Origin of the sequence: Sorangium sp. So ce448 (assembly GCF_051520915.1) — a bacterium.
In the GTDB taxonomy this organism is placed as follows: Bacteria; Myxococcota_A; Polyangia; order Polyangiales; family Polyangiaceae; genus Sorangium; species Sorangium cellulosum_B.
The window spans coordinates 11655727-11713397 of the sequence record NZ_CP150343.1; the positions used below are offsets into that span (position 1 = coordinate 11655727).

Sequence of the window (57671 nt, forward strand, 5' to 3'; positions counted from 1 at the left end):
GCGCGAGGGCCGAACGGATGGTCGAGATCATGGATTCTCCCGGACACACGGGCGCTGCGCGCGCCCCGAGCAAGCATACTCCGGTTCGGACGAAGCCGGCTGCCCCGGAGAGGATCGAGCAGGCTCGCGTCGCGCGGCGGCGCGCCCCTCGCCGCGCATCGCGGCGGACGCCGCGCCTTCTGGTCGATCCGGACCGGGTGGAGTACACGACAGCATGACGACCGGAGAGCAGGGGGCCCGGGTGGTGCGCGCGCCGCGGGGAAGCGAGCGGAGCTGCAAGGGGTGGATCCAGGAGGCCGCGCTCCGGATGCTCCACAACAACCTCGATCCGGAGGTCGCAGAGCGCCCCGACGATCTCGTCGTCTACGGCGGCACCGGGAAGGCAGCGCGATCGTGGGCGGCGTTCGACGTGATCGTCCGCGAGCTCCGGGAGCTCGCGGACGACGAGACGCTCCTCGTGCAGTCGGGCAAGGCGGTGGGCCGCTTCCGCACGCACCCGGACGCCCCCCGCGTGCTCCTCGCGAACTCGAACCTCGTGGGCCGGTGGGCGACGTGGGACGAGTTCCGCCGGCTCGAGGCGCTCGGCCTGACCATGTACGGGCAGATGACCGCGGGCTCCTGGATCTACATCGGCTCGCAGGGGATCGTTCAGGGCACCTACGAGACGTTCGTCGCCGCGCGGAAGGCGCACGCGGCGCGCGCCCCGGGCGGCGGGCGCTGGGTGCTCACCGCGGGGCTCGGCGGCATGGGCGGCGCGCAGCCGCTCGCCGCGACCATGGCGGGCATGGCCTGCCTCGGCGTCGAGATCGACCCGGCGCGCATCGAGAAGCGGCTCCGCACCCGCTACGTCGACGAGCGCATCGACGATCTCGACCGCGCCCTCGACGCCGTGCTCGAGAGCGTCCAGCGCGGGGCGCCGCGCTCGATCGCCCTCTGCGGCAACGCCGCGGACGTCTACCCGGAGCTCGTGCGCCGCGGCGTCACGCCCGACCTCGTCACCGAGCAGACCGCGGCGCACGATCCGCTCGTCGGCTACATCCCGCCGGGGCTCACGCTCGAGCAGGCCGCGGAGCTCCGCGCCCGCGATCCCGGGGAGTACGTCGCGCGCGCGAAGGCGGGGATGCGGAGGGAGGTCGAGGCGATGCTCGCGATGCAGCGGCGCGGGGCCGAGGTCTTCGACTACGGCAACAACATCCGCACCTGCGCGATGGAGGCGGGCGCCGAGGACGCGTTCGCGATCCCCGGCTTCGTGCCGGCGTACGTGCGCGAGCTGTTCTGCCAGGGCAAGGGCCCGTTCCGGTGGGTCGCGCTCTCGGGCGATCCCGAGGACATCCTCGCCACCGACCGCGCGGTGCTCGAGGCGGTCCCGGGCGACCCCGATCTCCGCCGCTGGATCGAGCTCGCAGAGCAGAAGATCGCGTTCCAGGGGCTCCCGTCGCGGATCTGCTGGCTCGGCTACGGCGATCGCGCGAAGGTCGGGCTCGCCTTCAACGAGCTCGTCCGCGCCGGCCGGGTGAAGGCGCCGATCGTGATCGGGCGCGACCACCTCGACTGCGGGTCGGTCGCGTCGCCGTTCCGGGAGACGGAGGCGATGAAGGACGGCTCGGACGCGATCGCCGACTGGGCGATCCTCAACGCGCTCGCGAACACGGCGGGCGGCGCGTCGTGGGTGAGCTTCCACCACGGCGGCGGCGTCGGGATCGGCAACTCGCTGCACGCCGGGATGGTGATCGTCGCCGACGGCACCGACGCCGCGCGGCAGAGGCTCGAGCGGGTGCTCACCATCGATCCGGGGATGGGGATCATCCGGCACGCCGACGCGGGCTACGAGACGGCGATCCACGTCGCGGAGGAGAAGGGCGTCCGGGTGCCGCACCGGGCAGGGTGACCGGCTCCGCCGCGCCCTCGAGGGCGCGCAGCCGCGCGATCTCCTCCAGGTAGCCGCGCCGCTCCTTCGCGAGCGGCGGCAGCTCGATCACCGCCGGCACGCGCGCGAGCCGCGCGTCGTTCGCGAGGCGCCAGAACGGCGCGAGCCCCATCTCCCCGTCGCCGACGCGCTCGTGCCGATCGACCCGCTGGCCGAGCGCCGCCTTCGAGTCGTTCACGTGCATGCACCGCAGCCGATCCATCCCGAGCAGCCGGCCGAAGTCGCTCCAGAACCGCTCGTAGCCGGCCTCGCTCCGGAGGTCGTGCCCCGCCGCGAAGGCGTGCTGCGTGTCGATGCAGACCCCGAGCCGCGACCCCTCCGGCCCGGCGCGCTCGATCATCGCGGCGATCTGATCGACGCGGTCGCCGAGGGTCGACCCCTGCCCGGCCGTGTTCTCGATGCACAGCTGCGCGCGGAGCCCCTTCCCGCGAGAGAGCACGATCGACAGGCTCTCGCCGATGCGGTCGAGGCCGGCCTCCTCGCCGAGGCCGCGGTGCGCGCCTGGATGGAACACCACGAAGTCGATCCCGAGCGCGTCGCACCGCGCGAGCTCCTGGAACAGCGCTTCCCGCGAGCGCTCGAGGATCGCGGCGTCGTCAGCGCACAGGTTGATGAGGTAGCTCGCGTGGGCGAGCGTTCGACCCGCGCCCGCGCCGGCCCACGCCGCGCGCGCGGCGCGAAACGCGGCGATCTGCTCCGCGCTCAGCGCCGGCTCCCGCCACTGGCCCGAGACCTTGGTGAAGATCTGCACCGCCTCGCAGCGGTCCTCCCCCGCCAGCGCGATCGCGCGGTGAAGGCCGCCAGCCACGGACTCGTGCGCGCCGAAGATCATGGGCCGCACTGCTTGGGGCGCTTCCCCGCCGCCGGCAAGGCATTGCCCCGAGCCCACCGGATCTGCCACGGCCCCCGCCATCCGCGCGCACCCGCGCGCTTCGACGCGCTCGCACGCGCTCGCACGCGCTTCCACGCAGGGGAGCAACGCCCGGACCGCCTCGTCCGCCCCCTGCGATGACCCCGATTCTGCGAGCAAATCGAGCAAACCGCATGCCGGGAGGGCGCGAACCCCGGTTCGCGGCACCTCACCCTTGACGCGTTCCTGCCCAGGCGCGAATTGAGCGGCCTTCCTGGAGTCTCGATGAGCCATATGGGTGTTACGAACGGGGCCGGCGCCGGAGAGGCAGTGCCGGGGTCGCCGGGTGGGGCCAAGGGCGACGAAACCGCGGCGGCCCCGCCGCTGGTGCCGTCGCACGTGCTCTCGGGCAAGCGGCTCGTGGTGGTCGGAGGGACCGGCTTCCTCGGCAAGGTCTGGCTGGCCATGCTGCTCGCGAGGTTCCCGGAGATCGCCCACATCTACCTGCTCGTCCGGGCCAAGGAGAACCAGTCGCCGGAGGAGCGCTTCTGGTCGCAGATCGTGACCTCGCCGGTCTTCGACCCGATCCGCGAGCAGTACCCCGGGCCGGCCTTCGAGGAGTACCTGCGGCAGAAGATCACGCCCATGAACGGCAACGTCGGCCAGCCGCTGCTCGGGCTGGGCGACCGCGTCGGGGAGCTCACGGGCAACATCGCCGCGGTCGTGAACGTGGCCGGCGTCGTCGACTTCAACCCCCCGCTCGACGAGGCGCTCGAGGTCAACGCGTTCGGCATCAGCAACCTCGTCGAGCTCGCGCGGACCCTCGGGGCCAAGGTGATGCACACGAGCACCTGCTTCGTCGCAGGCTACCGCTCGGGGCTCATCGAGGAGAACCACCCGGCCGAGATCCCCTTCCCCCGCGCCGCGGGCGAGACGTGGTTCGGCGCCGCCTGCCCGAAGCGGACGCTCGATCGATCGCACTGGGATCCGCAGCGCGAGATCAGCGAGTGCCTCGACCTCGTGCAGCAGGCGCGCCAGCGGTGCGAGGACGCCTTCCGGCAGAGCGCCTTCCTCGACGAGGCCAAGGCCAACCTGGCCGCGCGCAGCGAGCCGTGCCGGGGCAGCGCGCTCGAGAACGAGCTCGCCAGGGTGAAGCGCAAGTTCATCAAGGATCGGCTCATCGAGGCCGGCAAGGAGCGCGCGCTCTTCTGGGGGTGGACCAACATCTACACCTACACGAAGAGCATCGGCGAGCAGGTCCTCGCGAGCTCCGGGCTGCCCTTCACCATCGTCCGCCCCGCCGTCGTGGAGACCGCGGTCGAGTTCCCGTTCACCGGCTGGAACGAGGGGATCAACACCTCGGCGCCGTACCTCTACCTCGCCTCGAAGGGGCAGGTGCAGTTCCCGGGCGACCACGACGTGCGGCTCGACCTCATCCCGGTCGACATGACCGCGAGCGGCATGATCGCCTCGCTCTGCGAGCTCATCGAGGGCCGCGCGCCCGCGGTGTACCAGTACGGATCGACCGACACGAACGGCTGCCGCGTCACGCGCTACCTGGAGCTCGCCGGGCTCTACAAGCGGCGGCAGGTGTTCGAGGGGAAGAAGACCTCGCTCTTCGACGTCGTGTCGTCCCGCTTCGAGCCGCGCGGGCTGACCCGGCAGCAATACGGCGCGCACGGCGCGCGCGCCATCGAGGGCGCGCTCCGCGGCCTGGGCGGCCTGCTCAAGACGGCGAGCGTCGGCCCCGCCGCGGCCCTCCTCAAGCCGGCGGCGGCCGCGCTCGAGAACGCCGCCAGGACCGAGCAGAAGACGGCCACGCTCCTCGAGGTCTTCATGCCGTTCGTCGCGGAGGGCGACTGGGTCTACTCCTGCGCCAACACGCGCGCGGCGATGGCCCGCATGCCCCCCGAGGAGCGGGCGCGCTTCGTCTGGGCGCCCGAGAAGATCGACTGGCGCGACTACATCTGGAACGTCCACCTCCCCGGCCTGGAGAAGTGGGCCTTCCCGCTCATGGAGGAGATGCTCCGCCGGGAGATCAAGCCGCTCCGGCCCTACGACAGCCTGGTCGACCTGCTCGACGAGGTCGCCGAGCGCTTCGATCACGCGCTCTCGGTGCAGCGGTTCGAGCAGGACGGGCTCTCGCGCACGAGCTACCGCGAGCTGCGCGACGCGGCCTGCATGACCGCCGCGCGCCTCGCCGCGCTCGGCGTCCGCCGCGGCGATCGCGTGGCGCTCTCCGGCGCGAACCAGCCGGCGTGGCCCGTCGCGTACTTCGGCATCCTCCGCGCGGGCGCCGTCGCCGTCCCGATCGATCCCGGGCTCGACGCGAAGGCGTTCGCAGACGTCCTCCGCTCGTCGACGGCGAAGGTCGTCCTCTGGGACAGCGACGTGGCGGAGAAGCTCGGCGCCGACGTGCGCGCGGCGCTGCCGAACCTGGTCGCCTTCGACATGGTCGGGTTCGCCGAGGGCCAGGTGCCCGACCTGGGCCCGGCCTCCGGCGACGGGCTCGCGCCCCCGGACGTGCGCGTGGGCAGCCAGGACGTCGCGAGCGTCGTCTACACGAGCGGCACGACCGGGGAGCCGAAGGGCGTGCTCCTCACGCACGGCAACTTCACGGCGCTGCTGGCCTCGCTGGCGCCGCTGTTCCCGCTCAAGGCGAGCGATCGCGTGCTCAGCGTGCTGCCGCTCCACCAGACCTTCGAGGTCACCTGCGGCCTGCTCCTGCCGCTGTCGCAGGGCGCGCGGATCATCTACCTCGACGAGGTCTCGGCCGATCGGGTGAGCGACGGGCTGAAGAAGGCGCGCGTCACGGCGATGGTCGGCGTGCCGGCGCTCTGGCAGATGCTGGAGCGCCAGATCGTCGCCAGGGTGAAGGAGCAAGGGCCCGCCGCGGCCACCGCGTTCAGCTGGGCCATGGAGCTGAACCGCATGCTCGGCAAGCGCCTGGGCCTGAACGCGGGGCGCCTCTTCTTCGGCAGCGTCCACGACGCGCTCGGCGGCAACGTCCGCTTCCTCATCTCGGGCGGGGCGGCGCTCCCCAGGGACACGGCCGCCGTGTTCAAGGGGCTCGGCCTGCCGCTCGCCGAGGGCTACGGCCTGACCGAGGCGGCGCCGCTCCTGACCGTCACCAAGCCCTCGCCGGCGGCGAGCCCGGGGAACGTCGGCAAGCCGATCCCCGGGGTGAAGATCAAGATCGCGAACCCGGACGCGAACGGCGTCGGCGAGGTGCTCGCGCGCGGCCCCAACGTCATGAAGGGCTACGCCGACGACCCGGAGGCGACCCAGGCGGCGCTCGACGCGGACGGGTGGCTCCGGACCGGCGATCTCGGCAAGCTCGACAAGCAAGGGCGGCTCGTCCTCGTCGGCCGGCAGAGCGAGGTCATCAGCGCGGCGAAGGGCGAGAACCTGTACCCGGCCGACATCGAGCGAATGCTCGGCAAGATCGAGCACGTCAAGGAGCTCGCCATCGTCGGGATCGACAACGGCCGCGGCGGCGAGCAGGTCGCCTGCCTCGCCGTCCCCACGGCGCCGGGCGCGAAGGACGGCGAGGACGACGAGGCGCTCGCGCTGGCCAAGCAGCACGAGCGCGCGCTCGACGCGCTCCGGACGGCGATCCAGGCGCTGCCCAAGCCGTGCCACCCCATGGCCGTCCACCTCGACGACGCCGACCTGCCCCGCACCGCGTCCGGTCAGGTGAAGCGCTCCGAGGTGAAGGCGATCGTCACGCGCCTCGCCGCCGAGGCCGCCGCGGCCGGCGCGGGCTCGGCGGCCGTCGCGCAGGACGCCGGCGCGGCGACCGCAGAGCCGAACGCGCACGGCGTGGGCGACGAGCCGATCCACATCCCCCGCCCGGTGGCCGACTTCGCCAAGCACTGGATGAACAAGGTCCAGTCCGGCTTCTACGGGAACGTCATGCGCCCGAAGGTCTACGGGCGCGCGTTCATCCCGCACAACCGCAACACGATCGTCGTCTCGAACCACGCGAGCCACCTCGACATGGGCCTCGTGAAGTTCGCGCTGGGCAGCTACGGGGACGGCCTCGTCTCGCTGGCCGCGCAGGACTACTTCTTCGAGGGCAACCGCTGGCGGCGCGCCTACTTCGAGAACCTCACGAACCTCGCGCCCTTCGACCGCAAGGGCGGCCTCCGCACGGCGCTGCGCCAGACCGGCGAGATCCTGGACCGCGGGCGGACGGTGCTGCTCTTCCCGGAGGGCACGCGCAGCCCCGACGGCGGCATCCTCGAGTTCAAGCCGGCGATCGGGCACCTCGCGCTCACCCACAACGTCGACATCCTGCCCCTCTACCTGGGCGGCACCTTCGAGGCGCTCCCCAAGGGGCGCACCGTCCCGATCCGCCGCGACCTCGTCGCGCGCATCGGGCCGCCGCTCGCGATCGGCGACCTCCGGCGGCTCACCGCCGGGATGAAGTACGCGGTGGCCTGCCGCAAGGTCGCTGAGCTCACGCAACTCGCCGTCATCAAGCTCAAGGACGGCGGCGCCCTCGATCTGAGCCGGGTCGAGAGCATCGATCAGGCCGCTACCAGCACCAAGGAGCACCCGCTCACGCTCCTGTTCCGCGAGCTCGAGTCGAAATACGTGGCGGGGCGGGTCACCCAGCCGATCACCTACTACGTGACGCTCGGCACGGAGGACGAGGCGAAGTGGACGCTGCGGATCGACGCGGCCAGCTGCGAGGCGCGGATCGGTAAGCCAAGCCAGCAAGCGGACTGTGTCCTCAAGACCACGCCCGAGATATTCACCAAGATCGTCCGCGAGGCCTACACACCGAGCCCGATGGAGTTCATGACGGGCCTCGTGAAATCGAACGACATCTCCCTCCTGCAGACCTTCCAGAAGGTTTTCGACCTCGCATGAGCCGCTATCTCGTCACCGGCGCGACCGGTTTCCTGGGATCGCACCTCGTCACGGCGCTCCGTGGGGGTGGCCATGACGTGGTGGCGCTCTGCCGGGCAGAGGCGCCCGCGCTCGCCGCGCAGGGCGTGGAGCTCCGCCGCGGAGACATCCTCGACGCGGCGTCGGTGCGCGGCGCCGCCGAGGGCTGCGACGGAGTGTTCCACTGCGCCGGGCGCGTCTCGCGACGCCGCGAGGACGCCGAGGCGCTCTACCGGACGCACGTCGAGGGGACCAAGATCACCCTCGACGCCTGCCGCGACGCGGGGGTGAAGCGCGCGGTGATCGCGAGCACGAGCGGCGTCGTCGCGGTCAGCAAGGACCCGAACGACGTCCGCGACGAGACGGCGGCGACGCCGATCGACCTCATCGCCGGCTGGCCCTACTACCGCTCGAAGCTGTACGCCGAGCGCGCGGCGTTCGATCGCAGCGGGCCCGGCTTCGAGGTGCTCGCCGTCAACCCGAGCATCCTGCTCGGCCCGGGCGACGTCCACGGCGCCTCGACCGGCGACATCGTGAGCTTCCTCGAGCGCCGGCTCCCCTTCACCCCCGCGGGCGGCCTCTCCTTCGTGGACGCCCGCGACGCGGCCCAGGGCATGGCGCTGGCGATGGACAAGGGCCGCCCGGGCGAGCGCTACCTGCTCGGCGCCGCCAACATGAGCCTGGAGGTCTTCTTCCGCCGCCTCGCGCGCATCTCGGGCGTCCCGGCCCCCGCCCTGCGGCTGCCGCGGAGCATCGCGCTCGCGAAGGCGGGCGCGCACCTCATCGAGCAGGCGCGGAAGCGGCTGCCGTTCGATCTGCCGGTCGATCCGGTGTCGGCCGAGATGGGCCAGCACTTCTGGTACCTCGACGCGACCAAGGCCCGGCGCGAGCTCGGCTGGACGCCGCGCGACCCGCTCGAGACCCTCGCGGACACGGTCGCCGATCTGCGCGCCCGCGGCGTGGTCTGGCCGCAAGCGTAGGTGGAGCGCGGCGCGCGGCCTCGTCGCGCCGGGCCGATCACGGCTCAGATGGCCCGGCGGAGCGGGGTCGGCGGGAACAGGTCCTTCATGTCGAGCGGGAGCTGACCGCGGAACCCCTCGATCTCCCCCGCGGACACGCTGTCCGCGACGGCCTCGCAGATCGCCTGCAGCACGAAGCCGGCGGCCTCGCGGTCCATGCGCAGCTCGCGCGCGACGTCGGCCTCGATGGTCGCCGTCGTGATGCGCTTGTCCGGCCCGTCGAGGAACGGCTCGAGCGACGGGTGGAGCTTCGAGGGCAGCTGCGCGACGAGGTGCCGCGCCTCCTGGGGCGTCACCCTGCGGCAGAGGCAGCCGAGGACGATCTGGAGCGCGAGCTCGGCGCGGTCGCGCTGCTGGAGGCCGCTGTGGCGCTCGACGGCGTGGATCAGCCGGCCATAGGCGCTGTCGGCGCGCGCCTTGCGCCGGGTGAGGGCGCGCACGCGGCCGTGCGAGCGTTCCGGGCGCGCGGTCGCCTCGGGGTGCATCGCGCCTTCCGGCTTGAAGCGGGCGGCCACCTCGAGCTGCGCCTTCACGACGGAGCCGGCGGCCTCCGCGTCGATGACCCCATCGGCGAGCAGATCGTCGAGGGTCACGAGGCCGACGGGCCGCCCTTGCTCGGTCACCGGCACGCGCCGACACGCATGATCGCGCATGGTGCGCACGGCGTCGTCGATCGACGCGTCGAGCTCGAGCGTCGCGATCTCGTCCGACATGATGTCGCGCAGCATCGTGCTGCGCGCGTCGAGGTCGCCTGCCACGACCTCCAGCGCGATATCGCGGTCGGTCACGATGCCGGCGAGGCGCTGGCCGTCGTGGACCAGGACCGCGCCGACGTGGTTGTCCATCATCGCCCTCACGGCGTCATAAGCGGTCGAGCGCGGGCTAAGAACGATCATTCGCGGGCGTCGGTACTCTTCGAGCGACATGGCGAGTCCCTCCCCTGGGCAGCGCGTTCGGGGTTGTGCGTGCGTACGCCAAGGCGCGGCTAGCGAGAACGGTACCAACCGAGACGGCGCGCGTGGCCGGCGGGTGGACACGGCGCCCCGGATCGCCGCCGCGAGCGGGCGAGCAAGAGACTTACGCGCCGCCGGCGCGAGGAGCGAAGCCGCTCGTCAGCGGATCGCGCCGCGCGCCTGCGGCGACGCACCGGCGCCGCCCGCCTCCGTGCCCAGCGCGCTGCGCGCCTGCTTGGTCGCGGGCGCGACCGGCGCGAGCCGCACCATCCGGTGCAGGAGCCCGTCGACCCGCTGCAGCCAGCCGCGCCAGGCGGCGTACTGCGCCACAGGGATCGTCGACTGATCGAGGATCACGCGCTCCTTCACCACCACCGCGTTCTTGCCGGGCACCTTCGCGAAGGAGATCGTCGCCCGCCCGAACGCGCCGCCGTTCTCGTCGCCGCCCGGCGGGAGCTCGGCGAACGCGTACCCGGGCGGGGCGGCGATCGTGATCGTGCGGCTGTGGTGCCGCGGCGCGAAGCTCGGCGGCAGGACCACCGGCAGCGTGCGCTTCACGAGCGGCGCGAGCTGCGACGTCATCGTGGACGCGCCCGAGAGCGGCACGGAGAGCTCCGCGCCCTCGCGGCGGGCGAGCCCCTCGGAGCGCGCCTCGTACTCGAGCGTCGCCGCCCCGTGCGGGAGATCGGCCTGGAACGCGACCTTGGGCTTCACGTCGACCGTCGGGAACCAGCCGTACGCGAGGTACTGCTCGACCCACTGCGCGCGCGCGTCGGCCTCTGCCAGGTTCGACCGGAGCTCGAACGCCGCGTCACCGATGTGCCGCTCCTTCGCCGCGAGCTCGCCCGCGCCGGAGGGGAGCAGTGCGATCGTCCACTCGGCGTCGACGCCATGATCGGCGGGCGAGCTCGCCGGCGTCTCCACGATCTTCGGCGGCCCCTCGTCCACGAACAGCGCCAGCGTGCGCGCGTCCATCGCGGGCAGCGGCCCGAGGCGGCTCTGCGGGCTCGTCGCGTCGAGCCACAGGCCCGGCGCGCCGCCCGCGCCCGGGAGGTAGGCGATGCCGTGATCGAACACCGGGATCGCCGCCACCTCGCTCCGGAGCAGCGAGGGCTGGCCCGTGTAGCGCGTCTGCACCAGCACCTCCGTCGCCTCGATGCCGATCGACTTGAGCAGCGTGATGAGCAGCATCGCCTTGTCGTCGCAGTCGCCCTGGCGCCGCGCCAGGAGCTCCTGGGGGCGGTTCGGCAGCCACCACTCGCCCGACACGAAGTTCACGTACCGGATGTCGTCCGCCACGAAGTCGAAGAGCGCCCGCAGCTTTGCCTCGCGCGTGGCCTTGCCCTTCGTGAGCTCCGCGGCGAGCCGGCGGACCTGATCGTCGGGCTCCATGAAGCCGGCGACCGCGCCCCGGTACCACTCCCGGAAGTCGTGCCAGCCGTGGAACGTCGAGCCCACGACGACCGGCAGCACCTCCGCGAGGTGCGGGGCGAGCGGCTCCTCGGGCACCTCGGGCGGGTCGTCCCAGATGTACCGCGTCACCTGGCGGCCGTCCTTCTCGGACCTGAGCACCCGCTCGGCCTTGCCGTTCAGTACGTCGATCGCCAGGGGATCGCTCGCCGGCGAGTCGACGACGACCTCGTTGTAGAGGATCGGCCGCGTGTCGGTCGAGCCGACGTAGTCGATGAAGTAGAACGGCGCGTCGCCCCGGCGGCCGACGGGGCCCCGGGTCCACGAGCGCACCGCGACCTCGACCACGTCCCCCGCCTTGAGCTCGGGCCAGCGCACGAACGGCTTCTGCCCGCCCGCGCCCTGCTCGTCCGGCTGCGCCACCGTGCCGTCCTTGCGGTGGACCCGCGCGAGCAGGAGCTCGGTGTCCTCCCCCTCGGCGGGGATGTCGCGCTCGTAGAGGTCCTGATCGGTGCGCGGCTCGATGACGATCTCGCGCGCGTAGTGCATGAGCTGCGAGACGCGCTTGTCCGGGTGGTACGTCACGACGCGCACCCAGTGGAGCTGCCGGTCGGCCACCTCCCCCTTCTTCGCCGGGGTCTGCCGGGCGCGCGCCAGGAAGACGCCGGGCGCGACGAGGTGCTGCTCGTCGCGCATGCGCTGCCGGCCCGGCGCGCCGGCCGAGCCCTCGCCGAGGCGGAGCGCGAGCTCGGCCTTGAGGTACGGATCGCCGGGCGTGAGGTCACGCGCCCGCGCGAGCGCGGACGTGGCCAGGCGCGACGCGGCGGCGCTGGCCTGCGGCCGCGCGCCCGCGCCGCCCGCGCCATCCTCTCGCACCGCGGCGAGCGCCTGGAACGCGGCGGGCTGGTTCGGCGCGACCTGCGTCGCGTACGACAGCACCTCGCGCGCCCACGCGACGCGGCCCGCGTCGTGGAGCGCGCGGCCGATCCGGATGACGTCCTCGGCCGACGTCTGCTGCGCGAGCGCCCCGGCGGCCGCCACCTCCAGCGCGGCGCCGCCGTCGGGCTCGAACGCGAGCACGTAGGGCGCGCCCCGCGACTCGGGCGCGATCTCGGCGAGCCGGCGCGCGGCCCGCAGCTCGAGCGCCGGGTCCAGCCGGGCCGCGGCCGCGATCTCCTGCCAGACGACGACCGGCGTCCGGTCCTTCTGCTCGCGCTCGACCGCGAGCAGCTCCTCGAGCCCGGCCCGCGTGAGCCCCGCCGTCGCGAGCTTCTTCTTGACGAGCGCCCTGAGGACGCGCGCCTCGGGATCGCGCGCCGAGCGCAGCGGCTCCTCGCGCAGCGCGGCCGCGGCCCAGTCGACCCGCTCCGAGGCGAGGTGGGCGGCGACCAGCCGGCGCTGCGCGAACGCCGCGGTGGCCCGGTCCTTCTCGGCGAGGCCCCGGGCGCGCGCGGCCTCGAGCCAGCCGCTGCGGTTCGCGCCGAAGGGCGACACCCACCCCGCGAGGGCGAGCGCGTCGGCGGAGATCCCGGGCGACCGCGTCACGCGGTCGAGCAGCCCGGGCGCGCGGGGCGACCGCTGGTCGTCGGCGCCCCCGAGCGTGCGCGCCACGACGGCCGTGAGGGTCTGATCGAGCGACTGCGACGCGCCCGCGTCGAGCGCCCTGTCGAGCGCCGTCGCGACGGCGGTGGCGGCGCGCGCGCCCTGGGGCGGGGCCGGCGGCAGCTTGAGCGGCGTGAGGTCCGACGAGGTCGCGAGCGCCACGGGCCGGCGGTCCTCGTCGGTGAAGCGCACGCGGACGCGCCCCTCGTCGGCGATGGCCCCGGTGCACACCTTGAGGGCGAGCAGGTGATCGCCGGCGGGCGCCTCGATGCGCGCGGCCATGCGGTCGAGCACGAGCCGCTCGTGCGCCGCCTCGCTCGCGGCGACGTCGGCGCCGTCCCACAGGAGCCGCACGGCGCCGGTCGCGGCGACGTGGGCGAGCATCGGCTTGCGATCGAGCGCGGCCGGGACGGTCACGCGCGAGGCGAGGTACGTGCAGGTCTCGGTGCGCGGATGGATGTAGAGATCGAGCGGCACGCCACGCGCCGTCGACGCGGCGGGCAGCACCCTGCGCCACGCGACGTCGTACACCCCCCAGGCGTAGCGGGCGCTCATGTCCGAGAAGCGCTGGCCTTCGGCCTCGGGCCCCTCGCGGAGCGCGAGCCCGCCGCCCGAGTTGTCCTGGAACGGGCCGAGGACGGCGAACGCCTTGACGAGCCCGGACGGGTCCGGGGGCGCGTCGTACGAGACGGCGCGCGCGCCCGGCCACGTCGCCGCCGGCGGCTCCGGGGCGAGCGAGGCGGCGAGCCAGCGCGCCTCATCGGCGAGCGGCGAGGAGGACGCCCCGATCTGCGCGAGGCCTTCCCGTGCGCGGCCCTGCGCGGCGCGGTCCGCGAGCGCCGCCGCGATCACGAGCCCGGCGAACGCGTCGTCGCCGCCCCGCCGCGCCCGGACCAGCGCCGCGCCGAGCATCTCGTCGGGCGTCGCGGCGGTCCACCGCAGCGGCAGCACGATGGGCGCGCGCTTCTCGGACCCCGGCGCGCTGCCCGCCGCGGGTGCGCTCGCCCCTGCCTTCACGCCTCCCGGACGCAGCGTCGGCGCGCCCCCGGCTCGCGGCGCCGGCGCGCTGCCCGCCGCGGGTGCGCCCGTGCCCGCCGTCGCGCCCCCGGCTCGCGGCGCCGGCGCGCTGCCCGCCGCGGGTGCGCCCGTGCCCGCCGTCGCGCCTCCCGGACGCGGCGACTGTGCGTTGCCCGCCGCGGGTGCGGCGGCGATCGCGAGCAGCGCCGCGAGCCACCCGCCCCCGCGGAGCGCGCGGGCGCGCGCGCGTCGATCTCGTCCTCGTCGATCCCGTCGATCTCCCCCCGGCGAGCTGCGCTCCATCGAACCTCGCTTCCCGGCCACGGCATAGCGCGGGCCCGATCGCGGCGCGAGCGCGGCGATCATGCGCGCCTTGCGCGAACTTGGCCGGCGAGCCCGCGGCCCCCTACCCTGCGCTCATGCGCCGCGCGTCACGATGGCTGCTCTCGGCGGTGATGGCCCTGACCACGCTCACGGCCTCGCCAGCATCGACCTTCGCCCGCGACACCAAGGTCGAGTGGAAGAGCGTCGACGTCCCCGCGGGGGAGGGCCAGGCCCAGCGGGCCCGCGCGCTGCGCGGCATGCTCTCCAGCGCCGCGAAGAAGGCGGACTTCGGCAAGGCGAAATCGGTCGTGCTGAGCGCGCGTGTCGTCGAGTTCACCTCGGCCACGCGGGGCGACGTCCACCGCGTGAGCTGCACCGTCGTCGGCCGCGTCGTCGGCGGCGCCACCGCCCGCTCGCGCATCTCGTTCGGCGGCAGGCCGAGCGAGCGGCAGGCGCTGGAGAAGCAGGTGCTCGCCATGGTCGCGAACGGCGTCGTCGGCCGGCTCGCCGCGATCGTCCGCGCCCGCGCGCACGACTGACGCGCACGCCGGAGTCGACCTGCTCCGCCGCGGGATCGCGCCGCGCCCCGCTCGACCCTCCACGGGATCTGGACTAGGACGGCCCGCACCTCATGGAACTGGACCGGATGGTGAGCGAGCTCTTCCAGGAGGAAGAGCTCGCTCGCGCCACGGCGAAGAAGCTGATCGAGCTGGCGCAGCGCTCCGCGGACGAGGCGAGCGCCGAGCGCGCGAGCCTGCTCGCGTTCCTGCGTGGGCCGATGGAGCGGCACATGCGCTACGAAGAGACCGCCATCTTCCCGCATTTTCAGGCGCGCGGGCTCGCCGAGGAGGTCCAGGTGGCGCTGAAGCAGCACGCCGCCGTGCGTGAAGCGACCGACGCCCTGGCGGCCGTTGCGCAGGGCGGCGACGTCGCGCAGGCCATCGTCGATGTCGCCCGGTTGCTCCTGCACCATACAAATTTCGAGGGCGACTACATTTATCCAGAGCTCACCCACGACGAATGGCGCGAGCTGATGCAGGAAACCGTTCCCCAGGACATCTGAGGTGGTACGCATGAACTCGACACGGATGTTGTCCTCGACGTAGGCTTTTGCCGCCGTGTCTATTGCAGCTGGTCAGGTGCTGAGCGAGCGCTACCGCCTCATCCGACCCGTGGGGCAGGGCGCGCAAGCGGCGGTGTGGGTCGCCGAGCACCTGGCGCTCGGCACCCATGTCGCGGTCAAGCTCATCGATTTGGAGCTCGCGAAGCAGGAGGACGCGCGCGAGCGGTTCCGCCGCGAGGCGACGGCCGCCGCGCAGCTGCGCAGCGCGCACGTCGTGCAGATCATCGATCACGGCATCGACGGGGAGCAGCCGTTCATCGTGATGGAGCTGCTCGAGGGCGAGGACCTCTTCGATCGGCTCGCGCGCCGGCGCCGCCTCTCGCTCCAGGAGACGTCGAAGATCGTGACGCAGGTCGCGCGCGCGCTCACCCGCGCGCACGGGGCCGGCATCGTGCACCGCGACCTCAAGCCGGAGAATTTTTTCCTCTGCGCGAACGAGGACGACGAGATCGTCAAGATCCTCGACTTCGGCATCGCCAAGGTGAAGGGGCAGGGGAAGGGGAAGCGGGTCGCCCAGCGCACCAGCGTCGGCACGCTCATGGGCACGCCGCACTACATGAGCCCGGAGCAGGTGAAGGGGCTCCGGGAGGTCGACTACCGCGCGGATCTCTGGGCGCTCGGCGTGATCGCTTACCAGTGCGTGACGGGCGAGCTCCCGTTCGACAGCGAGGGGGTGGGCGACCTGCTGATCAAGATCTCGCTCGGCGAGATCCCGGTCCCGTCGAGGGTGAACCCGGAGCTGCCGCCGAGCTTCGACGCGTGGTTCGCGCGCGCCTGCGACCGCGATCCGTCGCGGCGCTTCAGCAGCGCGCGCGATCTCGCGGAGTCGCTCGCCCGCGTCGCCGACCTGTCGACCGAGGCCCCGAGCAGCATGCGATCGCCGCCGTCGCCGCAGCCGCCGCCGCTGCCGCCCCGGGCCGCGCCCACGCGCCCGCCGGCGGCCCCGCCGCGGCCGGCGACGGGCTCGGTGATCCCCAAGGCGCCGCCGCTCCCCCGGGTGGCTGACCCCACGGGCGCCGCCTCGACGCGATCGCTCGAGCGAGGATCGGGCGAACCGCCGGCGGACATGGCGGCCGCTCCGCCGTCGGCCAGGCCGAGCGCGAGGATCCCCGCGGTGCCGAGCGAGCGGCCGCAGACGCCGCCGCGGCTCACCGAGCGGCCTCCGCTCAGCGAGCGCCCACCGCTGTCGTCTCGGCTCGGCGAGCGGCCTCTCGCACCGCCGCGGGCCACCGAGCGACCTCCGGCGCCGCCTCGACCCACGGCGCGGCCTCAGACGCCGTCGCTGGCGCAGATCAGCGAGCAGACGCCGGGCTCGTCCGAGCTCGGCGAACGGCCGCCGCTGAGCCAGCAGCCGCCGCTCTCGGCTCGGCCCGGCGATCGACCTCCGGCGCCGCCGCAGCGCAGCGACAGCGCATCGCAGAAGCCGCCGGTCGCTGCCGAGACGCTGGTCGCCACCGAGACGCTGGTCGCCACCGGGACGCCGGTCGCTGCCGGAACACCGGTCGCCACCGGGACGCCCGTCTCCGCGCAGCCGAGCAGTGTATCGTCCGCGACGACAGACGGCGTCGACGCCCCGCCAGGCGCGCCTGGACCGGCGCTGGCGCCCGGCGACACGTTCCGGAAGGCCGCCGACAGCGCGTCCTCGCTCGTCGACGTCGACATCGACGAGTTCGAAGAGGACGTGATCGACACCGACGTGGACGAGCCCTGGACGGCGCCGGCCGCATCCGCGGCGCTCGCTCCGCGCGCAGACGCAACGCCGGCCGAGCCCGCGGCCGCAGCCCAGGTGCCGGCCGAGCCTGCGGCCAACGTGCCGCCCGAGCCTGCGGTCAACGTGCCGGCCGAGCCCGCAGCCCAGGCGCCGGCCGAGCCCGCGGCCCTGGCGCCAGCCGAGCCCGCGACCCAGGCGCCGGCCGCAGCCCAGGCGCCGGCCGAGCCCGCGACCCAGGCCGCGGCCCAGGCGCCGGCCGAGCCCGCGATGGCTGCGCCCCAGAGCGGCGTACCCGTCGCGCCAAGCGTCACGGCCGAGCCGCCGCTCTCCTCGCAAACGCCACACGTGCTCTCGCCACAACAGGCCGAGCCGCACGCGATCGCCCCCGAGCTCGAGGCGCCGCCGAGCCAGGATCCGTCGTCGGAGAAGCTCCGCGACAACGTCAGGCGGGCGGTCGTCGGGGCGGTCGCGGCAGCCGCGCCCCCCGCCTCGCTGCGCGAGCCGTCCCCGCTCGCTCCACCGCTCGCCCCTCGGGCTCGCGCGTTGCCCTCCGGCCAGTCGCCGGACCAATGGATGAAGGGGTCCAGCGTGAGCGGGGTAGCGCATGAGGCGCGCGAGAGCGTGCTTCCGGAGTTCGACCCCGGCTCACGTCGGCGCCGACGCGCCGGCTTGGCAGCCCTCGCGCTGGTGGCCCTGGCCGGCGTCGCCGCGTGGCAGATGGTCGTCCGCTCGCAGCGCCTGCCGCAGAGCACGCCGGCGACCGAGAGCGAGGCCCCGCCGCCGCCCGCCGTCACGGCAGAGCCCGCACCGCCGCAAGAGCCCGCGCCTCAGCCGACCGTCACGGCGCCGGCCGTGGAAGCGGCCACGGCCACGGCCACGTCCGCGCAGCCGTCGGCCAGGGCCGCCACGACGACGCCGCCGCGGAAGCGGCGCCCGCCGCCGCCACCGCCGAAGAAGTCGCGGAAAGAGCCGGGCAAGGTGGACGACCTGACGATCGAGATCCCGACCCCCCCGGAGCCGGCCGAGGCGGAACCGACCTCACCAGCAGAGTCGCCGCCCCCGGCCGGATCGCCCCAGGGCGATTCGGCGCCGCATGCAGAGTGAAGCGTGGAAACGACTGCCTATCAGCAATACTCCGAAGAATCCGGCGACTGGTTGAGAAAGGGGAGGGCCCGGCTGCTGGCCCATCTGGTGCGCGAGTTCGGCCCGGAACGGCGGCCGCTCGAGCTGCTGGAGGTCGGCGCCGGGGTTGGCCAGAACCTGAGCGTCCTCGCGGAGTTCGGGGCCGTCGACGCCAACGAGGTGAGCCCTCTCGGACAGGAGGCCATCGCGAAGGCCGGCACGGCGAGGACGCTCTACGGCACATCCCTCCCGTTCCAGCTCGACCGACGTTATGACGTGATCTGCGCACTCGATGTCATCGAGCACATCGAGGACGACCGCGCCGCTCTCCGGTGGATCCATGACCACCTGAGCCCTGGCGGAATCTTCGTCGCCACGGTCCCCGCGTATCCGTGGCTGTTCAGCGACCACGACCGCGCATTGCAGCATTTCCGCCGGTACACGGCTGGCAGCTTCCGCGCCGCGCTGCCGGCCGAGCTCCACGTGGAAGCTTGTGCCTACTTCAACCAGCTCCTCTTCCCTGCCGCTGTCGGCTCGCGCGCCGTCTGGAGCGCCGCGCGCAAGCTGCGCCCTCGCAAGACCAGCATGAAGCAGCCCTCACCGAAGTCGGGCCTCGCTTCCTCCGCGCTCGAAGCCGTCCTCGGTGCCGAGGTCGACCTCATCGCGCGCGGCTACCGGCCGAGCTTCGGCCTGTCGGTCTTCTGCGTGGCGAAGCGCTGGGCCGCATGAAGGACAGATCCGCGTCGCTCGCCGATCTCCCCAGCACCCCGCCCACCGGCGCCCCGCCTGCCCCCCCGAGGATCTCGGCGGATCCGCCCGAGCCCGCGCCCGCCCCGCCGCAGCGGATCGGAGGCCCGCTCGCCAGGGTGCGCACGGCGCTGCGCCCGGTCATGGTCGTCGTCGCTGCCCTGTTCATCGGGCTCGCCGCGCGGGACCTCGCTCGCAGGTGGGAGAGCGGCGCGCCGATCGACATCCGTCCCGCGTTCGTGGCGCTCTCGGTGCTGCCCCTCGCGCTCGGCCTCGTCGTGCTGGGGCTCGCCTGGGCCTTCATCCTGGAAGAGCTGACCGGCCGGCCCATCCCTCGCTGGCCGGCGATCGCGCTGCACATCGAGTCGCAGGCGGCGCGGTACATCCCCGGCAAGGTCGGCGTGCCGCTGTTCCGCATGCTGGGCGCGTCGCGCATCGGGGCGACCAGCGCGGAGGTGGGGTCGTCGTTCGCGATCGAGTTCACCAGCTTCATCGCGGTCGGCGCCATGGTGGGGTTCGGCCTGCTCGCGGCGGGCGGCGAGCAGTTTGCGGGCGCGAACGCGCTCATCGGTCCATGGAGGCTGCCCGTGCTCCTCGCCCTGGGCGCGGTCCTCGTCGGGCTCATGACCGTGGATCGTGCCCGCGCGCCCGAGCGCGTGCGCAAGCTCCTCGCGCCCGAGGGGCGCGGGCCGCTCATGCCGGCGCGATTGCCGCTCGTGCACGCTGTGTACTCGCTGACCTGGGCCGCGCACGGCGCGTGCGCCGCGCTCGCCGTCGGCGCGACGCCGGGCGCGGCGCTCGGCGGCTCGGGCCTGTTCGTGCTGGCGCCCATCGCCGGTTTCCTCGCGATGGCCACGCCGGGCGGCATCGGCGTGCGCGAGGCGCTGCTCTCCGTGGGCCTCGCCCCCGCAGTCGGACCCGCCGCGGCGCTGGGCGCCGCGCTCATCTCGCGCGCCACCTCGCTCGCCGTGGACGTGGGCGGCCTGCTCATCGCGCGGCTGCTTTGCCGACGCGCCGCGCCTCGCTAGATCGCGCGGCTGCTTTGCCGACGCGCCGCGCCTCGCTAGGATGCGCCCCCTCTCATGCTGGCCCGCCTGCGTGCTGCCCTGAACTCCGACTCCCCCCTGGCCCGTTTCTGTGCCGCTCTGACCTCCGGCTCGCCCCGGGAAAGGCTGCTGCGCAACGCCTTCGCGGCCGTCGCATGCCTCACGGGCCTCGTCGGCTACGTGCTCGTGGTCCACGCGCACATTCCAGTCCAGCACTGGCTCCTGTGGCGGCTCGCGCCGCTCTGGGGCTATTCGCTGCTGTTCCTGCTCTCCAGCCTCGGCATCGGCCTCGTGCTGTTGCGCCGGGTGCTCCGCCTCGCGCACTTGCCGCCCGTCGAAGAGGGCCTGTTCGGCGTGACGCTGGGCTCCATCGCCTTCGTGTTCGGCATGTACCTCGCGGGCGTGGTCGGCTGGATCCGCCCCTGGTACGGGCTCGTGATGCCGGCGGCCCTCTTCGCGGGCGGCCTCCTGGAGCTGCCACGCTGGCTATCGCGGCTGAAGCATGATCTCGACGCCTCGACGACGCCGAAGGGGACGATGCGCTGGCTGTGGCTCACCGCCACGGGCGTCGGCGCCATGTGCATCGTGCTCCTCTACCTGCTGTCGCTGACCCCGGATTCCATCAGCTTCGACGCGACCTGGTATCACCTGCCGATCGGGCAGGACTACGCGCGCGCCGGTCGCATCGTGCCGTTCTACGGCGACGTGAACCGCTCGTTCCCCCACTTCGCGAGCATGCTCTACGCGTGGGGTTTCAGCGTCCCCGGGATGCTCGTGGAGCAACGATGGATGATGGCGCTCCACCTGGAGTTCGTGTTCGTCCTCGGGAAGGTGGTCGGCGTCGCGGCGCTGGCGCGGTACCTGCTCCAGGGCGAGCGCGTCCCTGGCCTCTGGGCGGCTTTCTTCCTGTTCCCGTCGCTGTTCGTCCAGGACCAGAACCCCGGCGGTTCGGCCGACCATTTCCTGGGCTTCTTCGCGGCGCCGGTCCTGCTCGCGTCCATGCGCTTCGCGGAGCGCTTCGACAGGCGGTATGCCGTCCTGCTCGGCGCGTCGCTCGGGGGCGCGATGCTGGTGAAGTATCAGGCGGTCTATCACCTGGGCATGGCGGCGGCGGTCGTCGTGCCGCGCGCCGCGTACCTGCTCGCGCGCGCGGCCTCCCGCGCCCTGAAGAAGCGCAGGCGGCCGCTGCTCTCGGCGCGCCGCGTCCTCGTGGCGGGGCTCATCGCGTCGGGCGTGGCGCTCGGCACGGCCGCGCCGCACTTCATCAAGAACACCATCTACCATAACAACCCCGTTTTTCCGTTGGCCCAGCGCGTGTTCACGCGGTCGTACCCGCAGCACGCGCGCTCCGCGGAGTTCATGGAGAAGGCGTATCCCAACGCGCCTTACCTGCCCAAGGGGAAGGGGCTCGAGCGGCAGCTCATCGCGGCCGGCAACTTCTTCACGTTCTCGTTCTCCCCGCACTACTCGTTCACTCGCTACGTCCCCTCGATGGGCTCGCTCTTCACGCTGCTCCTGCCGATGCTGCTGGTCATCCGCGGTCGTCGCAGGCCGGCGCTCGCGGCCTGGGCGACGTTCGCCGGCGTCTGGATGTGGAGCAACACGTACACCGCGGACCGGTACCTGCAGGGCATGCTCGCGGTGCCGATCGCCGCCGCCGCGGCGCTGCTCGTCCGCACATGGCAGCTCGGGACCGTCGCGCGGCTCGGCCTCGTGCCGCTCGTGGTGTTCCAGATCGTGTGGAGCGGCGATGTGCCCTTCTACTCCGGCCCGCGCCGGCTGGAGAGCGCGCTCTCGCTGATCCGCTCCACCTACGAGAAGCGATGGACCGACGCGCAGCGGTTCAAGTTTCGCGCGGATCACCGCGCGATCAACCAGGCTACCCCGCCCGACGCGCGCATCCTCACGCGCAACTACCGCACGACGCTCGGCATCGAGCGCGAGATCATCTTCGATATCCAGGCCTGGCAATCGCTCATTTTCTACGAGCCCGTGCGAGGGCCGGCCGAGCTCTACGCGCATTACCGGAGCGTCGGCATCACCCACATCCTGTACCCGCCGAACCAGCGCCCGCCGGACACGCTCCAGGCCGCCGTGCTGTTCAACGAGCTCGTGCACCGCCACGCGACCGAGAAGCGCCGCTTCGGCAGCCTTCAGCTCGTGACCATGCCGAAGGAGCCGCCGCCGGCCGACGAGCTGCCTTATCAGGTGCTCGCGCTCGGCGCGCCGGGCTACACGGACGGGCTCTACCCGGTCGAGGCGCTCCACATCCTCCCCAAGCTCCAGCCGCCCAGGGGCCAGGAGCCCAAGCCCGCACGGGCGTGGCCCAAGGATACGAACGCGCAGGCCGCGCTCCTCGACGCCGCGGAGGCGGTGGTGCTCGGCAAGAAGGCCGCGCGGGGCAGCCGGAACGTGAAGCTGGACGGCGTGTTCTTCGCGGCGGAGCGCTTCAAGAACTACACGGTCTACCTGCGGCAGCAGCGCGACACCTCCCGGGCGGAGCCGCCGCCCGCGGCCGCCGGCGCGCCGCCCGAGCCCCCGGCCGCAGGCACGCCGCCCGAGCCGGAGCCGACCGACCCTGTGGCTCCCCCGGAGGACGACGATCCGGAGGACCCGGACGGCTGAGCTCCCGGCCCGGGCTACGAGCTCTGTTCGACCCGAAGCCCGGTCCCCTGGACCGGGCTCTTCTTCACCTCGCGCTCACGCGCGCCGGTTGCACCTGCTGGTTGTGCCACGGCTTCGCGCCGGTGGACTGGATCCCCTCCAGCCGGAGGGCCGGCTCCCGCTCCGCGAGCTCGGTCTCGATCCGGCGCACGCGCATCAGCACCTCCTCGACGAGGCGGCGGTTCGTCGCGATGAGCTCCGCGAGCAGCGCCACGGCCACCAGGATGCACGCCATCACGACGGCGCCCGTGCCGACGATGAGCGACTGGATATAACCGCTGTAGTCCGGATTCCTCAGGTAGAAGTAGAGGAACCGGACGCCGACCGCGACGCCGAACACGAGCAGGACCGTCGCGGCCCAGCCCACGAGCTGCACAGGGCGGTACATCGCATAAGCCCGGAACATGACGGGACCGGCGCGGCGCAGGTAGTCGGGGATCGAACGAAAGAGCCGCGACTCGCGCGTCTTCGGGTTGGTCGTGATCTTCACGTTCTCCAGGGCGAGGCCGCGGCGGCCTGCCTGGATCACGGTCTCCAGCGTGTAGGTAAAGCGGTTGTGCACGAAGAGCTGCAGCGCCGCCTTCCGGCTCACCGCGCGGAAGCCGCTCGGCGAGTCGGCCACCTCCGTGGCGGACAGGCGCCGGATGAGCCGCGAGCCCCACCGCTGCAAGACCTTCTTGAGCGGCGAGAAGTGCTCGATCCTGTCTGTCTGCCGATCGCCGATCACCAGGTCGGCCCGGCCCGCGAGGATGGGAGCGACGAGCTGCGGGATCTCCGCGCCGCGATACTGGTTGTCCGCGTCGGTGTTCACGATGATGTCGGCGCCGAGCCGCAGGCACGCGTCGATGCCGGCCATGAAGCCGGCGGCGAGGCCTCGATTCTTGGCGAAGCGGACGATGTGGTGGATCCCGAGCTGCTCGGCGAGCGAGCTCGTCCCATCCGTGCTGCCGTCGTCAATGATGAGGACCTCGATCTCGTCCACACCGTCGATCGACCGCGGCAGGTCCGCGAATGTCTGGGCGAGCGTGTCGCGCTCGTTCAAGCAAGGGATTTGGATGATGAGCTTCACGGGCGATTTCGCGGCGCAGCGTAGCACGACGTGCGTCGAGAAATTCACCTCGGCGCTCAGCGGGCTCCCCCGCGACGCGAGGCTACAGCGCGGGCCGGAACGCCGCCCCGCTCGCGCTGAGCGCGGGGCGGCCAGCAGAAACCTGTCCACGCCGCTCCGCCGGTGCCCCGGGGCACCGACATCGCGGAACTTCACGGAACATCGCGGAGACGATGGTCCGCAGCACTGCGCCGGGCCGGCGGGACCATCGCTCCGCTCTAGTTGAGCAACTTCTTCGAGAGGTGCTTGACCGCCTCCTGCGCCGCGTTTCGCAGCGCAACCTCGACCGCCTTCGAGGACGTGTCGCCTCGCACGAGGATGGCGCAATTGTCCCCTTCAGCCTCGAAGGATGCGAGCGGTAGCTCTGTCGCCGCCGCTGCGGCGCGGATCGGCACCTGCACAGCAAGCGAACCGACCTCGAGCTCCACGAACCCCACCAGCTCCGTCTTGGATAGGTTCTGCATGCCTTCGAACGTGGGTCGCCCGCTGGGGCTTAGCAAGGTCAGGTTTTTCCTGCTTGTCGCTGGGATTGGGCTCCACGTGAAGCGGCAGAGCGCGGGAGCGTCGAGCGCATCGCCTGGTCGACGGTCGACGATCGACGCTCGACGATCGGCATCGGCGCGCGACGCGGCGGCCGCCGGTCCGAACGTCGCGCGCGTCACGCGCGTCACGCCGATCGCGCGCGTCACGCTGACCTCGCGCTTCCGCACGGATGACCGCTCTCGCGTCAGTTCTTCAGGGAGGTCAGCTGGTCGGCCATGATGCTCCGGTGATTGCGGTAGACCTGAAGCACGATGGCCAGCGCGATCGCCGCCTCGCTCGCCGCGAGGACGATGATGAAGACCGTGAACACCTGGCCAGCCACGCCGCCGGCGACGAAGTGGTCGAACGCGATGAAGTTGAGCGCGGCGGCGTTGAGGATGAGCTCGACGCCGAGGAGGATGCCCACCGCGTTCTTCCGCGTCATGACGGTGAACAGCCCGAGCCCGAAGAGCACCGCGGCGACGCTGAGGTAATGGATGAGACCGACCTCCATCGCCTACTCCCTCTCCCAGGCGCGCCTGACGGCTCGACGCGCGAGCACGACCGCGCCGATCATCGCGGCGAGCAGCACGACCGAGCCGAGCTCGAACGGGAGCAGGTACTCTCCGAGGAACGCGTGCCCGAGCTTGGCGGTGGACGGCATCGCCGGCCTGGCCTCGGCGGGCCAAGGGGTCTGGGTCGCCACCCTGCCGAGCAGGAGCAACACCGCCGTGACCAGACCGAACGCCACGGCCGGCCCGCCGCGCGGGTTCGAGATCTTCATCTCCGCGATGCGGCTCGTGAGCATCACGGCGAAGAGGATGAGCACGAGCGTGCCGCCGACATAGACGAGCACCTGCGTCGCCGCGATGAAATCGGCCGAGAGCGAGACGTACAGCCCGGCGATGCCGAGGAACGTGCCGAGCAAGGCCAGCGCGGAGTGGATGATGTTCCTGGAGAACGCCACGAGCCCGGCCGAGCCGAGCGTCAGCGCGGCAAGCCCGAGGAAGACGAGTGCGCTCATGGAGGGCATGGGGTGAGGGCCGCGACGTTAGACCGCTGCCCACCGCCCATCAAGGGCGGCCCCCGCTCCTACCCCGCTCCCACCCCCCCTCCGCCCCCCCCGCCCGCGGGCTCCGCGCCCTCGGCGCCTTGCTGCTTCTCGCGCTCCTTGCGCCAGATGGCGCGCAGTTCCTCCAGCGCGGCTGGGTTGTCGCGCATGGCGCGCTCGCGGGCCTCCCGGGCGTGCGGCCCGTACTCGCCGACGGGCACCTCGCCGAGGTCCTTCGGCGCCTTGTAGAGCGGCACGAGGCCCTCCGGGATAAAGCGGAACGTGAGGTGGTCGAGCGTCGGCGCCGCCCCCTCGAACTCGCGGGTATGGCGGATCGCGCCGGTCGACTCCGTCTTGCACGCCTCGACGCACAGGCCGCAGTACATGCACTTGCCCATGTCGATGTCGAAGCGGCTCATCGCCTGCTTCTTCGTCGCCGGGTCCTTCTCCAGATCGATGGCGATGCACTCGATGGGGCACGCGCGCTCGCAGCGCTTGCAGCCGGTGCAGATGTCCATCTGCACCTCCAGGAAGCCGCGGTACCGCGGGGGGAGCATCTCGCTGACGGGGCGGTCCGTCTTGTCGGGGTACTGGACGGTGATGGGCTCCCGGAACAGATGGGAGAACGTGACCGCCATCCCCTCCAGGATGGTATTGGCCGCGCTGGAGATGCTCTTGATGTACTGGGCGAGATCCATGGCCGGTGCCTCTCAGGGACCTGACGCGCTCGGGCAAATCCCCCGAAGGAGCGAGGCGCTACACCGCGGACGATAGCAGACGCGGACCTGCCCTGGAGCGTCCAGCCCGCTCCCCGCGGGTCCCGCCAGCCCGCGCCGTACAAGCCCCGCGGGCTCCCGCCAGCCCGCCCCAAGGCCGCGTCCGTTCGGACTCGCCCCGCGCAGGAACCGGCGGAGAGCGGGGAGTCCGCGGCGAACCCGTCCTCTCCTGTTGACGCGCACCCGGGGTGGCGATCATGGTCGTCTGATGTCGCAGCTCCCCTTGTCGGGAACGTTCACCGCCCTCGTCACGCCATTCACGCCCGATGGCGAAGCCGTCGACTTCGACGCGCTCGACGCGCTCGTCGAGGCGCAGATCGCGGGCGGCGTCAGCGGGCTCGTGCCGTGCGGGACCACGGGCGAGTCGCCGACCCTCAGCGAAGCCGAGACGACCGCGGTCATCCGGCGCGTCGTCGAGGCGGCGCGCGGCCGCGTGCCGGTGATCGCGGGGACGGGCTCGTTCTCCACGAAGAAGACGATCGAGGCCTCGCGCGCCGCGCTCGCCGCCGGCGCGGCGGGCGTGATGATCGTGATGCCGTACTACAGCAAGCCCTCGCAGGACGGGCTCCGCGAGCACACGCTGGCCGTGGCCAGGGCCATCCCGGCGCCGATCGTGCTCTACAACATCCCGGGGCGGACGGTGGTCGACCTCTCCGCCGAGACGACCGAGCGCATCTGCGCCGCCGCGCCGAACGTCGTCGCCATCAAGGACGCCTCGGGCAACGTGTTCCGCTGCCAGGAGCTCGTGCGGCGCCTCGGCGACCGGCTCGCGATCCTGAGCGGCGACGACGCGCTGACGCTCGCGATGATGGCGCTCGGCGCGCAGGGCGTCATCAGCGTCACGTCGAACGTGCTGCCGCGCGAGACCAGCGCGGTGACCCGGCGGTTCCTGGCCGGCGACCTCGCGGGCGCGCGCGCAGCCCACCTCGCGCTCCTCGAGCTGCACGGGCTCCTGTTCGTCGAGCCGAACCCCACCCCGGCGAAGGCCGCGCTCGCCGCCCTGGGCCGCATGAGCGCCGCCGTCCGGCTGCCCCTCGTGCCGGCCGGAGAGGCGACCCGGCAGCAGATCGCCGAGGCGATGAGGCGGCTCGAGGCGAGGCGCGAGGCGTCGTGAAATCGAACGGAGATCATCGAGGCGTGCCGATGAGCGCGCTCCTGGGGGCCGCCCAGGGGGACGACGCCCAGCTGCTGAAGGTCGCGATCCACGGCGCGAGCGGGAAGATGGGGCAGGCCATCGTCCGGCTCGCGGCGAACGAGCGAGCCCAGGTCGTGGGCGCGATCGTGTCGCGCGGCTCCTCGCGCATCGGCCGTGACGTCGGCGAGCTCGCGGGGACAGGCACCATCGGCGTCGCGATGAGCGACGACACCAGCGCCGGGCTGCTCGGCGCGGACGTGGTCATCGACTTCTCGCGGCCCGAGGCGCTCCCCCGCCTCCTGCACCTCGCGATGCGCGCCAAGGTCGCCGTGGTCAGCGGCACGACGCGCCTCGACGGCACGTGCGAGCGGCTGCTCGACGAGACGGCGCAGCACGTCCCGGTGCTCTGGTCGCCGAACACGAGCATCGGCATCCACGTGCTCGCGGAGATCGCGGCGAGCGCGGCGCGGCGGCTCGGGCCCGGCTACGACGTCGAGATCGTGGAGGTGCACCACCGCGCCAAGGTGGACGCGCCGAGCGGCACGGCCGTGCGGCTCGCCGACGCGGTACGCGCGGCCCGCGAGCCTGCCGCGACGCTCGACGACGTGCACGGCCGCGAGGGCAACGTCGGCCCGCGCAAGGCGAACGAGCTCGGGATCTTCGCCGTGCGCGGCGGCGACGTCATCGGCGACCACACGGTCCACCTGCTCGGCCCCGGCGAGCGCCTCGAGCTCACGCACCGCGCGACCAGCCGCGATCTCTTCGCGCGCGGGGCGCTGCGCGCGGCGTGGCACCTGCACGGGAAGCCGCCCGGCCGATACACGATGGCCGACGTGATCGGCGGCTGACCGCGGCGCTCCAGGGCCGGACGCGGGCGATCCGCGATCCGGCGTGCCGCGAGAGAGCCACAATGTGGTCAGCGGCGGTTCGCCGCACTACGCTGCGGCGCTCGTATGGAGACGCTCGCTGCGAGGATCGCACGCGCCGGTCCTTTGCCGGACAGGGACGCGGTCGGCTGGGTCGTCCGCCTGGCGAAGCGCGTCGAGAGCCTGCACGCGCGCGGGACGGTGCACGGCCGCCTGTCGGCCGCGTGCGTGGTCATGGAGGGCGAGCCGTGCACGTCGACGGGGTGGCTCTCGGATCCGCTCGCCACGCCCGCCTTCGTCGGTTACCGCTCGCCGGAGCGGGCCGCGGGTGAGGGGCCGTCGCGCCGGGACGACACGTGGGCGCTCGCGGTCACCCTGTACACGGCGCTCTCGGGAGCGCTCCCGTTCCCTGCCGAGAGCGACCAGGAGCTCCGCCGCAAGCAAGGCGCCGGCGCCGCGCCGCGGGTAACGCCGCCCGGCGCGGCGGGCGACGCGCTGTGGCGCGTGCTGGACCAGGCGCTCGCGCGCCGCGCCGAGCAGCGGATCACCGAGGTCGCGGCGCTCCGTCGCGCGCTGGAGGCGGCGCGGCCGGGCGAAGGCCTGGAGGAGCTGCCGCCGCTCGATGAGCACGCGCTCGCGGCGCCGGCGAGGACCATTCCAGCGCCGCGCCCGTCGAGCAGCGGGGTGCGGGGGACGTCGAGCTCGCAGCCGCCCCGCAAGAGCGCGCCGCCGCGCGAGGGCACCGGCTCGCAGCCGCCCCGCAAGAGCGCGCCGCCGCATGGCCACTCGAGCTCGCAGCCGCCGCCCCTCGCGGGCGCCTCGGCCCGCCGGACGCCGTTGCCCCTCCACGGGCTCGCGAGCCTGGGGCTCCGGTCGATGATCGGCGTGCCGACCACCCCGCCTCCGGAAGCGCCAGACCGTGCCTCAAAGGCGCAGACGGCGTTGCCTGCCGCATCGCCGCGGCTCGCCGGCGCAGCGACGGAGGACCGCTCGCGCGCGGGCGCAGTGGCTGCCCCGACCGCGCACGTGCAGCCACCGTCGCGACCGCCCGTCGCGCCCGCAGCGACGGCGCTGCCGCCCGTCGCGCCCGCAGCGACGGCGCTGCCGCCCGTCGCGCCCGCAGCGACGGCGCTGCCGCCCGTCGCGCCCGCAGCGACAGCGCTGCCGCCCGTCGCGCCCGCAGCGACGGCGCAGCCGCCCTTCTCGCCCACCGCGGTGCCCCTCTTCGACGCGGATGCCCCAGCGAGCCCGCGAACGATCGACGATCTCCCCTGGCTGGGCGAAGACGACCCGCATCGGCCATCGCACCCCTTCCCGATGGCGCCCGGCAGCGTCGCCGCGCGCCTCGGCGCGCCCGGGCTCGGCGCGCCGACTCCCCACGTCCCGGCCGTCGATCTCCCCCTCCCCTGGCTGGGCGAAGACGAGACGCACGAGCCGTCGCACCCCTTCCCGATGGCGCCCGGCGGCGTCGCCGTGCGCGGCGGCGCGTCCGGGCTCGGCGCGCCGACGCCCCACGTCCCGGCCGTCGATCTCCCCTGGCTGGGCGAAGACGACCCGCATCGGCCGTCGCACCCCTTCCCGATGGCGCCCGGCGGCGTCGCCGTGCGCGGCGGCGCGTCCGGGCTCGGCGCGCCGCCGCTTCGCGCGCCGGCGCCCACGCCCGGAGCGAGCCGCGAGACGCCGTCCGCGGCGCGCCGGTGGCTCACGCTGGCCCTGGGGGTCGTGGCCATCGCGGGCGCCGCGGGGGCAGCCTGGTTCTGGCTTCGCCACCGCGACGCCGCGCCGCCGTCCCTCCCAGCGCCGCCGTCGGCGGACGCTGCGCCCGCCGCATGCGCCGCGCCCGTGGAGCCGAGCGCGCCGGCGCTCGGTGACGCGGGCGCGGAACAGGCAGGCACGGCGGCGCCGGCGGACGCAGGCACCGCAAGCGCAGCGCCGGACCCTGCGGCCACGGCGGACTTCGCCGCGTGCGCGATGCCTCTCTTTCCCGGCAAGAGCGTCGACGCCGCCATCGCGGGCCAGCTGTCGTTCGCCTGCGCCGAGACCGACCCGATGAAGGGCGTCTCGGCGCTCAAGAGCCACCTCGCCCAGGCAGCTGGGCCCAAGGGCGTCTCGGACGCCACGAAGGAATGGGCCGTGCTCGGCTGGCACGACATGGCGACCCTCGCGACCCTGCGCGCCCGCTGCTGCCACGCGCCGCCCCCCCTCCAGCTGCCCCCCACGCCCGAGGGCTGCACGCCGCTCGACGAGGCCCTGAACGAGCTCGGCGCGGCCGTCGCGTCGGCGTCTGCTCCGGGCGATCGGGCTGTCGCGAAGGCGGCGCGGCGGTACATGCGCGCAGCCCAGTGCGTCGCCCGGGTCGGCGCGGCGACCCGATACGGGCGCAAGAACAAGCCGAACGGAGGCGAGGCCAGCGCCTTCAAGAAGGTGCTCTCGCGCGCGCTCCGAAACGCGGCACAGGCGCGCTGAGCCGCGCGAACGTCCCGTCGCCCGTGGCGCGTCCCCGTGGTCCGCGCCGCGCCACGGCGTGACGTGGCGAGCGACGCGGACGGCGCGGCCGGCGTGACCGGGGGTGAACCGGCGTGAACGGCCGTGATCAGGCGTGAACAGCGCGGATCGATCGCTCGACCACCTCGCCGAACGAGCGGTTCTGGGGTAGCGTCCGCGGTCCCATGTCCAACGAAGCGAGCGATCTCCTGCTCGAAATCGGCGTCGAGGAGCTCCCCTCGTCGTTTGTCGAGGCCGCGCTCCGCGCGCTCCCGGATCTCGCAACGAAGCGCCTCGCGGAGCTCAGGCTCCGCCACGGCGCGGTGCGCGCGCTCGGCACCCCGCGTCGGCTCGCGCTGCTCGTCTCCGGGGTCGCGGCGCGCCAGCCGGACCTCGAGGAGGAGGTCACCGGCCCGCCGGTCAAGGCGGCCTTCAAGGACGGCGCGCCCACGAAGGCGGCCGAGGCGTTCGCGCAGAAGCTCGGCTGTACCGTCGCGGATCTGCGCCGCGTCGAGGGGCCGAAGGGCGAGTACCTCGCGGGCACCCGCCGCGAGGCCGGCAAGCCCGCGGCCGAGCTCCTCCCGGAGGTCCTGGCGTCGCTCGTCGCGGCGATCCCCTTCCGCAAGTCGATGCGCTGGGGGCAGGGAGATTTCGCGTTCGGCCGCCCCATCCAGTGGCTGGTCGCGCTCTCCGGCGGCGAGGTCATCCCCGTCGAGATCGCCGGCATCCGCAGCGGGCGCACGAGCCGCGGCCACCGCTTCCTCGGGTCGGGCGAGATCGCGATCGGCGCCGCCAAGGACTACGTCGAGGCGATGCGCGCGGCGCACGTGCTCGTCGACCCCGAGGCGCGCGCGCAGCTCATGCGCGAGCGCCTGCTCGCCGCGGCGCGGGACGCGGGCGGCGTGCTGATCGAGGACGACTTCCTGATCGGCGAGAACCTCTCCCTCGTGGAGGAGCCGCACGTCATCGTCGGCAGCTTCGAGGAGCGGTTCCTCGAGCTGCCGGAGCGGGTGATCCTCGAGGTCGCGCGCGGCCACCAGCGCTACTTCGGCGTCCGCGACGCGAGGACGGGGGCGCTGCTCCCGAGGTACCTGGCGGTCGTGAACACCGCGGAGGCGCCCGAGAAGATCAAGCGCGGCAACGACAACACGATGCGCTCGCGCCTGTCGGACGCGCAGTTCTTCTACCGGGAGGACGTCAAGATCCCGCTCGCGAACCGCCGCGAGAAGCTCGGCGGGATCGTGTTCCAGAAGCGGCTCGGCAGCGTGCTGGCGAAGGCCGAGCGCGTCGAGCGGCTCGCCCGCGAGCTCGGCCTGCTCCTGATGCTGCCCGAGCAGACGCTGGTGGCGGCGGCCTCGGGGGCGCACCTCGCGAAGTGCGATCTCGTCGCGCTGATGGTGGGCGAGTTCCCCGAGCTCCAGGGCGAGATGGGGCGGGCGTACGCGCTCGCCCAGGGGGTCAGCCCGGAGGTGGCCGACGTGGTGCGCGATCACTACCTGCCCAAGGGCGCCGCGGACGCGACGGCGCCGACGAACGCCGGCGCGCTGGTCGCGATGGCCGATCGGCTCGACACGCTGGTCGGCTGCTTCGCGATCGGGCTCGTCCCCACGAGCACCGCCGATCCGTACGGGCTGCGCCGCGCGTGCCTCGGCGTGCTGCGCACGCTCCTGGATCGCGATCTCGATCTGCGCCTCGGCGCCGCGTTCGGCGCCGCCTACGACGGCTACGCCGGGGTGGAGCTCAACGTCTCGCGCGACGAGCTCGCGACGCGCCTCGGCGAGTTCTTCTCCGAGCGGCTGCGGGGCCTGCTCTCCGACCGGCTCCCGCAGGACGCGGTCCTCGCGTGCCTGCGCGTCGCCGCGGATCGCCCGCTCGATCTCAGGGCCCGCGTGCGCGCGATCGACGCGCTGAGCCCGGAGGTCCGCGCGCGGGTGGGCGAGGTCTTCAAGCGGGCCACGAACATCGCCGACAAGGCGCCTGCCGGCGAGCCGGTGGCGCCGTTCGGGCAGGACGTGCACCCGAGCGAGACGGCGCTCTTCGCGGGGTACCTCAAGCTGCGCGACCAGATCGCGTCGGACGTCCGGAGCGGCTCGTACGACACCGCGTTCAGGGCGGTGGCGGACTTCGCTCCGCTCTTGCACCAGTACTTCATCGACGTGTTCGTGATGACCGACGACGCGGCCGTGCGGGACAACCGGCTGCGGCTGATGCGCGCCCTGGCGGAGACCTGCGGGAGCCTGGCCAGGCTGGAGCTCCTCGGCGAGGCGCCGCGCGCGGCGTCGTAGCGGACGGGCGCGGCGGCTTGGCGGCGCGCCCGACATCACCTTGTCAGCTCAGAGTGGCCCGGCTGCGGCGCCTGGCACCGCACCTGCACGGCACCAGCGCCACGCCGACCGCAACAACCCCCGGCGGCACAATCGACCAGGCGTCGAAAGCCCATCACAGCTCGGCCGAGCGGTGATGGGCTCTCAGCATGACAAGAGGAGGGAGTGCAGCGATGTCTTCAATCGAAGCGAACAAGGCGATCGCGCGACGGTTTCTCGATCTCGTGAGCGAACACAAGATCGAGGAGCTATGCGATATGATCTCTCCGTCGTGGAGGATGCACGGCGGCCCGCCCGCGCTCCCCGCGGGGCCGGAGGGGATCCGCACGCTCTTCGGGACATTCGGCGCCGTCGAGCAAACATGGTCGATCGAGGACGTGATCGCCGAAGGGGACAAGGTGGTCGTGCGCGCGAAGAACACGTGCGCACAAGCGAGCTTCCTCGGCATCCCGAGCCACGGACGGCAGCAGACGTTCACCGCCATGTTCATTCACCACATCGTCGATGGGAAGATCGTCGAGACCTGGCGGAACGCCGATGATCTCGGCCGGCTCCTGCAGCTCGGGGCGCGCTTCGAACCGGGGGCAACCCAGGCTCCCACGTGAGCAGGCTGGCCGCGTCTGACGTCCGTCTTCGCCTGGTCAGCGCTGCTGTCGAGTTGAACAGGATTTCAGCCGGGCCACCTCGATGAATCACGAAACGGCGACTCCGAAAGCGCCGTGAAACCACGTCCATGTACGTTGCTTCGCGGAACCGATAAGCCCACTGCGGACGATGAGCAGCGCCTCTGGCGCCTCGCCAGGCCGTCGGGCGTCTGGACCTGCACGCTCGCCAGGAGCTGCGGTACCGTTCGCCCCCATGCCGGGATCTCCGCCCTATCCGTTCGCGTTCTTCGGGGCAGCGCCGAGCGACTGGTTCGACCTCGAAGGGGACCTGTTCTCCTATGAGCTCTGCTTCGTGGCGCCCCCGGACGCGGCCGCGCGGCGCGCCGTCGGCGAGGCGTGGGAGCGGGCGCTCGACGCGCGCGCGGTGGAGCACGGCGAGCCCTTCCAGTGGGCCGATCGCTGGGCGCTCGTGCGGGTGCGGCCGGCGGGGTGGAGCAAGGCCTGCATCGCCGACATGGCGCGCGCGGTCCAGCAGGCCCTCACCGCGGCGCACGGCGCGCACCCGATCGAGGTGGCCTCCCTGGCCGAGGCGATCGAGAGCGACAGCGACTGGGACGCCTGGTCCGCCGAGCAACGACCCGAGCCCCCGACGGGCCCGAGGTGGCCCGTCGAGCTGCCCCGCTTCGGCGGTGGCAAGCGCTTCGAGGCCGCGTGCGCGGTGGATCCGGCGGTCGAAGCCGCGCGCGCCGCGGCGCGCGCCGCGCCATCCGAGGAGGAGCGCTCGTCGGAGCGCGCGGCGGGCGACGACCACGACGCGGAGGAGGCGGAGAGCAGCGACGACGACGACAAGCCCAGGGTCATCTCCGGCGGGCTCCGGCTGGAGCGCCTGCCGGGGTACAAGGCGCCCGAGCCTCCCGACGAGCAACGGAAGCTCTTCGGGCGGAGAGGCGAGGTGCAGATCGCGCCGAACGGCCTCGTCTTCGGCGTCGCCCAGCCGAAGCGCCAGCCGCCTGTCCCTGCGTGGATCGAGAACGGCGAGCTCCGCACCGCTCAGGGCGATCCGCTCGCCACCACGTCCGGCGCTTACCTCGCCGCGCGCGACGACGGCGGCGCGGCGCTGATCGGGGAGGATTCGGAGGCCCTCTGGGAGGTCGTGTTCGCGGAGGGCTCCGTGCGGCGCCTCCTTGAGCGCGCCGAGTCCTTCTCCGACGTCGCCTACGGCCCGGAGGACCGGGTGCTGGTCGCGGGCAGCACGATCGACGTCTACCGGCGGGAAGGCCCGGGCGTCGCGCTCGAGGGGCGATGGGACCTCGACAGCTACGGGATGCGCTCAGCCTTCGGCGGACGCCTGCTCCTGTTGAAGTGCTTCGACGACGAGGACGAGAGCGAGGACGGCGTCACCCTCGTCGGCTACGACGGATCCTCGATGCGCCGGCTGGCCCGCGTGCGCATCTCGATCGGCGACATCGTGATCGAAGGCGCCCGCGTCATCGTGGAGGACGGCGGCGAGTGCTACGAGCTGCTCGGCCTGGAGGAGCTCGCCGCGCGCTTCGCCGCGCAGCCGGAGTCCTTCCCCGAGCTGAAGAAGAGCGAACCCGGCGACGAGGACGAGAGCGCGTCCGGCGAGGGCGACGAGGGCGAGAGCGCGTCCGGCGAGGGCGACGACGACGAGGAATCCCGGCCAGAGGTGCTGGAGGGCGCGATCCGCGTGGAGCGGCGGAGATCGCGCGAGGTGCCCCCCGAGCCCGAGATCGAGCGCGCGGAGCGCGACCTGTTCGGGTCGAGCTCCTGTGTCTCGGTCGCGCCGGGCGACCGCGTCTACGGCATCGCGAAGCTCCGGCGCAAGCCGGCGACGGCCGCCTGGATCGAGGGCGGGGAGCTCAAGCGCGCCGAGGGCGAGGCGCTGCCCAGCCCCCACGGCTACATCGCGGCGCGGGAAGACGGCGGCGCCGTGCTGTACGGGTTCGACTACAAGCTCGTCGCCGAGCTCTCCTTCGCGGACGGCAAGCTGCGCCGCCTCTTCGAGCACGAGGCGTCGATCTCCGACATCGCCTACGGCCCGGAGGGCCGCGTCATCCTCGCCACCGGCGAGTCCCTCGACGTCTACCGCCGCGAGGGAGAGGGCGCCGTCCTCGAGCAGCGCTGGGGCGTGGGCGGTTATGGCCTGACCCCCGCTCTCGGCGGCCGGCTGCTCCTCGTCAAGAGCTACGAGGGCGAGGACTCCGAGGACGGGCTGACCCTCGTCGGCTTCGACGGGAGCAAGCTGCGCCGCGTGGGCCGCGTGAAGGCCTCCGTGGGCGACGTCCGGATCGCCGAGGGCCGGGCCTTCATGGATCACATCGGCGACACCTACGAGCTGCTCGGCCTCGACGCGCTGGTCGAGCGGCTCGCCACGAGCCCAGAGGTCGCCGTGTACACGCCGTCCGAGGACGACGACGACGACGAGGCGCCGGAGTCAGGCCCGAGGAAGGCGCCCGAGGAGTACGCCATCGAGCCCGCCCCGGGCCGCGTCGGCGTGCGCTACCTGGGCAAGCAGCGCCCGCTGCCGGAGGACGAGGAGGACGTGCCGAAGGACGTGCGCGCGCGTTTCGGAGCGGGCGCGCGGGAGATCGAGCGCTACCGCCCCGCCGACGTGTACATCGGGTGGAAGAAGGAAGCCCGGCGCTCCTTCGTCTTCGCCGTGCTGAAGGACGGGGAGCTCATCGAGACCGCGGTGAAGGCGAGCTCCCCCTCGTCGACGGGCCTTGTGAACGCGGATCGGAGCGCCGCGCTCGTGGCGACCGACGGCGACGCCAAGCTCTGGTGGGTGGACCTCCCGCACGGCAAGCCGGTCCTCGTGCACGACTTCAGCAAGGAGGAGAGCGAGGACGAGATCTACACGCTCGAGGCGCTCGCCTCCGGGCGGGTGATCGTCGGCACCTCGTCGGAGACCTGGATCTTCTCGGTCAGCGGCGGCGCGTCCACGCTGGAGGCGCGCGGCGACCTGGATCTGCGCGTCGTGGAGAGCGCCGCGGGGGGCCGCGTGGCCGTGCTGGAGGCCTCCGAAGGCAAGCCTATCCGGGTCTGGGGCGTCTACGACGATGGCGTCCGCACGCTCGCCGAGCTCGAGCCGGAGCCGCTCAGCTTCGAGCCGAGCGCGGACGGCAAGTTCTTCTTCGAGGCCGTGAATCGCCTTGGCTGGTATGAGCTCGTCCACCTCGAGGACGCCTGGGAAGCCGGGCGCCGTGACACCTCTGACGAGCGTTACCCGCGCGTGGCGCTCGCGCCGAAGCCCCCTGAGCAGGACGAGGACGACGAGGACGACGGCGAGGACAGCGACGACGGCGACGACGGCGACAGCGACGACGACGAGGAGCCGCAGTCCGTGGAGTGAAGGCGGCCGATGCCCGCCGTCAGGCCATCGCGCTCGAAAACCCCCGCGCCGTCCGGCCGCTCGACGCCATCGAGAGCAGCCGGCTCACGCGCTCCTCGGTCGTCGGGTGCGTCGAGAACCACTTCAGCACCGAGCCAGCCCCGGCGAGCGGGTTGACGATGAAGAGGCTGGCCGTCGCCGGGCGCGCCGCCTCGGGGGGCACGAGCGCCACGCCGTGCTCCAGCTTGGACAGGGCGCTGGCGAGCGCCTCCGGGTCCCCGGACAGCCTGGCGCCGAGCTCGTCCGCCATGTACTCGCGCGACCGCGAGATGCCGAGCTGCACGAGGGTCGCCGCGATCGGCGCCACGATCGCGAGGGCCAGCCCGCCGAGCGGGCTCGCGCCGTCCTCGTCGTCCGACGATCCGCCGAATATTCCGGCGAAGCTCACGGCATGGGCCACCCACGTGATGCCCGAGGCGAACGCCGCCGCGATCGTCGATACCAGGATATCGCGGTTCTTGATGTGCGCGATCTCGTGCGCCAGCACGCCGCGCAGCTCACGCTCGCTCAGGAGCTGCATGATGCCCTCGGTCACCGCCACGACGCCGTGCTCCGGGTTCCGCCCCGTGGCGAAGGCGTTCGGCTGCGCGTCCGGGATGACATAGACGCGGGGCTTCGGGATCCCCGCCCGACTCGAGAGCTCCTCCACCATCCGGTGCAGCCCCGGGGCCTCCAAGGGCGAGACCTCGGCGGCGCGGTGCACCGCGAGCACGATGCGGTCGGACATGAAATACGCACCCAGGTTCATCGCGAGCGCGAGCACGCCGAACAAGACGAGGTACCCGGGCCCCAGCGCCCCGCCGATGGACACCAGGATTGCCGACATGACGCCGAGCAACAGGATCGTCTTGATCTGATTCTTCATGAACTTCGTTCCCTCCTCGGAACGGAGCGCTGCAAGAGCCGCTCCCCCGAGATCGATGTGTCGCGCGCGTCGCATTGCAATACCGCGCGTCCCCGATCAGCAGACGTCGTGTCCTGCGGATTCCTGCTTGTGGCTCTCCTGACCGCCACCCCTGCTGGCCCGCCCCATTTCACCCCACCGCCCCATTTCGCCTCGCGGCCCATTCCACCTCGGGCACCGCGATACGCGAGCTCAGCGCGGAATGCGCGCGCCGGCCCCCCTCAGGCCTGCCAGATCGCCAGGAGCCACACCGCGATGCCCGCCGCGCACACCGCGAGCCCCGGCACCGCCTTCGGCCACACCCACTGCCCCGTCACCGTGACCCCGCGCCGCACCACCCAGACGGCGCCCGCGACCCACGCCGCGAACGCCCCGACGAGCGCCACGACCCAGCCGACCCGCGGCGCCTCGTCGCGCCCCAGCGCCGCGAGGTGTTGCCGCTCGATCGCAGCGGCAGGCTCGGTCCGCGTACCCGGCGGGCGCGGCGCGGCCGCCGACAGGCGCGCGATGGCCGCGTTGGCCAGCTCCAGGTCCTCCGCGTGCGGCGTCGTGAGCCACCGCGTCTCCAGGGCGGCCGTGCGCACCGCGCGCCACGCGAAGAGCGCCGTGTCGGCCTGACCGAGGCCCTCCGCGGCCGTCGCGAGCGCGATCAGCCGCTCGTACGCCACGCGGACGTGCGGCGCCCCGGGGGCGTACCAGCCCGCCGCCCGCCGCGCGTGGAGCGCCGCCGCGTGCGCGTCGCCGGCGCGCAGGGCGTCCGTGCTCTCCGCGATCTCCCGCTCGCCCGCGGCCACCACCCGCAGCGACGCCGCGCCGACGAGGAAGCCGGCGACCGCGAGGCCGCGCAGCACGCCGAGCACGACCGAGAGCCTCACAGAAAGTCGCGTCTCTTGAAGACGAACGCCGCCACCGACAGGAGAACGAGCGCCCACCCGGCGCACGTGATCGCCGCCCAGCCCAGGTACACGAGGAGGTTCGCGTCAGCGACCTCGCCCGCGAGCAACGGGCGCGGCGGCACGTAGATCTGGAGGTTCGGGACCACCTTGGAGAAGGCGCGCGCCGCGGCGCTGATCTGCGGGCCGAAGTACTTCACCGGCAGCCGGGCGAGCGAGTCGGCGTTGCGCCCGATGAGGAAGACGCCCAGCGTGAGCAGCGAGGACAGGAACGGCGTCGAGAACGACGAGAACAGCGTCGCCACCGCGGCGACGACGCCGACCTCGAGGAACGCGAGCGCGCTGCCCGCGAGCACGACGCGCCGCTCCGTCGGCGCGCCGTCCGCGAAGAGCACGCCGAGCACGAGGAAGACCGCCGCCCAGGGGACGAACCCGTACGTGCGCGCCGTCGGCGAGCGCCACGCCGCGAGCCCGAGCGCCGCGAGCGAGGCGGCCCCGGCGCCCGCCACGAGGGCCAGCGAGCGGCCGGCCAGCACGGCGCTGATCTGCAGCACGAGCCCGGCGTCGGCCAGGATGAACACCCCGAGCGTGAGCAGCGTGCCGAGGTACTTGCCGACGAGGTACTCGCCGCGGCGCACCGGGCGGGCCAGGATCGGGAAGATCGTCTTCTGCTCGAGCTCGCGGTACAGCGACGTCGCGCCGATGATGACCGCGACCGCGATGCTGAAGAGCGAGATCGACGCGACGCCGAGGTCGCTCACGACCCGCGCCCCGTTGCGGAGCGTGTAGGCGCCGACGATGATCGAGTAGAACGCGACCGCGAAGGCGACGCCCGCGAGGCCGATGAGGATGCGCGCCCGAAGCGATTCCCGGTAGGTGTTGAGGGCGATCGCAGAGATGCGGCCGAACATCGGGGCGACGTTAGCAAGGGACGGGGGGAGCTTGAAAGGGCCGCGGGTCAGGGGGCGGCGCCGTCCCCGGGGTCGACGACCCGCACGTCCAGGAACCAGAGGCCGTGCGCGAGCGCGTGGCCGTCGATCTGGAGGTGATACACGCCAGGATCGAGCACGAGATCGAGGAAGCTCCGCTGGGGATCCGTACCGATCGTGCAGGAAAGCGGCATTTCGACCCCGGGACAGCCCGGGCCGCGGCGGACCGAGAGCAGCGTGTCGTAGCTCGAGCCGGCCATGTCGAGCACGACCCGCCTGCGCGCCGTGAGCGTGAGCCGGAGGAGCTGGTCCCGGGCGCCGCCCTCCGCCGTGCCGGCGCGGTCGCAGCCGGCGTCGAAGTCCGCGGCGGCGTTGGCCGTGTTGCCCTGGAAGAAGCCGCCGCTCTCCGGGATCTCCAGCGCCCCCTCGCACGCGTCGGAGAAGGGCACCAGCGTGGGCGGCACCGCCGGCCGGACGAACGCCGTCACGCTCACGGGCTGGCCGAGCTGCGCCTCGGCCACGACCCGGTACGACCCCGGCGGGACGTTGCGCCGCGCGCTCCGGAGCGGCGTGACCTCGCCCTCGGAGCACGCGAGCCGATCGCCCTCGCCGCCGCACGCCGGCGCGGCAAGGGCGATCGCGCCGGTGTCGCCGGCCGACAGCTTCTCGACGAGCAGCACGTCGGACGCGACCGGCAGCTCGAGCGCGTACACGGCGTCGACGGCGGCCGGGCCGCAGCCGAGATCCACGTCGTCCTGGTGGCCGAGCAGCGACACGGAGACCGTCCGGTTCGGCGCGAGCTCGGCCGCCCCTTCACACGCCTCGTCGGGCGGCGCCTCGGTCGGCGGCGAGAGCTCCAGCGTGACGAGCACCGAGGTCGGCGCCGTCGCGGAGACCGCCGCGGCGTACACCCCCGCGGGCAGCGCGCGCCGGAAGAGGTGCGGCGCCGCCGCCGTCTGGCAGGTGAGCTCGTCCTCCGGCAGCCCGCATGCTGCGCTCCGCAGCGAGAGCGAGGGATCGCCGTCGCCGTCGGTCGAGATCGCGTAGAGGTCGACGTCCTGGGGCTCGGCGAGCTCGAACGTGTAGACGAGCTCCCCGAGCCCGGTCTCGCACGCGGTCCCGAGATCCAGGGCGGCGTCGAGGATCGTCGCCAGCGCCGGCGTCCCCGGCGAGAGGGGCGCCGCCGTGCCGCAGGTCTCGTTCTCCGGCGCCGGCGCCGGCGGCAGGAACGCCACGTCGACGATGACCGGCGCGCCCACCTTCGTCGTCACGTAGAGCGGCAGCACCGTCGCCCGCTCCGGATCGCCGAGGCCGCGGGCCCGGAGCTTCGCGAGCTTGCCGCCGTCCGCCGTCTCGTGGGGCCCCCCGCACGCGAGCTCGGTCGCGGCGTCGCCGCACTGGCCGGCGAGCGTCACGGCGACGTCGGTGGCCTCCGTCTCCTCGTCGGGCGCCTCCGTCCGCGCGGTCACCTCGACGTCGACAGGCGGCCCCGGCGGCAAGATCACCGCGGCCACGACGTCGTGCGTGCTCGCAGGGCGGGGCAGGCCGCACGAGCTCGCGTAGTGGAAGCCCGCGCCCGCCGTCGTCATCGCGTACGAGCCCGGCGCGGAGATCTCCAGCGCGTCCAGGCACGTGTCGTGCTCCGGAGACACACAGCCGCCCTCGTCGGCGCGCCCGTTGCAATCGTCGTCCCGATCGTTGCCGCAGACCTCGGGCTGCGCCGATGACACCGTGGGATCGGCGTCGTCGCAGTCGCCCCCGCCGCAGTGCTCGTCGGGATCGCCGTCGAGATCGGCGTCGCGCGGCGCGCTCGAGCACGCCTTGGTCGCCTCGTCGCAGGCGTCGATCGTGCAGGTGCTCTGATCGTCGCACGCGACCGGCGCCCCGGGCACGCAGCCGAGCCGCGGGTTGCAGCGCTCGACGCCGTCGCAGTAGACGTCGTTCTGGCAGGCGCTGTCGTCCGGCGTGAAACGGCACCGCCGGAGGGCGGTGTCGCACGCATCGAAGGTGCAGGGAAATCCGTCCTCGCACTGATCGTCGTCGACGCACGGGCCGCCCAGCGTCGGGTCCGCTGGAGCCTGCTCGCCGCCGGCGCCGCCCTCACCGCCCTCGCCGCCCGCTCCGCCGGCCGACGGGAAGGGGCTCGGGGCGCTCGAGGCGCAGGCGGCGCCGGAGAGCGCCGCCGCGGCGACCGCTCCGCAGAGGAGAGCGAGACGCGTCAAGGAGGAAGGCGTCAAGAAGGAGGAAGTGTGAGTCCGCATCGAACGAGGTGAGCGGCAATGAGCGTAGCAGGGCACCGCCACGTCTGGCATCATGGCGCGCGATTCCGCCGAGCGTCGCGGATAGAGGGAAAAACAGGGTGACCAGCGACAGATTGACCCGACCCGAGCTGACGTGGCTGCTGGCGCAGGAGGCGCGGAGCGCCGCCCAGAAGCTCCGCCAGGGCGTGGGGATGATCGCGACCGAGAGCGCGCCGCCGCCGACGCCGTCGCCGGACGACAGCTCGGGCGGCGTCGAGAGCACGCTCAACCGGCTCGACGAGGCGGTGAGCATGCTCGCGTCGCTCCACGGCCGCCCCCTGCCGCGCGGGCGGCGCGGCCGCGTCGACCTGACCGCGCTCCTCTGGGAGGTCGCGCCCGAGGCGCGCGTGCAGATCGAGATGGGCGAAGGGACCACCGTGTTCGGCGACGAGACCGAGCTCCGGCGGATGCTCCAGGTGCTCATCGCGCAGGGCGGCGACCCCTCGAGCCTGACCGGGGCGCCCGACGTGAGCATCCACCGCGTCGGCGACGAGGTCAGCGTCCGGGTCAACCTCGGCCCGGAGACGCCCGTGAACTTCGAGACCGAGCGCGTGTGGCTGTCGCGCATGGCGCTGCGCTACGGTGGCCGGCTCGAGCTCGACGGCCTGATGCAGACGCTGACGCTGCCCGCCGAGGTCGATCTCCAGCGCCTCGAGGTCGAGAGCCTCAAGAAGGAGCTCGCCGCCGCGCAGGCCCAGGGCGAGGCGTACGCGCGCGAGCTCGCCGCTGTCTTCTCGCGGGTCGAGGGCGAGCGCGAGCGCGGGTCGCTGTCCGGCGTCATCTCGCGGCTCGGCGGCAGCGAGCCGGTGTCGCACCTGCCGCCGAGCGGCGACAGCCTCGCGGTGCTCGTCGCCGCGGTGCGCGTGCTCGGCACGCAGCTGCGCGGCATCCTGTCGGCGATCGGCCGCGACATCGCGCCGCTCCGGACCCACGGCGGCGACGCGGGCGAGACGGCCTCGTCGGTCGGGCGCCACGTGACGGCGGCATCAGAAATCGTCAGCGATCTCGCGAGGTTGGGCGCGTGTCCGCTCCACGAGTTCCCGCGCCACTGCGACGTCGCCGACGTGCTGCGCGACGTCGTGAAGGACGATCTCGCGCGCGCGGCCCGCCACGACGTGCGCGTGGTGGTCGAGGCGCCCGAGACCGCGCAGGAGGTGGTGCCGCAGGGCGCGCTGACGGTGCTGCTGCACGCGCTGCTCGATCACGCCATCAGCGCGTCGCCGCCGGGCAGCGAGGTGCTCGTCTCCCTCTCCGAGGGCCCGAGCGGGGTCGAGATCACCTTCGACGACGCCGGTCCGCCGCTCCCGGCCGCCGCGCGGAGCGTCGTGCTGAGCCGCGACTTCGAGGCGGTCGCCCAGGGCCGCCCGCCGGCGCTGCCGCTCATCGCGGCGCACGCGATCGCCGCCCACACGAACTACGGTATCGCCATCGAGGACGGGCCGCGCGGCGAGACGCGGGTGCGGCTCACGATCCCGCGAGCGGGGTAGCGCCTCGTGGCAGAACTCCCGCCACGGCGCTGCCTCGCGAGCGGAGAGAGATTCAACGCAAAGGCGCCAAGTCGCAGAGGCGCAAACCTGCACAAGATCTGTTCTTTTTTGCGCCTTTGCGCCCTTGCGCCCTTGCGTTGAACTCTCGCCTGCTATCGCAGGAACGAGCTCGGCGGGAAATCGACGTCGAGGTTGAGCGTGGCGCCGCGCACGATACGGATGTCCTCCACCTGCAGCGTCGTGGTGACGGGGCGGTCGTTGCCACGCTCCACGAGCGTCGCCGTGGCCGTGTACTCATCGGGCGGGAGATCCACGGTGATGCTGAAGTCGTCGCAGCGCGCGTAGTCTCTCGCCACCTCGCGGCTGCCCCGGTAAACGATCAGCTCGAAATCCGCTCCTCCGCGGCTGTGCTGGGAGCACGCCCGCGCATCGATCCGGCTCGCCACGGTCCACTCCATCGTCAGGCTCCCGACGGCCTGCACGGGCCGCGGCCGGCGCTGAGGGCTGGGCTCCACGTCGACGATGCACCCCAGGGCCAGGAAGCTCGATAACGCGAGGCCGCAGAGGGGAAAGACGCTCTTCTCCTGATTCATCCTCGTACCCGTCCTTTCGCTGCTGCCCCGCTGTCAACGCGGTGTGTAGTAACGGCGCCCCCGCTCGCGCGGATAGCTCAGCTCGCGCTCCGGCACGTACCGCGGCGACGTCCGGTACGTCTGCCTGTAGTGCTGGAGCTCCGTGGGCTCCTCCTCGAAGATGACCCAGCCCCGGTTCGTCGGGTAATACCAGCGGCCGTCGACCAGGTACGCATACGTCCCGCGGAAGTAGACGCGCGGATACGCGGCGATCTCCACCGGGACGATCTCGGCGCGCACCGCCGGAACGCCGGACACGACGAACCCGCCCTCGGTCCCGACCGTGCCCATACACCCCATGAGCAGCGAGGCGCCGGCCGCGAGCGCAGCCGCGGCGAGCGAGGCCCTCGTCACACCGAGAGATCTGGACCGCCCTCGCACGGGCGGAGTCACGTTGTTGCTCTGCTTCACGTCATTGCTCCTCGGAGCGCAACTCAGCAACGCGAGTGCCAGCGCGGCGCGACTCGAGATCTCCGGATCTCCCGCCGGCGCGGCGCTCACCGGGCCGCGCGGAGCGCGCCGGCGAGCGCGAGCGCGCGCTGGATCTCCGCCGACGTCACCAGGCCGATCACGCGCTCGCCCTCGTCGAGCACCGCGATCACGCTCGCCTCGCCGCTCGCAAGCGCGTCGAACGAGCGGGACGCGTCGTCGTCCGCGTGCGCCCTCGGCACATCCACGGGCATCACCGCGCCGACCGTCGCCGGCGCGGCGCCGCCCTGCAGCTGGCGCGCGAGATCCCAGACCGTGACGACGCCGATCTCGCGGCGCCCCTCGCCGTCCCGGGGATCATCGATGACCCGCGCGCCGACCAGGTTGTGGCGCAGGAGCCGCTCGGCCACCGCGCGAGGGCTCTCGTCCGCATACGCCTCGCCGAGCCGATCGGTCATGAGCCGCGCGACCGGGATGCCGCGGAGCAGCTCGTTCGTGCTGGAGCGCGCCTGCTCGGCCGACGCCCCCATGTAGACGAACATCGCGATGAGCACCAGGATGAGGTTCCACGAGAGCAAGCCGAAGAGCCCGAAGGCCACCGCCATCACCTTGCCCGTCGCCGTGGCGATGCGCGTCGCGCGGGTCCGCCCGAGGCGGCGCAGGAGCAGCCCGCGCAGCACCCGGCCGCCATCCATCGGGAAGGCCGGCAGCAGGTTGAACGCGCCGAGCAGCGCGTTCGTGATCGCGAAGGCCACGAGCGCGGCGCCGATCTCCGCCGGCGCCGGGAGCAGCCGATACGCGACGTAGCTGACGAGCGCGATACCGAAGCTCATGAGCGGCCCGGCGAACGCCATCCACGCCTCGTGCTCGGGATCGTCGCGCTCCATCTGCGAGACGCCGCCCAGCATCATCAGCGTGATCGCGCGCACCCGGATCCCGTTCTTGAGCGCGACGAACGAGTGGGCCAGCTCGTGCACGAGCACCGCCACGAACAGCCCGACAGCCAGGATCGCCCCCCAGGCGAGCGGCGGCAGGTGCATCTCCTCGCGCGGAATCCCGAGCGACGACGCGATCACCGAGAACTGCGACGACGCCACGTAGGCCACGTACGGCAGGAAAATCAGCAATGTGATGTGCAGCCGTATCGGGATTCCACGGATCCGCAGGACTGTCAGCCCCTGGTCGAACATGTGCCTCCTGATCCACAGGTACAGATGGGGCCGACAAGCACCTTCGCAAGCCGCCGAGACAGCGCCAATGCGCGGAAGACCAGGGCAGCCGCGCGGCGCCGCCGCGCAATGCAGCGAGGCGCGCGGCGCCGCGAGGGCGCCAGCGCGCGTCCGTCCCAGGCGGGAATCAGGGGGAGGCGAGCGTGTTCGGAGGCGCGCGGCGCAGCGCGGCGCCCACGCGACGCGCGGATTGGCGTAGCTTGGTGTGACCGAGGTCGTCATGCGCCAGCGCGTCCCCGATGCATTGATGGCAGCGAGCACGGAAGAGCTGACGAAGGTCGAGCTCGCGGTCCTGGAGTCATCCCACGCGGGCGGCGTGCCGAGGGACCTCACGGGCCACGTGTTCGCGATCGGGCCCGTCGGCTCGGTGGACGGCGACCTGCCCAGAGCGGACGGCGCGCCGATCCTCAATGGCAATGGGATGATCTACCGGCTCGACCTCGGCCGAGGCGGGGCGGTCCGGCTGACCTCGAAGATCGCGCGCACGCCCTGTTATCACGCGGACGCCGCCTCGCGCCCCGGCACGCGCTTCGAGGCGCTGGGCTTCCGTGACGCGGGGTTGCTCCGCTTCTCGCCGCACCTCGGCCTGCGCAACCACCTCAACACCGCGTTCGTGCCGATGCACGCGCCGCGCGCGCCCGCGCGCCTGCTCGTCACGAGCGACACGGGAAGGCCCTACGAGATCGACCCGGCCACGCTGGAGCTCGTCACGCCGGTCGGGCGCAACAGCACGTGGTACCCGGCCGCGCCCGTCGATCACCCCTTTCCGATGACGCTCTCGAGCGCGCACCCCTGCTTCGACGCGGAGCGGGGCGAGCTCCTCACCGTCAACTACGGCCGCTCGCTCCTCCCCCTGTTCGTCGCGTCGCTGCCGCGGCTCGACGAGCTCGGCGCGCTCCCGCGCTCGTGGGATCGGCTCGCCGCGGCGGCCGCGTCGATGATCGAGCAGCAGCTCGTCCGCCCGAGGGCGGACCGGATCGAGGCGTTCGCCAAGCGGGCGCTCGAGCTCCTGCCCGCGCGCCTCCGCCCGAGCGCGCCGCCTGGTCCGGGCGATCTGCTCGCGCGGCAGGCGGCGCGCTTCGGCGGCGTGGCGCTCGACGAGCCGGCGGGCGACTTCGTGTTTCTCCTGCGATGGGACGGTCACAACGAGCCCGAGCGGCACCCGCTGGTCCTGCCGAGCGGCGCGCCGGTGCGCATCGAGCAGAGCGTGCACCAGATCGGCCTGACGCGGCGCTGGGTCGTGCTCGCGGACACGGCGTTCAGGATCGGCCTGGAGAGCGTGGCGTTCCGTGGCTCCAGGGAGAGCCCCGGGGTCGAGCGCCTCGTCCGGTCGCTCCTTACGATGCCCCACGAGCCGAGCACGACGTTCTACCTGGTCCGGAGGGACGCGCTGCGGCCGGGCGGCGGGCCGGTCGTGGTGAAGCGGGTCGTCGTCCCGCTGGAGACTCTCCATTTCCTCGTCGACTACGAGGACGCGGGGGACCGCATCACCGTGCACGCGGCGCACAACTGCGCGACCGATCACGGCGAGTGGCTCCGGCCCTGCGATCGGCACGCCGCCGACAAGACGCCGGCGCCGCCGCGCCTGCGCGGCCTGTTCCCGCTCGGGCAGGCGGACGTGAACCGGATCGGCCGGTATACCCTCGACGCGGCGGGCGAGCGCGTCGTGGACCAGGCGGTGTTCGCCGATCCCGCGCGGGCGCTCGGCGTCGGCCTCTATGCGTACAGGGAGACGGGCGCGTCGTGGATGCCGCCCGATCGCCTCGAGAACGTCTACTGGCGCGGCGGCGGGATATGGGATGAGCTGTCGACCGAGTTCATCGACAGGCTCTATGCGGCGCACCCGCACAGGTCGCTCCCCCTCCAGGCGCTCCGCCGGATGCGCGCGGAGGGCGGCCACCCGGACAGCCTGTTCCGGTTCAACCACCGCGCGATGCGGATCGAGGATCGCTACGAGTTCCCGCGGCGCGCCGTGGGGTCCTGGCTCAGCTCGCTTCAGTTCGTCCCGCGGCGCGGCGGCAGCGGGGCCGACACGGACGGCTACGTCGTGGCGATCGTCGCGACGCCGTGCCGCGCGGAGGTCTGGATCTTCGACGCGACGAACCTGGCGCGAGGGCCGCTCTGCAAGCTGGGACACCCGGCGTTCCGGCCGGGGCTGACCCTCCACACGGCGTGGCTCAACTCGGTCGCGCCATGGAGGGGTGGGTACAGGGTGCCGGTGCGGGAGGATTACGAGGAGTTCGTGGCAGAGGCCCCCGGGGACCAGGTGAAGGCGCTCTTCGAGGAAGAGGTCTATCCGCGGTTCGCGTGAGCCGCGGAGAGGAAAGGCTGGGAGCCGCGAGACGAGGGCGGCTCGGCGCAGCGCGGGGGGACCTCGGCCCCGAGGCCGTCGACCCGCTCGATCAGCACGCCCGTGGCGCCGTCTCCCAGGATCTCCGTGATCTGGTGGTTGCCCCACGGCTGCCCCTCGCGCAGGCGCCGCGACCGCACGTCGCTCGCCACGATGAGCACGCGCCGACACCCCCTGTCGAGGTGCCGATTCGCCAGCTCGACGGCCGCGGCAAAACCGCCCTGAGCGGGCGTGAGATCGATCGTCAGCGCGGGCACGAGGCCGGCCATGCACGCGGCGAAGGCCGCCCCGCCGGCGTCCCCTCCCCCGCCGTCGTCGCCCGTCATGATGAGGACATCGACGAAGGGATCGCGGAGCCGCCCCACCTCGATGAGCTCCCGCAGCACCGACGCGGCCATGGAAAGCGTGGTCTCCGTCGCGCCGGCGAAGCGCCGCTCCGCGACCCCCGTCGCCTCGTGCAGCCAGTCCGCAGCGTGAGGGAGACCGTAGCTGTTGATGAGCTCCTGGTTCGTGACGACGCGCTCCGGCAGATAGGCGGCGACGGCCGCGATGCGACGCTGGACCATGTTTCTGCTCTGTTACGGCGCCGCGACCGACGCGCGCCGATCCTGCAAACCTTGGCCAGGGCAGCTCGATCCGGCGCTCCACCACCGCCGTTCGGCCAACGCCGAGCACGCTGGAGAGCCAGCGTCCTGGACGACATGAGACAACCCACCACCGAGTCGTCGAGAGCCGTGGGGCAGACTACACAATCAGATGCTCCCTCCCCGTCACCGACATCCTCCACTGGACCATTTACAGAACGTCCTGCGCAAGTGGGAATCACAGCCGATTCAACTCCGTCCGCCGCCGGAGCAGGAAAGCGGCGCAGCGGGAGTGGCTTGTTGCGACGCGGGCGGCCTCGTCGCCCGCTCGCCGCGTCGCGTCGCGCTCCAGCGGACAATTCCGACCAGAAGCGACAATTCCGCTCTCACGGGCAGAGGGATGCACAAACGTGTCGGAACGCGAGGCGCTGAGCAGGCAGGGCGCAGGGCGCATGTCTCGCCCGGACGGCGTCATCGAATTCGCCCGATCACGCCCGTTTGTGTCCGATCCCATCCGCATGCGTCCGATCACGTCCGATCACGTCCATTGGGGTTCGATCACGTCCGTTGACGTACCGTGATGTCGACGCGTCGTGAGCCCGCTCTTTTCTGGATCCGGAGCGAGGCTCACCCGGGTTGAGGACACCTCCGCTCGCCACGGCCACCGCGCGGAAGCGCGCGATCCACGCCGTGGGGAGCCCGGATCGCGTCTTCCTTCTTCCCGCGCGGCCCCGCGGCGCGCGTCGGGGCGCCTTCTATTCTATCCATCGTCATCGCGACGGTGCTCCAGCGCGCGCCGCGCTCGCCCGGATCCACCGCGATTGAATCGCGGAGAAATCCCAGCGGAGCGCAGATGCGAGGAGCGCCTGATTCGCGGGTGCCATCCCGCGAATCCATGCTGTGCGAAGCGGCAGCCTCTGCACAGAAGAGCGAGGCACACAGCCTGCTCTTGGGTGCACCAAGGTGTTCGGGGGCCGCAAGGCTCATCAGGAACACCGGGGAGGACCAATGATCTCGATGCACAAGACGATGGGTTTCGCGATGATGCTGGCGCTCGGTGCCGGGTGCGCGGTCGGCGCGGACGACGACTTCAATACGGATGACGAGAGCGTCGACTCCGCGAACAGCGCGCTCGAGGCGGACGAGCGCGGCGGGTACGCGACCCAGTCGCAGGCTCAGGCTCAGGTCGGCCAGATGGGGCCCAGCAAGCTCGGTCTGCCCCCCAGCAAGGGTCTGCCCTCGAAGGGCGTCCCGATGCTCCCGAGCAAGGGCGAGCTGCCCAGCAAGGGCGGGCTCCTTCCCAGCAAGGGTGAGTTTCCGACCAAGGGCCTGCCGACCAAGGGCGGCTACCCGAGCAAGGGCGGATACGCGCAGCAAGGCCCGGCGCAGCTCGGCCAGGCGTCCGACCTCTCGCAGGCTCAGATCGGGCAAGCGGGACCGGCGCAGATCGGCCAGGCCGGCGTGGGGCAGATCGGCCAGGCCGGCGTGGGGCAGACGGGCCTGGTCGGGCAGGAGACCGGGCAGCGTGAGGGCGAGCGCTGCATCGGCGGCTTCGGCGGCGGCTTCGGCTGGGGCGGCCTCGGCTTCGGCGGCCTCGGCTTCGGCGGCCTCGGCTGCGGCTTCGGCGGCGGCGCTATCGTCTCGTCGTTCACGAACTGCACGACGGCCATCGTCCCGTGGGGCGGCTTCGGCGGCTTCGGCGGCTGCGGCGGCTTCGGGTGGTGAGCTGACCCCATCGTGCTGGCCGGCGCCAGGGACTCCACGTCGCAGGATCCCTTGGCGCCGCGCCAGCCCCCTCCTCTGACGAGGCTCGCGCGCGCCGGCCGCCTGGGGTTGGAGTTCCCGGGCTGCCGGTAGCCGCGCTCTCCCCTCCACCGCTCGCGCACGAGCCACGCCCCGCCGCTCGCCGGCGGGGAGCGCGCGAGGCCCCAGATCCGACCTTCAGCCGCCCTGACCGAGCGCGCGATCCAGGTAGAACGCCGCGCTGACCAGCCCGAGGTGGGTGAACGCCTGGGGGAAGTTGCCGAGCAGCTCTCCGCTCGGCCCGATCTGCTCGGAGTAGAGCCCGAGGTGGTTGGCGTAGGTCAGCATCTTCTCGAAGATGAAGCGCGCGTCGTCGAGGCGGCCAGCGCGCGCGAGGGCCTCGACCAGCCAGAAGGTGCAGATGCTGAACGTGCCCTCCCTGCCGCTCAGGCCGTCGCCCGCGCCCTTGCCGAGCTCGTAGCGGTGGACGAGCGTGTCGCTCGCGAGCTCCTCGAGCGTGCGGTCGAGCGTGCCGAGCATCCGCGGATCGGTGGGAGAGATGAAGCGCATGAGCGGCATGAGCAGGTTGCTCGCGTCGAGCGCGCTCGAGCCGAAGGCCTGCACGAACGTCCTCCGCTGCGCGTCCCAGCCGCGCGCCATGATCGCCTCGTAGATGTCGTCGCGCGCGCGCGCCACGCGCTGCCGGTCGAGCGGCAGAGAGCGCTTGTGGCTGAGCCGCAGCGTCCGGTCGAGCGCGACCCAGCACTGGAGCTTCGAGTAGACGAACTGCTGCTTGCCGCCGCGCACCTCCCAGATGCTCTCGTCCGCCTGCTCCCAGCTCTGACACACCCAGCTCGCCATGCGCCGGAGCTCGCGCCAGAAATCATAAGAGATGGGAGATCCGTATTTGTCGAAGAGATATACCGAATCGATGAGCTCGCCGTAGATGTCGAGCTGGAGCTGCGTCGTCGCCCCGTTGCCGACGCGGACGGGCCGCGACCCGCGGTAACCGTCGAGGTGGGTGAGCGCGACCTCGGGCAGCTCGTGGCGTCCGTCGATGCCGTACATGAGCTGCAGCGGCCCTGTGGGGCCGTCCTCCTCGGAGACGCGGGCGCTCAGCCATTCCATGAAGCGCGCGGCCTCCTCGGTGTAACCGAGCCGGAGGAAGCCGTAGAGCGTGAACGCGGCGTCGCGCACCCAGACGTAGCGATAATCCCAGTTGCGGACCCCGCCGATCTCCTCGGGCAGGCTGGTCGTCGCGGCGGCGACGATCGCGCCTGTCGGCTCGAACGTGAGCAGCTTGAGGACGAGCGCCGAGCGGTCGACCATCTCGCGCCAGCGCCCCTTGTAGCGCGAGCGGGCGAGCCACGACCGCCAGAAGGCGACCGTGCGCCGGAGCGCGTCCTCGCCGTCGATCGGCGTGGCGAGCAGATCGGCGCTGGCCGTCCAGTCCTCGACCTGGCGCAGCGAGAACGTGGCGGACTCGCCGGGCTGGAGCACGAAGTCGGCGGTGACGCCGCCGGCGCCGTCGCTCGACAGGGGGACCGGGCTGATGAGCGCCAGGTCGACTCCATCGGAGTCGAAGACGGCGCCGCGCGGGTCGTCGAGGATCAGGCGGTGGGGGCGGCGGGCGAAGTCGATCGCGGGGCGGCAGGCGAGCCGGAAGCGCACCGCGCCGCGGACGGCCCGCGCGACGCGGACGATCTGGTGCATCCCGCGGCGGTAGGCGCCGTACGTGTCCCGGTGGATCGGCATGAAATCGCAGACCTCGCCGACCCCTTCCACGTCGAGGAAGCGCGTGAGCAGGACGTTGGTGTCGGGCATGTACATCTGCTTGTTGCGCGACGTGCCGTTCACCGCCGAGAGCGCGAACCGGCCGCCGCGCTCGTCGTCCAGGATGGCCGCGAACACGCTCGGCGAGTCGAAATGGGGGAGGCAGCACCAGTCGATGGATCCATCGATCCCGACCAGCGCGACGGAGTGCATGTCGCCGATGACGCCGTAGGACTCGATCGGTTTGTAGGGCATGGCCTCTCCATAGGGCCCGCTCGACCGAGCGGAACCGCCTCTCGTGGATCCTCCCCGCTACCCGCTCACGCCCCTCACGATCTCGGCGGCAGGCGCGAGAGCTTCCGCTGGAGCGAGCGGCGGTGCATCCTGAGCTTGCGCGCCGCCTCCGAGATGTTCCCCTCGCAGTCCGCGAGCACGCGCTGGAGGTACTCCCACTCCACCCGATCGAGCGACGGCAGGTCCTCGTCGCCCTCGCCGCGCGCGGCCGGGGCGACGCCGAGCAGCGACCGCGCGCACTGGGCGGCGTCCACCGGCTTGGTCAGGTAATCGACCGCCCCGGCCCGGATCGCCGCCACCGCGTTCGCGATGGTGCCGTATCCGGTGAACACCACGATACGGATGCCGTCATCCAGGCTCCGCAGCGTCCCCACGAGGTCGATGCCGCTCTGCCCCGGCATCCGGACGTCCACGAGCGCGTACTCGAACACGTGCCCTCGCGCCATCGCCGCGGCCTCCTCGGCACTGGCGGCGAGGGACACCGCGAACCCGCTCTTGCCGAGCGCCTGCCCGAGCGCGGTCCGGAAGGTCGCGTCGTCGTCGACGATGAGCAGCGTCGGCTCGCCGGCGGCCTCGGAGCTCATGAGTCCACCGGCGCGAGGCGCAGGGCGACGCGCGTGCCGCGCGCGCCGCGCTCGTCAGGCCCCTGCCTCGGCGACACCGTGAGGCAGCCGCCGACCTGCTCGATGAGCGTCCGCACAAGGTAGAGCCCGAGGCCCATGCCCTCGCCGGGGGCCTTGGTCGTCACGAACGGCTCGCCGAGCCGCCCTTCCAGGCCGGGCGCGACGCCCGCGCCGCTGTCCTCGACGCTGATCACCGGCGCGCCGCCCTCGTCCCCGACGGTGACCACGATCGGCTCCGCGACCGCGGGGCTCGGCCCGAGCGCCGCGAGCGCGTTGTCGAGCAGCGCGAACAGGGCCGCCTCGACGTCGGCCGCGTCGAGCGGCACCGTGCGGCGCGGCGCGAGATCGCCGCGCACCTCGACCGCGACGCCGGGGTGCGCCGCCTGCCAGGCCTGCACGCCGCGCCGGGCCGCCTCGCCGACCTCGACCCCGGCGCGAAGGTCGTTCGCCCGGACGTCCGCCCGCATGCGCGCGATCACCACGCGGCAGCGCTCGACCTGCTCCGCGATCGTCCGGGCGCGGCGCCGCGCGGCGTCGCTCGATCCGGGGTCGCCGAGGCTCTCCCCGGCGAGCACCGCGATCGTGCCGAGCGGGGTGCCGAGCTCGTGGGCGGTGCCGGCCGCGAGCGCGCCGAGCGCCTGGAAGCGGGACGCCTCCTCCGCGCGCCGGCGCAGCGCCGCGTTCTCGGCGGCGCTCTCGTCGAGCGCGCGGCGGATCATCAGGAGGACGTGGGCGACGAGCGCCGCGCTCAGCACGAAGGCGAGGAGCATCCCGTAGAGGTGGGTGGAGAACGCGCCGTGCTCCGGGTGGCTCGGGCAACACGCGCCGGCGGGGAGCGCGAAGAGCGCGGCGAAGAGGCAGGCCGCGAGCGCCGCGAGCGCGAAGGTCGTCCGCGGCGGCAGCAGCGCCGCGGCGAGGGCGACGTGCACGAAGAAGAGGGCGCTGAACGGGTTGCCCGCGCCGCCCGACGCGGCGAGGACCCCGGCGATCGCGACGAGATCGAGCGCCACGACGCCGGCGACGAGGGCCGTCTGCGCGCCCCGCTTCGAGCGCACCCGCCGGTCGAGGGCGAGGTTGAGCCCGGCGGCCAGCGCCAGGATGGGCACGGCGATGGCGTACCGGACGTGGTAGCCGAACAGCGCCTCGTCGACGGCCAGGGTCGCCGCGAGCAGCGCGAACACCGCCCAGCGCAGTCCGACGAGCCACCGGAGGACGATCCCTCCCGCCGGCGCCCGCTCCAGGGAAGCTTCGTGCGTCACGGCCGGACTATAGCGCGAACGCCCGGGCGCGGCGCTGGATGCGTCCTGATGTGCGCGCGACGTGCCCCTGTGCGCGCCCCGCGATCTCAGGCTTCGCCGTCCGGCGCCCCCTCGTCCGTCGTGGTCGTGGTCTTGGTCGTAATTGGCCATGAAGGCGGGAAGAAACGATCAATGATCCTCCCGCCTTGACATGGACTCTCTCCGGGCAAATGCGATCACTGCCGGAACGGCTGCCTGGACGCGAGATGTTCATGAGCGAATTCTCCCCGTCGACCGGCGACCGCTCGAGTCACCGTCAAGAGCCGCCAGACGTTCGCTCTGGTCTCCGAGCAAGGCCGGGCGTAGGCTGGACGCCATGAAGGCAGCGGTATTCGGGCTTTTGCTCTTGTCGGTGGCGGGCTGCACCTCGGCCGGCGCGCGCTCTCGACACGGGCAGCGCGATCCCGTGGCGGTGGGAGAGATGCAGCTCGAAGAGGAGCTGCACCGGGTGGATCTGCTCGAGGGCGAGATTTACGCGCATTCCCCGTCCGTGGCCCCCGGCAATCCGTACGATCGTTGCGCCGACGACGATCGTGAGGTGATCTCCCGGATGCTGGCGTTCGAGCTCATGATGGGGAAGCAGACGAAGAAAGCCGCGGATCAGGAGTATTATATCCGACTGCAGACAGGGACGCCGGAGGAGCTCTTGCCGGCGATCTACCTGAGGAGGTATTATTTCGAGGGTCTGCTGGAGTGTGTTCTTGGCCTGACGGGCGCGGAACCTCGCAAGGCGAGAGAGGCGCATCACGTCTCGATGCTCACGCAGTCGAACTTCGACGCGGAAACGAGCCGCGGGCTCGTTCTGGTGGATTTCATGACCCACTGGTGCGGTCCTTGCAAAATCATGTCGCCCGAGCTGGAGAAGCTCGCGCGTCATCATCGAGGAGAGATCCGGGTCGGGAGGCTGACCGCCGATCGGTACCGGGAGCTGATGGAGAGGTTTGACATCACCTCCTTCCCGATGCTGGTCCTCCTCAAGGATGGCGAGGAGGTGGCGCGGCTCGATCAATATCGTAAATATCCAGATCTATTGGCATGGGTTCGGGGCGCGATGTCGGGGCAAAGCTCGCCTTCGAGCGCGCACGAACCGCAGGCTGGCCAGACTTCGGCCAGTGACGTCCGCTGAGCCGGGCTCGTCTGCTGTTCATCCCTTGCTTGCGTCCGCGGCCTCGTCGGACGGTTGACCTTCCGCCTGATCGTCCTCTGACGGAGCATCAGGTTCCTGCGCGTCTTCGCTCTCCTCACCTTCGTCTACCCGCACCTCGTCCACGCAGACATCGCGGCAGTGGTGGTTTGGATCCCTCCTGTCGCAGCCCGGCTCCGGTATGACCGGGCACGGCGCAGCGCAGCCTGACCAATAAAGAGAAAGAGCGCAGATGAACATCGTGATGCCAAGCGGCTTTCTCATGGCAGCCTCCATCCCTCGCCATCTGGAGCGGTTTCAGCCGGTCGCTCGACGAACCTCGCCGCCCCCATCCTTACCGACCCCTTCACGGCGCCCCCTCCCGTCGCATCCCAAAGTACACAAGCTCGCCGGTCCGGCACAAGCGGTGATGCGTTCATGGGACCACCTGCGTCGCTCGTCGGATAACGACTTTTTGTCCCCGACGCACAATGCACATCTCGATGTCCCTCCGCCTCTCCGCCGTTCCGGAAACGTCTGGCCACGCTCGCACGGCCGATGTTAGTGAAGAGGGACGCTGCGGCGCCGCAGGCTGTCGCGTCCGGCGAGCGCCGTCGGTAAGCCAAGGGTGGTGTATGCGCGGTCCTCGACCAGCGACCTGTGTTCTATCAGGAACTGCGCTGTTCCTCTTGCTGTTCGTGCCGGCCACCGCGCGCGCGGCGGAGCCCCCCGAGCGCTCCCGGCCCGTCAAGGAGCTCATCCGCGAGGCCGAGGCGGCGGAGGCTCGCCTCGATATCGCGCGGGCCCGGGCGCTGTGGGCCGTGGTCCACGCGATCGACCGGTCGAACGTCGCGGTATGCGCCATGGGCCAGCTCGACGCCCGGATGGGCCGCTTGGCGGAGGCCGTGGTGGAGCTGTCGCGATGTGTCGACGAGATGCCGGCCCCGCGCACGGAGGAGGAGCGCAGCCTGTATGAGCGGCGTCACGCCGATCTCGCCCGTGCCCAGGCGCGGGTGGGCGAGGTGGTCCTCGTGCCGGCACCTGGTGTCGTGGGCATGCTCGTGAACGGCGGCGGGGTAAAGCACGGCGGCAGCCGCGTCCACGTGCCGCCCGGCCGGCACGAGGTGACGGCCGTCGGTGGAGATGGGCAGGACGCGCGCGCGACCGTGAAGGAGGGGGCAGGCGAGTCGAAGCCGGTGCCGCTCACGTTCGACGAGCCTGCAAAGCCGGCGCCGGCCTTGGAGGACCGCGCGAAGGCGCCGGAGGGTGCGCCGGAGCCTCGGGCTCCGGGGTCGGCGGCGCCGAAAGGGCCGCCGCAGGGGGTGGCCCGTCCCGGGCCGGATCTCGGGACCATCGTGATGGGCGCGCTGAGCTCCGCGGGGCTCTTGGCCGCGAGCGCCGTGTGCACGCGGAGCGCGCAGCGGCTTGAGCAGGAGGCGAAGGCCGCCGAGGTTCACGAAGGCAAGCCGAGGATCGCGGGCGCGACGCCTCCGCCTGACTCCGGGGCGATCATCGACGACCCTGCCAGCGGGAAGCTGATGAGGGTTCTCGGGACCGGCGCGATGCTCGCGGGCGCGATGGCGGGCGTGGGCACACTTTTGTACGTGTGGTTGCCGAACGACACGCAGTTCGGGGCGGGAACGCAAGGCGTGGGGGTTCGCGTGCGATGGTGAGCGCCGGCCGCGCCGCTGCGGGCGATCATCGGGGTGCCCCGTGAACCTCTCGTGGAGGATCGACATCGCCAGCCTGGAGTGACACGAGCCGCACCTCGCCGGTCCGGAACCAGCGGTGATGCCCTCACGGGACCGCCGTCGATGCGTGCCCGATGAGAATTTCGTCCCCCGAGATGCAATGCAAATCTCGATGTCCCTGGAGCCTCCAGCGATCCGGAAACGTCTGGCCACGCACGCACGGGCGATGTTAAGAGGGGCTTCGCGCCGCCGCATGCTGTCGCGTGCGGCGGGTGCCATCGGGAGACCAGCGTGGTGCAAGTGCGCAGTCCTCGGCCAGCAACCTGTTTTCCGTTGGGAACAGCGCTGTTCCTCGTGCTGTTCACGACCGCCACCGCGCACGCGGCGGGGCCTCCCGAGCGCTCCCGGCCCGTCAAGGAGCTCATCCGCGAGGCCGAGGCGGCGGTGGCTCGCCTCGATATCGCGCGGGCCCGGGAGCTGTGGGCCGAGGTCTACGAGATCGAGCGGTCGAACGTCGCGATGTGCACCCTGGGGCAGCTCGACGCGCGGATGGGCCGCTGGGCGGAGGCCATGGTGGAGCTGTCGCAGTGTATCGACCAGATGCCGGCCCCCCGCACGAAGCGGGAGCGGAGCCTGTACGAGCGGCGTCACGCCGACCTCGCCCGTGCCCGGACGCGGGTGGGCGAGATGGTCCT

At 72.6% G+C, this 57671-nt stretch carries 42 protein-coding genes (2 of these 42 only partly in view); 21 read left to right on the forward strand and 21 right to left on the reverse strand.

Annotation, left to right across the window (positions count from 1 at the left end):
- Positions 1–31, reverse strand: the beginning of a protein-coding gene (locus tag WMF45_RS44125) for a hypothetical protein (RefSeq protein WP_437712656.1). It extends 326 nt beyond the left edge of the window; 31 of the gene's 357 nt are visible here — the first part of the coding sequence; its start codon is at positions 29–31; its stop codon lies beyond the left edge, outside the window.
- A 183-nt stretch (positions 32–214) separates the two neighbouring features.
- On the opposite strand from WMF45_RS44125, the gene hutU reads away from it, so the two are divergent.
- A complete protein-coding gene (gene hutU, locus WMF45_RS44130; RefSeq protein WP_437712658.1) occupies positions 215–1888 on the forward strand; it encodes a urocanate hydratase in 1674 nt (557 codons plus the stop codon).
- On the opposite strand, the gene WMF45_RS44135 is transcribed toward hutU, so the two are convergent.
- Positions 1803–2759: a deoxyribonuclease IV gene (locus tag WMF45_RS44135; RefSeq protein WP_437712660.1), complete on the reverse strand. Its 957-nt coding sequence runs from the start codon at positions 2757–2759 to the stop codon at positions 1803–1805. The two genes, hutU and WMF45_RS44135, sit on opposite strands and share 86 nt — an antisense overlap.
- 312 nt (positions 2760–3071) lie before the next feature.
- On the opposite strand from WMF45_RS44135, the gene WMF45_RS44140 reads away from it, so the two are divergent.
- Together WMF45_RS44140 and WMF45_RS44145 are read left to right on the forward strand one after the other, a co-directional pair.
- Positions 3072–7655, forward strand: a complete 4584-nt coding sequence (locus WMF45_RS44140; protein ID WP_437712662.1) for an AMP-binding protein — start codon at positions 3072–3074, stop codon at positions 7653–7655.
- Positions 7652–8653, forward strand: coding sequence for an NAD-dependent epimerase/dehydratase family protein (locus WMF45_RS44145; protein WP_437546634.1), 1002 nt, complete (start codon positions 7652–7654; stop codon positions 8651–8653). Before WMF45_RS44140 ends, WMF45_RS44145 begins: the two co-directional genes overlap by 4 nt.
- A gap of 44 nt (positions 8654–8697) precedes the next feature.
- On the opposite strand, the gene WMF45_RS44150 is transcribed toward WMF45_RS44145, so the two are convergent.
- The gene (locus tag WMF45_RS44150; RefSeq protein ID WP_437712664.1) at positions 8698–9618 is read right to left on the reverse strand and encodes a DUF2267 domain-containing protein; all 921 of its coding nucleotides are present in this window, start codon (positions 9616–9618) and stop codon (positions 8698–8700) included.
- Positions 9619–9804: 186 nt separating this feature from the next.
- Positions 9805–13977 (reverse strand): transglutaminase domain-containing protein, encoded by a 4173-nt coding sequence (locus WMF45_RS44155; protein WP_437712666.1) that lies wholly within the window; start codon positions 13975–13977, stop codon positions 9805–9807.
- Positions 13978–14093: 116 nt separating this feature from the next.
- Here WMF45_RS44155 and WMF45_RS44160 point away from each other — a divergent pair, with 116 nt between their 5' ends.
- From WMF45_RS44160 to WMF45_RS44185, 6 genes are all read left to right on the forward strand, one after another.
- Positions 14094–14537 (forward strand): hypothetical protein, encoded by a 444-nt coding sequence (locus tag WMF45_RS44160; protein WP_437712668.1) that lies wholly within the window; start codon positions 14094–14096, stop codon positions 14535–14537.
- Positions 14538–14629: 92 nt separating this feature from the next.
- The gene (locus WMF45_RS44165; RefSeq protein WP_437712669.1) at positions 14630–15061 is read left to right on the forward strand and encodes a hemerythrin domain-containing protein; all 432 of its coding nucleotides are present in this window, start codon (positions 14630–14632) and stop codon (positions 15059–15061) included.
- Between the two features lie 55 nt (positions 15062–15116).
- Positions 15117–17936, forward strand: a complete 2820-nt coding sequence (locus WMF45_RS44170; RefSeq protein WP_437712671.1) for a protein kinase domain-containing protein — start codon at positions 15117–15119, stop codon at positions 17934–17936.
- 3 nt (positions 17937–17939) lie between these two features.
- Positions 17940–18683, forward strand: a complete 744-nt coding sequence (locus tag WMF45_RS44175; protein ID WP_437712673.1) for a class I SAM-dependent methyltransferase — start codon at positions 17940–17942, stop codon at positions 18681–18683.
- Positions 18680–19729 (forward strand): lysylphosphatidylglycerol synthase domain-containing protein, encoded by a 1050-nt coding sequence (locus WMF45_RS44180; protein ID WP_437712675.1) that lies wholly within the window; start codon positions 18680–18682, stop codon positions 19727–19729. The genes WMF45_RS44175 and WMF45_RS44180 overlap by 4 nt, the downstream gene beginning before the upstream one ends.
- Positions 19730–19783: 54 nt before the next feature.
- The gene (locus tag WMF45_RS44185; protein WP_437712677.1) at positions 19784–22372 is read left to right on the forward strand and encodes a hypothetical protein; all 2589 of its coding nucleotides are present in this window, start codon (positions 19784–19786) and stop codon (positions 22370–22372) included.
- A 64-nt stretch (positions 22373–22436) separates the two neighbouring features.
- Here the strand turns inward: WMF45_RS44185 and WMF45_RS44190 are convergent, their stop codons facing one another.
- The 5 genes from WMF45_RS44190 to WMF45_RS44210 form a co-directional block, all read right to left on the reverse strand.
- Positions 22437–23480 (reverse strand): glycosyltransferase family 2 protein, encoded by a 1044-nt coding sequence (locus WMF45_RS44190; protein WP_437712679.1) that lies wholly within the window; start codon positions 23478–23480, stop codon positions 22437–22439.
- A 257-nt stretch (positions 23481–23737) separates the two neighbouring features.
- Entirely contained in the window at positions 23738–24229 is a 492-nt protein-coding gene (locus tag WMF45_RS44195; protein ID WP_437712681.1) for a hypothetical protein, read from the reverse strand.
- A 17-nt stretch (positions 24230–24246) separates the two neighbouring features.
- The gene (gene nuoK / locus WMF45_RS44200) at positions 24247–24555 is read right to left on the reverse strand and encodes an NADH-quinone oxidoreductase subunit NuoK (protein ID WP_272102053.1); all 309 of its coding nucleotides are present in this window, start codon (positions 24553–24555) and stop codon (positions 24247–24249) included.
- A 3-nt stretch (positions 24556–24558) separates the two neighbouring features.
- Entirely contained in the window at positions 24559–25065 is a 507-nt protein-coding gene (locus tag WMF45_RS44205) for an NADH-quinone oxidoreductase subunit J family protein (protein WP_437712683.1), read from the reverse strand.
- Between the two features lie 68 nt (positions 25066–25133).
- Complete coding sequence (locus WMF45_RS44210) at positions 25134–25790, reverse strand: NuoI/complex I 23 kDa subunit family protein (protein ID WP_437712685.1); 657 nt, start codon at positions 25788–25790, stop codon at positions 25134–25136.
- A 286-nt stretch (positions 25791–26076) separates the two neighbouring features.
- Between WMF45_RS44210 and dapA the strand changes: the two genes are divergently transcribed.
- The 6 genes from dapA to WMF45_RS44240 all read left to right on the forward strand — a co-directional run bounded on the left by dapA (position 26077) and on the right by WMF45_RS44240 (position 36655).
- Complete coding sequence (dapA, locus tag WMF45_RS44215; protein ID WP_437712686.1) at positions 26077–26982, forward strand: 4-hydroxy-tetrahydrodipicolinate synthase; 906 nt, start codon at positions 26077–26079, stop codon at positions 26980–26982.
- A gap of 71 nt (positions 26983–27053) precedes the next feature.
- Complete coding sequence (gene dapB / locus WMF45_RS44220) at positions 27054–27851, forward strand: 4-hydroxy-tetrahydrodipicolinate reductase (protein ID WP_437555608.1); 798 nt, start codon at positions 27054–27056, stop codon at positions 27849–27851.
- 105 nt (positions 27852–27956) lie between these two features.
- Entirely contained in the window at positions 27957–30335 is a 2379-nt protein-coding gene (locus WMF45_RS44225; RefSeq protein ID WP_437712688.1) for a hypothetical protein, read from the forward strand.
- A gap of 203 nt (positions 30336–30538) precedes the next feature.
- Positions 30539–32638 carry a glycine--tRNA ligase subunit beta gene (glyS, locus tag WMF45_RS44230; protein ID WP_437712690.1) on the forward strand — a complete coding sequence of 700 codons (2100 nt, stop codon included), beginning with the start codon at positions 30539–30541 and terminating at the stop codon, positions 32636–32638.
- 212 nt (positions 32639–32850) lie between these two features.
- Positions 32851–33282 carry an ester cyclase gene (locus WMF45_RS44235; protein ID WP_437712692.1) on the forward strand — a complete coding sequence of 144 codons (432 nt, stop codon included), beginning with the start codon at positions 32851–32853 and terminating at the stop codon, positions 33280–33282.
- A 253-nt stretch (positions 33283–33535) separates the two neighbouring features.
- Complete coding sequence (locus tag WMF45_RS44240) at positions 33536–36655, forward strand: hypothetical protein (protein ID WP_437712694.1); 3120 nt, start codon at positions 33536–33538, stop codon at positions 36653–36655.
- Positions 36656–36674: 19 nt separating this feature from the next.
- Here the strand turns inward: WMF45_RS44240 and WMF45_RS44245 are convergent, their stop codons facing one another.
- The 4 genes from WMF45_RS44245 to WMF45_RS44260 form a co-directional block, all read right to left on the reverse strand.
- Positions 36675–37559, reverse strand: coding sequence for a zinc metalloprotease HtpX (locus WMF45_RS44245; protein WP_437712696.1), 885 nt, complete (start codon positions 37557–37559; stop codon positions 36675–36677).
- Between the two features lie 260 nt (positions 37560–37819).
- Positions 37820–38473, reverse strand: a complete 654-nt coding sequence (locus WMF45_RS44250) for a hypothetical protein (protein ID WP_437712698.1) — start codon at positions 38471–38473, stop codon at positions 37820–37822.
- Positions 38470–39402: an ABC transporter permease gene (locus tag WMF45_RS44255; protein ID WP_437712700.1), complete on the reverse strand. Its 933-nt coding sequence runs from the start codon at positions 39400–39402 to the stop codon at positions 38470–38472. The genes WMF45_RS44250 and WMF45_RS44255 overlap by 4 nt, the downstream gene beginning before the upstream one ends.
- A gap of 47 nt (positions 39403–39449) precedes the next feature.
- Positions 39450–41642 (reverse strand): putative metal-binding motif-containing protein, encoded by a 2193-nt coding sequence (locus WMF45_RS44260; protein ID WP_437712702.1) that lies wholly within the window; start codon positions 41640–41642, stop codon positions 39450–39452.
- A 137-nt stretch (positions 41643–41779) separates the two neighbouring features.
- Between WMF45_RS44260 and WMF45_RS44265 the strand changes: the two genes are divergently transcribed.
- Positions 41780–43207, forward strand: a complete 1428-nt coding sequence (locus WMF45_RS44265) for a sensor histidine kinase (RefSeq protein ID WP_437712704.1) — start codon at positions 41780–41782, stop codon at positions 43205–43207.
- 152 nt (positions 43208–43359) lie between these two features.
- Here the strand turns inward: WMF45_RS44265 and WMF45_RS44270 are convergent, their stop codons facing one another.
- The 3 genes from WMF45_RS44270 to WMF45_RS44280 all read right to left on the reverse strand — a co-directional run bounded on the left by WMF45_RS44270 (position 43360) and on the right by WMF45_RS44280 (position 45458).
- A complete protein-coding gene (locus WMF45_RS44270) occupies positions 43360–43800 on the reverse strand; it encodes a hypothetical protein (protein WP_437712706.1) in 441 nt (146 codons plus the stop codon).
- A gap of 33 nt (positions 43801–43833) precedes the next feature.
- Positions 43834–44250, reverse strand: coding sequence for a hypothetical protein (locus tag WMF45_RS44275; protein ID WP_437712708.1), 417 nt, complete (start codon positions 44248–44250; stop codon positions 43834–43836).
- Between the two features lie 86 nt (positions 44251–44336).
- Positions 44337–45458, reverse strand: coding sequence for a site-2 protease family protein (locus tag WMF45_RS44280; RefSeq protein WP_437712710.1), 1122 nt, complete (start codon positions 45456–45458; stop codon positions 44337–44339).
- 259 nt (positions 45459–45717) lie between these two features.
- Here WMF45_RS44280 and WMF45_RS44285 point away from each other — a divergent pair, with 259 nt between their 5' ends.
- Positions 45718–47808, forward strand: a complete 2091-nt coding sequence (locus WMF45_RS44285; protein WP_437712711.1) for a carotenoid oxygenase family protein — start codon at positions 45718–45720, stop codon at positions 47806–47808.
- Here WMF45_RS44285 and WMF45_RS44290 read toward each other — a convergent pair.
- Complete coding sequence (locus WMF45_RS44290; RefSeq protein WP_437712713.1) at positions 47790–48413, reverse strand: hypothetical protein; 624 nt, start codon at positions 48411–48413, stop codon at positions 47790–47792. The two genes, WMF45_RS44285 and WMF45_RS44290, sit on opposite strands and share 19 nt — an antisense overlap.
- A gap of 1026 nt (positions 48414–49439) precedes the next feature.
- On the opposite strand from WMF45_RS44290, the gene WMF45_RS44295 reads away from it, so the two are divergent.
- A complete protein-coding gene (locus WMF45_RS44295; protein ID WP_437712715.1) occupies positions 49440–50156 on the forward strand; it encodes a hypothetical protein in 717 nt (238 codons plus the stop codon).
- Between the two features lie 216 nt (positions 50157–50372).
- Here WMF45_RS44295 and WMF45_RS44300 read toward each other — a convergent pair whose 3' ends face one another.
- From WMF45_RS44300 to WMF45_RS44310, 3 genes are all read right to left on the reverse strand, one after another.
- Positions 50373–52202: a glycoside hydrolase family 15 protein gene (locus tag WMF45_RS44300; protein WP_437712717.1), complete on the reverse strand. Its 1830-nt coding sequence runs from the start codon at positions 52200–52202 to the stop codon at positions 50373–50375.
- A 74-nt stretch (positions 52203–52276) separates the two neighbouring features.
- Positions 52277–52825, reverse strand: coding sequence for a response regulator transcription factor (locus tag WMF45_RS44305; protein ID WP_437712719.1), 549 nt, complete (start codon positions 52823–52825; stop codon positions 52277–52279).
- The gene (locus tag WMF45_RS44310; RefSeq protein WP_437712721.1) at positions 52822–54123 is read right to left on the reverse strand and encodes an ATP-binding protein; all 1302 of its coding nucleotides are present in this window, start codon (positions 54121–54123) and stop codon (positions 52822–52824) included. The genes WMF45_RS44305 and WMF45_RS44310 overlap by 4 nt, the downstream gene beginning before the upstream one ends.
- 355 nt (positions 54124–54478) lie before the next feature.
- Here WMF45_RS44310 and WMF45_RS44315 point away from each other — a divergent pair, with 355 nt between their 5' ends.
- Positions 54479–55288, forward strand: coding sequence for a thioredoxin family protein (locus WMF45_RS44315; RefSeq protein ID WP_437712723.1), 810 nt, complete (start codon positions 54479–54481; stop codon positions 55286–55288).
- An 18-nt stretch (positions 55289–55306) separates the two neighbouring features.
- Here WMF45_RS44315 and WMF45_RS44320 read toward each other — a convergent pair whose 3' ends face one another.
- Positions 55307–55570 carry a hypothetical protein gene (locus WMF45_RS44320; RefSeq protein ID WP_437712725.1) on the reverse strand — a complete coding sequence of 88 codons (264 nt, stop codon included), beginning with the start codon at positions 55568–55570 and terminating at the stop codon, positions 55307–55309.
- Between the two features lie 413 nt (positions 55571–55983).
- On the opposite strand from WMF45_RS44320, the gene WMF45_RS44325 reads away from it, so the two are divergent.
- Together WMF45_RS44325 and WMF45_RS44330 are read left to right on the forward strand one after the other, a co-directional pair.
- Entirely contained in the window at positions 55984–56958 is a 975-nt protein-coding gene (locus WMF45_RS44325) for a hypothetical protein (RefSeq protein ID WP_437712727.1), read from the forward strand.
- 351 nt (positions 56959–57309) lie between these two features.
- Positions 57310–57671: the 5' end (the start) of a hypothetical protein gene (locus WMF45_RS44330; protein WP_437712729.1), read on the forward strand. The gene runs 640 nt beyond the window's last position; the window shows 362 of its 1002 coding nt (coding positions 1–362); it begins with the start codon at positions 57310–57312; its stop codon lies beyond the right edge, outside the window.

Excerpts from the sequence above, each read along its gene's own strand:
- WMF45_RS44270 (WP_437712706.1), bottom strand. The coding sequence starts at position 43,800 with ATGAATCAGGAGAAGAGCGTCTTTCCCCTCTGCGGCCTCGCGTTATCG.
- WMF45_RS44185 (WP_437712677.1), top strand. The coding sequence starts at position 19,784 with ATGCTGGCCCGCCTGCGTGCTGCCCTGAACTCCGACTCCCCCCTGGCC.
- WMF45_RS44225 (WP_437712688.1), top strand. The coding sequence starts at position 27,957 with ATGGAGACGCTCGCTGCGAGGATCGCACGCGCCGGTCCTTTGCCGGAC.
- WMF45_RS44245 (WP_437712696.1), bottom strand. The coding sequence starts at position 37,559 with ATGAAGAATCAGATCAAGACGATCCTGTTGCTCGGCGTCATGTCGGCA.
- WMF45_RS44240 (WP_437712694.1), top strand. The coding sequence starts at position 33,536 with ATGCCGGGATCTCCGCCCTATCCGTTCGCGTTCTTCGGGGCAGCGCCG.
- nuoK (WP_272102053.1), bottom strand. The coding sequence starts at position 24,555 with ATGGAGGTCGGTCTCATCCATTACCTCAGCGTCGCCGCGGTGCTCTTC.
- WMF45_RS44295 (WP_437712715.1), top strand. The coding sequence starts at position 49,440 with ATGATCTCGATGCACAAGACGATGGGTTTCGCGATGATGCTGGCGCTC.
- WMF45_RS44150 (WP_437712664.1), bottom strand. The coding sequence starts at position 9,618 with ATGTCGCTCGAAGAGTACCGACGCCCGCGAATGATCGTTCTTAGCCCG.
- WMF45_RS44315 (WP_437712723.1), top strand. The coding sequence starts at position 54,479 with ATGAAGGCAGCGGTATTCGGGCTTTTGCTCTTGTCGGTGGCGGGCTGC.
- WMF45_RS44285 (WP_437712711.1), top strand. The coding sequence starts at position 45,718 with ATGCGCCAGCGCGTCCCCGATGCATTGATGGCAGCGAGCACGGAAGAG.
- WMF45_RS44205 (WP_437712683.1), bottom strand. The coding sequence starts at position 25,065 with ATGAGCGCACTCGTCTTCCTCGGGCTTGCCGCGCTGACGCTCGGCTCG.
- WMF45_RS44135 (WP_437712660.1), bottom strand. The coding sequence starts at position 2,759 with ATGATCTTCGGCGCGCACGAGTCCGTGGCTGGCGGCCTTCACCGCGCG.
- WMF45_RS44210 (WP_437712685.1), bottom strand. The coding sequence starts at position 25,790 with ATGGATCTCGCCCAGTACATCAAGAGCATCTCCAGCGCGGCCAATACC.
- WMF45_RS44155 (WP_437712666.1), bottom strand. The coding sequence starts at position 13,977 with ATGGAGCGCAGCTCGCCGGGGGGAGATCGACGGGATCGACGAGGACGA.
- WMF45_RS44140 (WP_437712662.1), top strand. The coding sequence starts at position 3,072 with ATGGGTGTTACGAACGGGGCCGGCGCCGGAGAGGCAGTGCCGGGGTCG.
- hutU (WP_437712658.1), top strand. The coding sequence starts at position 215 with ATGACGACCGGAGAGCAGGGGGCCCGGGTGGTGCGCGCGCCGCGGGGA.
- WMF45_RS44280 (WP_437712710.1), bottom strand. The coding sequence starts at position 45,458 with ATGTTCGACCAGGGGCTGACAGTCCTGCGGATCCGTGGAATCCCGATA.
- WMF45_RS44235 (WP_437712692.1), top strand. The coding sequence starts at position 32,851 with ATGTCTTCAATCGAAGCGAACAAGGCGATCGCGCGACGGTTTCTCGAT.
- dapA (WP_437712686.1), top strand. The coding sequence starts at position 26,077 with ATGTCGCAGCTCCCCTTGTCGGGAACGTTCACCGCCCTCGTCACGCCA.
- WMF45_RS44290 (WP_437712713.1), bottom strand. The coding sequence starts at position 48,413 with ATGGTCCAGCGTCGCATCGCGGCCGTCGCCGCCTATCTGCCGGAGCGC.
- WMF45_RS44300 (WP_437712717.1), bottom strand. The coding sequence starts at position 52,202 with ATGCCCTACAAACCGATCGAGTCCTACGGCGTCATCGGCGACATGCAC.
- glyS (WP_437712690.1), top strand. The coding sequence starts at position 30,539 with ATGTCCAACGAAGCGAGCGATCTCCTGCTCGAAATCGGCGTCGAGGAG.
- WMF45_RS44320 (WP_437712725.1), bottom strand. The coding sequence starts at position 55,570 with ATGAGAAAGCCGCTTGGCATCACGATGTTCATCTGCGCTCTTTCTCTT.
- WMF45_RS44160 (WP_437712668.1), top strand. The coding sequence starts at position 14,094 with ATGCGCCGCGCGTCACGATGGCTGCTCTCGGCGGTGATGGCCCTGACC.
- WMF45_RS44305 (WP_437712719.1), bottom strand. The coding sequence starts at position 52,825 with ATGAGCTCCGAGGCCGCCGGCGAGCCGACGCTGCTCATCGTCGACGAC.
- WMF45_RS44165 (WP_437712669.1), top strand. The coding sequence starts at position 14,630 with ATGGAACTGGACCGGATGGTGAGCGAGCTCTTCCAGGAGGAAGAGCTC.
- WMF45_RS44255 (WP_437712700.1), bottom strand. The coding sequence starts at position 39,402 with ATGTTCGGCCGCATCTCTGCGATCGCCCTCAACACCTACCGGGAATCG.
- WMF45_RS44145 (WP_437546634.1), top strand. The coding sequence starts at position 7,652 with ATGAGCCGCTATCTCGTCACCGGCGCGACCGGTTTCCTGGGATCGCAC.
- WMF45_RS44180 (WP_437712675.1), top strand. The coding sequence starts at position 18,680 with ATGAAGGACAGATCCGCGTCGCTCGCCGATCTCCCCAGCACCCCGCCC.